The sequence below is a fragment of the Pseudomonas sp. Rh2 genome (assembly GCF_040762985.1).
In the GTDB taxonomy this organism is placed as follows: Bacteria; Pseudomonadota; Gammaproteobacteria; order Pseudomonadales; family Pseudomonadaceae; genus Aquipseudomonas; species Aquipseudomonas taiwanensis.
Window position 1 is genome coordinate 4718900 of record NZ_CP142890.1, and the last position, 57671, is coordinate 4776570.

General features: G+C 62.7%; 47 protein-coding genes and 1 pseudogene (2 of these 48 running past the window's edge). 24 read left to right on the forward strand and 24 right to left on the reverse strand.

What is annotated here, in order from left to right; all coding sequences use genetic code 11:
• Positions 1–373 carry the beginning of a type II secretion system minor pseudopilin GspK gene (gspK, locus tag VXM67_RS21565; protein WP_023382068.1) on the reverse strand. 593 nt of this gene lie to the left of the window's left edge, so the window shows 373 of its 966 coding nt (coding positions 1–373); it begins with the start codon at positions 371–373; its stop codon lies off the left edge, out of view.
• Positions 374–519: 146 nt separating this feature from the next.
• On the opposite strand from gspK, the gene tatA reads away from it, so the two are divergent.
• The 4 genes from tatA (at position 520) to VXM67_RS21585 (ending at position 3910) form a co-directional block, all read left to right on the forward strand.
• Positions 520–738 carry a twin-arginine translocase TatA/TatE family subunit gene (gene tatA, locus VXM67_RS21570; RefSeq protein ID WP_023382069.1) on the forward strand — a complete coding sequence of 73 codons (219 nt, stop codon included), beginning with the start codon at positions 520–522 and terminating at the stop codon, positions 736–738.
• On the forward strand, positions 738–1028 hold the full coding sequence (tatB, locus tag VXM67_RS21575) for a Sec-independent protein translocase protein TatB (RefSeq protein ID WP_023382070.1): 291 nt from the start codon (positions 738–740) through the stop codon (positions 1026–1028). Before tatA ends, tatB begins: the two co-directional genes overlap by 1 nt.
• Positions 1025–1810 (forward strand): twin-arginine translocase subunit TatC, encoded by a 786-nt coding sequence (tatC, locus tag VXM67_RS21580; protein WP_023382071.1) that lies wholly within the window; start codon positions 1025–1027, stop codon positions 1808–1810. The genes tatB and tatC overlap by 4 nt, the downstream gene beginning before the upstream one ends.
• A 69-nt stretch (positions 1811–1879) precedes the next feature.
• Entirely contained in the window at positions 1880–3910 is a 2031-nt protein-coding gene (locus tag VXM67_RS21585) for an HET-C-related protein (RefSeq protein ID WP_023382072.1), read from the forward strand.
• A 4-nt stretch (positions 3911–3914) separates the two neighbouring features.
• Here the strand turns inward: VXM67_RS21585 and VXM67_RS21590 are convergent, their stop codons facing one another.
• Both VXM67_RS21590 and purL read right to left on the reverse strand, forming a co-directional pair.
• Positions 3915–4226, reverse strand: a complete 312-nt coding sequence (locus VXM67_RS21590; RefSeq protein WP_023382073.1) for a hypothetical protein — start codon at positions 4224–4226, stop codon at positions 3915–3917.
• A 2-nt stretch (positions 4227–4228) separates the two neighbouring features.
• Complete coding sequence (gene purL, locus VXM67_RS21595) at positions 4229–8128, reverse strand: phosphoribosylformylglycinamidine synthase (RefSeq protein ID WP_023382074.1); 3900 nt, start codon at positions 8126–8128, stop codon at positions 4229–4231.
• A 437-nt stretch (positions 8129–8565) separates the two neighbouring features.
• Here purL and mltF point away from each other — a divergent pair, with 437 nt between their 5' ends.
• Positions 8566–10023, forward strand: a complete 1458-nt coding sequence (gene mltF / locus VXM67_RS21600; RefSeq protein ID WP_023382075.1) for a membrane-bound lytic murein transglycosylase MltF — start codon at positions 8566–8568, stop codon at positions 10021–10023.
• Between the two features lie 204 nt (positions 10024–10227).
• On the opposite strand, the gene tadA is transcribed toward mltF, so the two are convergent.
• The 6 genes from tadA to VXM67_RS21630 form a co-directional block, all read right to left on the reverse strand.
• On the reverse strand, positions 10228–10707 hold the full coding sequence (gene tadA / locus VXM67_RS21605; RefSeq protein WP_104881326.1) for a tRNA adenosine(34) deaminase TadA: 480 nt from the start codon (positions 10705–10707) through the stop codon (positions 10228–10230).
• Positions 10707–12089: a multicopper oxidase family protein gene (locus tag VXM67_RS21610; RefSeq protein WP_023382077.1), complete on the reverse strand. Its 1383-nt coding sequence runs from the start codon at positions 12087–12089 to the stop codon at positions 10707–10709. Before VXM67_RS21610 ends, tadA begins: the two co-directional genes overlap by 1 nt.
• A 478-nt stretch (positions 12090–12567) precedes the next feature.
• Complete coding sequence (guaA, locus tag VXM67_RS21615) at positions 12568–14145, reverse strand: glutamine-hydrolyzing GMP synthase (RefSeq protein ID WP_023382078.1); 1578 nt, start codon at positions 14143–14145, stop codon at positions 12568–12570.
• A 78-nt stretch (positions 14146–14223) separates the two neighbouring features.
• Positions 14224–15693, reverse strand: a complete 1470-nt coding sequence (guaB, locus tag VXM67_RS21620; protein ID WP_023382079.1) for an IMP dehydrogenase — start codon at positions 15691–15693, stop codon at positions 14224–14226.
• 86 nt (positions 15694–15779) lie between these two features.
• Positions 15780–16337: a hypothetical protein gene (locus VXM67_RS21625; protein ID WP_023382080.1), complete on the reverse strand. Its 558-nt coding sequence runs from the start codon at positions 16335–16337 to the stop codon at positions 15780–15782.
• A gap of 46 nt (positions 16338–16383) precedes the next feature.
• Positions 16384–17139: a sulfite exporter TauE/SafE family protein gene (locus tag VXM67_RS21630; protein ID WP_023382081.1), complete on the reverse strand. Its 756-nt coding sequence runs from the start codon at positions 17137–17139 to the stop codon at positions 16384–16386.
• A gap of 294 nt (positions 17140–17433) precedes the next feature.
• Here VXM67_RS21630 and xseA point away from each other — a divergent pair, with 294 nt between their 5' ends.
• From xseA to leuA, 3 genes are all read left to right on the forward strand, one after another.
• Positions 17434–18813, forward strand: coding sequence for an exodeoxyribonuclease VII large subunit (xseA, locus tag VXM67_RS21635; RefSeq protein WP_367237366.1), 1380 nt, complete (start codon positions 17434–17436; stop codon positions 18811–18813).
• 3 nt (positions 18814–18816) lie between these two features.
• Entirely contained in the window at positions 18817–19644 is an 828-nt protein-coding gene (locus tag VXM67_RS21640) for a peptidoglycan DD-metalloendopeptidase family protein (protein ID WP_315693158.1), read from the forward strand.
• A gap of 412 nt (positions 19645–20056) precedes the next feature.
• Complete coding sequence (leuA, locus tag VXM67_RS21645) at positions 20057–21730, forward strand: 2-isopropylmalate synthase (RefSeq protein ID WP_023382084.1); 1674 nt, start codon at positions 20057–20059, stop codon at positions 21728–21730.
• A 280-nt stretch (positions 21731–22010) separates the two neighbouring features.
• Here leuA and VXM67_RS21650 read toward each other — a convergent pair whose 3' ends face one another.
• Genes VXM67_RS21650 through zwf form a run of 3 tightly spaced genes read right to left on the reverse strand, consistent with a single transcriptional unit; the run spans position 22011 to position 24878 of the window.
• The gene (locus VXM67_RS21650) at positions 22011–22691 is read right to left on the reverse strand and encodes a bifunctional 4-hydroxy-2-oxoglutarate aldolase/2-dehydro-3-deoxy-phosphogluconate aldolase (protein ID WP_023382085.1); all 681 of its coding nucleotides are present in this window, start codon (positions 22689–22691) and stop codon (positions 22011–22013) included.
• Between the two features lie 17 nt (positions 22692–22708).
• Positions 22709–23422, reverse strand: a complete 714-nt coding sequence (gene pgl / locus VXM67_RS21655; RefSeq protein ID WP_023382086.1) for a 6-phosphogluconolactonase — start codon at positions 23420–23422, stop codon at positions 22709–22711.
• Positions 23409–24878, reverse strand: coding sequence for a glucose-6-phosphate dehydrogenase (gene zwf, locus VXM67_RS21660; RefSeq protein ID WP_367237367.1), 1470 nt, complete (start codon positions 24876–24878; stop codon positions 23409–23411). Before zwf ends, pgl begins: the two co-directional genes overlap by 14 nt.
• 210 nt (positions 24879–25088) lie before the next feature.
• Between zwf and hexR the strand changes: the two genes are divergently transcribed.
• Complete coding sequence (hexR, locus tag VXM67_RS21665) at positions 25089–25952, forward strand: DNA-binding transcriptional regulator HexR (protein ID WP_177325267.1); 864 nt, start codon at positions 25089–25091, stop codon at positions 25950–25952.
• Here the strand turns inward: hexR and VXM67_RS21670 are convergent.
• The 11 genes and pseudogenes from VXM67_RS21670 to VXM67_RS21720 form a co-directional block, all read right to left on the reverse strand.
• Positions 25945–26799 (reverse strand): D-hexose-6-phosphate mutarotase, encoded by an 855-nt coding sequence (locus VXM67_RS21670; RefSeq protein WP_023382089.1) that lies wholly within the window; start codon positions 26797–26799, stop codon positions 25945–25947. The two genes, hexR and VXM67_RS21670, sit on opposite strands and share 8 nt — an antisense overlap.
• A gap of 117 nt (positions 26800–26916) precedes the next feature.
• Entirely contained in the window at positions 26917–28209 is a 1293-nt protein-coding gene (locus VXM67_RS21675) for a carbohydrate porin (RefSeq protein WP_244880937.1), read from the reverse strand.
• Positions 28210–28311: 102 nt separating this feature from the next.
• The gene (locus tag VXM67_RS21680; RefSeq protein ID WP_023382091.1) at positions 28312–29466 is read right to left on the reverse strand and encodes an ABC transporter ATP-binding protein; all 1155 of its coding nucleotides are present in this window, start codon (positions 29464–29466) and stop codon (positions 28312–28314) included.
• 3 nt (positions 29467–29469) lie between these two features.
• Positions 29470–30315, reverse strand: a complete 846-nt coding sequence (locus tag VXM67_RS21685) for a carbohydrate ABC transporter permease (protein WP_023382093.1) — start codon at positions 30313–30315, stop codon at positions 29470–29472.
• Entirely contained in the window at positions 30308–31216 is a 909-nt protein-coding gene (locus tag VXM67_RS21690) for a carbohydrate ABC transporter permease (protein WP_023382094.1), read from the reverse strand. Before VXM67_RS21690 ends, VXM67_RS21685 begins: the two co-directional genes overlap by 8 nt.
• 167 nt (positions 31217–31383) lie before the next feature.
• Entirely contained in the window at positions 31384–32670 is a 1287-nt protein-coding gene (locus VXM67_RS21695; protein ID WP_023382095.1) for an ABC transporter substrate-binding protein, read from the reverse strand.
• A 185-nt stretch (positions 32671–32855) separates the two neighbouring features.
• Complete coding sequence (locus VXM67_RS21700; protein ID WP_023382096.1) at positions 32856–34310, reverse strand: ATP-binding protein; 1455 nt, start codon at positions 34308–34310, stop codon at positions 32856–32858.
• Entirely contained in the window at positions 34291–35016 is a 726-nt protein-coding gene (locus VXM67_RS21705) for a response regulator (RefSeq protein WP_027906573.1), read from the reverse strand. Before VXM67_RS21705 ends, VXM67_RS21700 begins: the two co-directional genes overlap by 20 nt.
• A 127-nt stretch (positions 35017–35143) precedes the next feature.
• Positions 35144–36102 (reverse strand): annotated as a pseudogene (locus tag VXM67_RS21710) (glucokinase).
• Positions 36099–37925, reverse strand: coding sequence for a phosphogluconate dehydratase (gene edd / locus VXM67_RS21715; RefSeq protein WP_023382099.1), 1827 nt, complete (start codon positions 37923–37925; stop codon positions 36099–36101). The pseudogene VXM67_RS21710 and the gene edd overlap by 4 nt, the downstream one beginning before the upstream one ends.
• A 72-nt stretch (positions 37926–37997) precedes the next feature.
• Positions 37998–38192, reverse strand: a complete 195-nt coding sequence (locus VXM67_RS21720) for a hypothetical protein (RefSeq protein WP_148299931.1) — start codon at positions 38190–38192, stop codon at positions 37998–38000.
• On the opposite strand from VXM67_RS21720, the gene gap reads away from it, so the two are divergent.
• The 6 genes from gap (at position 38191) to VXM67_RS21750 (ending at position 44933) form a co-directional block, all read left to right on the forward strand.
• Positions 38191–39192 carry a type I glyceraldehyde-3-phosphate dehydrogenase gene (gene gap, locus VXM67_RS21725; RefSeq protein ID WP_023382100.1) on the forward strand — a complete coding sequence of 334 codons (1002 nt, stop codon included), beginning with the start codon at positions 38191–38193 and terminating at the stop codon, positions 39190–39192. The two genes, VXM67_RS21720 and gap, sit on opposite strands and share 2 nt — an antisense overlap.
• A gap of 188 nt (positions 39193–39380) precedes the next feature.
• Complete coding sequence (locus VXM67_RS21730) at positions 39381–39893, forward strand: sigma-70 family RNA polymerase sigma factor (RefSeq protein WP_023382101.1); 513 nt, start codon at positions 39381–39383, stop codon at positions 39891–39893.
• Between the two features lie 91 nt (positions 39894–39984).
• The gene (locus tag VXM67_RS21735) at positions 39985–40947 is read left to right on the forward strand and encodes a FecR domain-containing protein (RefSeq protein ID WP_027906574.1); all 963 of its coding nucleotides are present in this window, start codon (positions 39985–39987) and stop codon (positions 40945–40947) included.
• 178 nt (positions 40948–41125) lie between these two features.
• Complete coding sequence (locus VXM67_RS21740; RefSeq protein WP_023382103.1) at positions 41126–43717, forward strand: TonB-dependent receptor; 2592 nt, start codon at positions 41126–41128, stop codon at positions 43715–43717.
• 143 nt (positions 43718–43860) lie between these two features.
• Entirely contained in the window at positions 43861–44457 is a 597-nt protein-coding gene (locus tag VXM67_RS21745) for a biliverdin-producing heme oxygenase (protein WP_023382104.1), read from the forward strand.
• Positions 44458–44510: 53 nt separating this feature from the next.
• Entirely contained in the window at positions 44511–44933 is a 423-nt protein-coding gene (locus VXM67_RS21750) for a YbaN family protein (protein ID WP_023382105.1), read from the forward strand.
• On the opposite strand, the gene arcD (VXM67_RS21755) is transcribed toward VXM67_RS21750, so the two are convergent.
• Positions 44913–46340, reverse strand: a complete 1428-nt coding sequence (gene arcD / locus VXM67_RS21755; protein WP_027906577.1) for an arginine-ornithine antiporter — start codon at positions 46338–46340, stop codon at positions 44913–44915. The two genes, VXM67_RS21750 and arcD (VXM67_RS21755), sit on opposite strands and share 21 nt — an antisense overlap.
• Positions 46341–46769: 429 nt before the next feature.
• Here arcD (VXM67_RS21755) and arcD (VXM67_RS21760) point away from each other — a divergent pair, with 429 nt between their 5' ends.
• The 9 genes from arcD (VXM67_RS21760) to VXM67_RS21800 form a co-directional block, all read left to right on the forward strand.
• A complete protein-coding gene (arcD, locus tag VXM67_RS21760) occupies positions 46770–48197 on the forward strand; it encodes an arginine-ornithine antiporter (protein ID WP_023382107.1) in 1428 nt (475 codons plus the stop codon).
• Between the two features lie 33 nt (positions 48198–48230).
• A complete protein-coding gene (gene arcA, locus VXM67_RS21765; protein ID WP_023382108.1) occupies positions 48231–49484 on the forward strand; it encodes an arginine deiminase in 1254 nt (417 codons plus the stop codon).
• A 69-nt stretch (positions 49485–49553) separates the two neighbouring features.
• On the forward strand, positions 49554–50564 hold the full coding sequence (locus VXM67_RS21770; protein ID WP_023382109.1) for an ornithine carbamoyltransferase: 1011 nt from the start codon (positions 49554–49556) through the stop codon (positions 50562–50564).
• Positions 50565–50719: 155 nt separating this feature from the next.
• Positions 50720–51649: a carbamate kinase gene (gene arcC, locus VXM67_RS21775; RefSeq protein WP_023382110.1), complete on the forward strand. Its 930-nt coding sequence runs from the start codon at positions 50720–50722 to the stop codon at positions 51647–51649.
• Positions 51650–51706: 57 nt separating this feature from the next.
• The gene (locus VXM67_RS21780; RefSeq protein WP_023382111.1) at positions 51707–52075 is read left to right on the forward strand and encodes a DUF5064 family protein; all 369 of its coding nucleotides are present in this window, start codon (positions 51707–51709) and stop codon (positions 52073–52075) included.
• A gap of 192 nt (positions 52076–52267) precedes the next feature.
• The gene (locus VXM67_RS21785; protein WP_023382112.1) at positions 52268–53776 is read left to right on the forward strand and encodes a sigma-54-dependent transcriptional regulator; all 1509 of its coding nucleotides are present in this window, start codon (positions 52268–52270) and stop codon (positions 53774–53776) included.
• A gap of 289 nt (positions 53777–54065) precedes the next feature.
• A complete protein-coding gene (gene gcvH, locus VXM67_RS21790) occupies positions 54066–54449 on the forward strand; it encodes a glycine cleavage system protein GcvH (RefSeq protein ID WP_023382113.1) in 384 nt (127 codons plus the stop codon).
• Positions 54450–54459: 10 nt separating this feature from the next.
• On the forward strand, positions 54460–57315 hold the full coding sequence (gene gcvP, locus VXM67_RS21795) for an aminomethyl-transferring glycine dehydrogenase (RefSeq protein ID WP_027906578.1): 2856 nt from the start codon (positions 54460–54462) through the stop codon (positions 57313–57315).
• Positions 57316–57447: 132 nt separating this feature from the next.
• Positions 57448–57671, forward strand: the start of a protein-coding gene (locus VXM67_RS21800; RefSeq protein WP_023382115.1) for an L-serine ammonia-lyase. Its footprint extends 1153 nt past the window's final position; the window shows 224 of its 1377 coding nt (coding positions 1–224); its start codon is at positions 57448–57450; its stop codon lies off the right edge, out of view.

Below are 57671 nucleotides of genomic sequence, written 5' to 3' on the forward strand. Positions count from 1 at the left end.
CCAGCAGGAAGCGCAACTGGCGCTCGGCCCGTTCGCCGTCTGCCCCAAGCAGCGCGTTGACGTTGAAACAGGTGTGCTGGTCGCTGACGCGCAGTTGCGCCTTGCCGGCGCCGAAATCATACGTCAGTGGTTGTCCGCGCAATGCCTGCCAGAACAGCGGGCTTTGACGCCAGGCTGGGTCGCGCAATGCCTGTTCGGCATAGGCCAACCCCGCCTGCTCCATGGCTCGCACCTGCACACGCTGATGCAACAGGCGAACCTCGTCGACCTGGCGTCGGCCATCCTCCACCATCCAGGCCATGCCTGCAGCGAGCATCGCCAGCACCACCATCACCATCAGCAGCGCTGCCCCCCGCTGTCGCCTGCCACCCATCCCTCACCGCCTTGCTGGTCACTGAAAGCGCCAGTCAACACCCAGGGTGTTGCAGTCAGATGGCAATCAAGGGGCGGTCATGTTCATGTCATCTGCACCGGGCAGGATTACCTTTCCTTTTCATGACCTTACAGGAGTGGTCGCACATGGGTGGCATTGGAATCTGGCAACTGGTCATCGTTCTGCTGATCGTGTTTCTGTTGTTCGGCACCAAACGCCTCAAAGGCCTGGGCAGCGACGTCGGCGAGGCGATCCAGGGCTTTCGCAAATCCATGGGCGGCGATGGGGATGCCAACGCCAACCCGCAGCCGCCACAGCCCGCGCCGCTGACGACTCAGCAAGCACAGTCGGATCGACAGGCCTGATGTTCGAGGTTGGTTTCAGCGAACTGCTGCTGGTAGGTGTCATCGCCTTGCTGGTACTGGGCCCGGAACGTTTGCCGGTGGCGGCACGTACCCTGGGGCGTGGCCTCGGCCAGGCACGCCGGGCCATGAACGCACTGCGCACGCAGATGGAGCGCGAGATCGACTTGCCGAACCTGGACAGCGCACCGTTGCAACGTCTTGAGCAGGATATACGCCGAGGCATCAGCCTCAACACGGCGCCGGCCAACGATGCAGATACCGCCAGCCTACCGAAGGAGAATGCTTCATGAGCGTTGCCATGGACCCGGCAACGGGGATGCCGCTGACCGAACATCTGCGCGAACTGCGCAAGCGCCTGGTGCGCTGCCTGCTGGTGATCGCCGTGGTATTCGCCGGCCTGTTTCCCTTCGCCCAAACTCTCTACACGCTGATCTCCGAGCCGCTGCGGCGCTTTCTACCCGAAGGCGCGAGCATGATCGCCACCAGCGTGACCTCACCGTTCCTGACGCCGTTCAAGCTGACGGCCCTGTGCGCGCTGTTCGTCGCCATGCCGCTGCTGCTGCACCAGGCCTGGGGCTTTTTGGCCCCTGGCCTGTACCGCCGCGAACGGCGAATTGCCCTGCCGCTGCTGGTGTCGAGCATCGTGCTGTTCTATGCCGGCATGGCGTTCGCGTTCTTCTTGGTGTTTCCGATGATGTTCGGCTTTTTTGCCAGCGTGACACCTGAAGGCGTGGCGATGATGACCGACATCAGTCAGTACCTGGACTTCATCATGGCGTTGTTCCTGGCGTTCGGTTTGGCGTTCGAGATTCCGGTGGCGACGTTCATCGTGATCTGGACGGGGCTGGCCGATGTGGCCAGGTTACGGCGCAGCCGACCCTACGTGATCGTCGGCTGTTTTGTGGTGGGGATGATTCTGACGCCGCCTGACGTGTTTTCGCAGACGATGTTGGCGGTACCGATGTGGGTGCTGTTCGAGCTGGGGCTGGTGGCGAGCACGCTGGTCGGCGCGCACCCGCCCCCTGGAATGCAGGCCGATGCGACCGGTGAGGAAAACCTCTCCCTCAGGTAAGGCTGCTCGGTTCATCCGGGTAATCCAGGCCACCAGACTGGGCGTTCCATTCTGTACGGAAAGACGCCCATGCCCATTGAAACCAACGTCAACAGCCCAACCCTGGAAAGCACCTATGAGCTGGGCCGACTCGATGCCTTGGCCCGGCACACCGACAAAGCGCTCTTCGTCACGCTGCTGATGTCAGTGTTTGGTACCGACCTGCCAGTCGCTACCTATTTGAAACTGCGGGCAGCCTTGCATGAGGGCAACATCGCCAACCCGAGCTATCGGATCGATGCCCAGGAAAGCACCCTTGCCCGCTATGACGGCGCCAGCCGTACGATTGTCGTAGCGATTTCCGCGATCGCGCAGGCACGCGACGAAGCCTTCATGAGTGTCAATCTGTTCAACGCCATGACCAGGGCGTTCGGCGAATACCTGCGCAGCGTGATACGCCGAGACATCGACGAACGTGCACAGGAACGCTCACCTGAGTCCCAGGCCGAGACAGCGCACGACGTCGGCACCGATTACGCCGCCATGATGTTCTTCTACGGTGCCAGCGCAACCGACCACACCGTGTACGCCAACTACGCGGGTGAAGACTTGCGCCTGACGATGCCTACCCAGGAGCCGCTCCCTCAAACCGCAGCGTTCGTCGCAGGTAACGGCCACGACAAGGCTGGCTCTTTCGGTCACGAGGCCTTGGAAAGGGGCTTGGCATCCGTGGGGTTCACTGACGAAGAACGTCGGAGCATCTACTTCGGCAACTGGTTGCGCGATCACTCACAGTTGCTGGACCCCAAAATCGTGCGTAAACCGGACGAACCGAAGAACTTTCCGTCAACATTGTCGCGAGCCGCGCTGACCAAGCTGGTCGACTTGTTGGCACTCAAGGAATTTCACGACCTGCAGGACACCCCAGCCGGCCGCCGCGCCTACACCGTGGATGAGGAAAAGCTTGGGGTATACCGGCCTTCCGAGCATATCGACAATCCGCTGAACCCGGCCAGCGACAGCATCGACCCTCAGGCCATTGATCCGGACTTCGAGCCGTTGGTAAAGGCTGACGACCCACTGCTGCGGGTCCATCCGGCGCGCTCCATTTCGAACTACGTCGACCATGCCGCCCGCTACATGTACAACAAGCTGATCGACGCCATGAACGCGGGTAACACGATCGAGGGCCGACGCTATTTCGGCGAAGCGCTGCATGTGCTCGAAGACTATTTCTCTCACTCCAACTTCGTCGAACTGTGCCTGCGCAAAAAGGGCCATGAGGTTCTGCCCTGGACCACGGAAACAGACTGCAAGCATGGCTTGCCGATCGTCACGGGCATGTTTGGTGGTCTGGACGTGATCGCCAGCATCGCCGAGCCGCTGGGCCAGATCTTTTTCGAGACGAAAGCGCTCGATTTCAAACGCACCAAACCGGGGGACCGCAGTGACGCAGAGCAGGCCCTGCTGATCCTGCTGGCCGAACATCCTACCGATGTGCCGCTCTCCTGGCTGAAAACCTACCTGGAATTGCGCGACAAGGCAGCGGCGGCGCCCTTGTTCGGCTTATTCGAAGCCGGACGGTGGATCACCCAACTGCCGCTGACGCTGCTGCAAAATGCAATCAACTCCACGATGCAGGGCATGCTGAACTGGGTTGCGGACAGCGTCGACGAATACCAGACGTTGTCCGGGCATAACCCCAATGAGAAGCCTGGCTTGCACCCGACACATTCACAACTGGCCAAGGATCACGACACCCACCCGTTTCATGAACTGGCAGCCTATCTGGCCACTTACGCGGTAGAGCAGGTGGGCCGCTCGATGTATGAATTCTGGCAGGGCAACACCGAGCGAGACCCGGCTAGCGTGGCCATGAATTTCATTCTGCACCCTGATGCCGACAATTGGCATGAGGACATCGTGGCGGCATGGGAGGCGAAAGACCCGGATGGATCGCGGAACAAGATTCAAGCGGGCAGCCGCCTGGAAGACCTGGTGCAACTGCAGGCGCAACTCGAGAGAGAGGAAAAGGACAGGGTGAGAGTGCTGGGAGAGCAGTACCGCAACGCACCCAACACCGTCTCGGAAATTATCAGCAGCGCTTTCCCGTTCGGTTAAGCGCTCAAAACTGTTCGAGCCGCCAGACCTCGTAGGCTGGCGTCTCGTAAGGGTGACTCTGCTTGAGCGCGGCGACGACCTGAGCGATCAGGTCGTCGTCCACGACCAGCTCCACCTTCCACTCCTCCACCACTTCGACCTGGCCGGTTTGCCCCAGGAACGGCTGGCTACCGTCCAATGGGCGGAACTGGCCCTGGCCAAGTGTTTGCCAGGCGCAGTGGTCGTAGTCGCCAATGCGTCCGCCACCCTCGGCGAACACGGCGGCCTTGACCACTTCGAGGTGGCTGGCGGGGACGAAGAAGGCGAGCTTGTACACCCTTAGTTCACCCAAACGCGCGCATTGCGGAACATGCGCATCAGGGGTGCGTCTTCCTGCCACTCATCCGGGCGCCAGGAGTTCTGCACAGCACGGAACACGCGCTCCGGGTGCGGCATCATGATGGTCACACGGCCATCGCGGCTGGTGAGGCCGGTGATACCACGCGGCGAGCCGTTCGGGTTGGCCGGATAGGCTTCGGTGACCTTGCCATGGTTGTCGACGTAGCGCAGTGCCACGCAACCGGACACATCGGCTTCGAGCAGTGCCTCTTCGCTGGCGAACTCGGCATGGCCTTCACCGTGGGCGATGGCGATTGGCATGCGCGAACCGGCCATGCCCTGCAGGAAGATCGAGTTGGACTTCTGCACCTCGACCATGGCCACGCGCGCCTCGAACTGCTCCGAGCGGTTGCGCACGAAGTGCGGCCAGTATTCGGTGCCCGGAATCAGCTCGTGCAGATTGGACATCATCTGGCAACCGTTGCACACGCCCAGGGCGAAGCTGTCGGTACGCTCGAAGAAGGCCTGGAAGGCGTCGCGGGCACGGGCGTTGAACAGCGCCGATTTGGCCCAGCCCTCACCGGCACCCAACACGTCACCGTAGGAGAAGCCACCACAGGCCACCAGGCCTTTGAAATCGGCGAAATCGACACGGCCGGCGAGGATGTCGCTCATGTGCACGTCGATGGCGGCAAAGCCTGCGCGATCGAACGCGGCAGCCATCTCGACCTGGCCGTTGACGCCCTGCTCACGCAGGATCGCCACTTGTGGACGTACGCCTTTCTTGATGTACGGCGCGGCGATGTCGTCATTGACGTCATAGCCCAGCTTGGCCGACAGGCCTGGGTTGTCTTCTTCGAGCAGCAGGTCGAATTCCTGATCGGCACCGTCGGCATTGTCGCGCAGGCGCTGGATCTGGTAACTGGTCTCGGCCCACTGGCGCTGCAGCATGCGGCGCTCGTCGTCGAACAGCACTTCGCCATTGAGGCTGATGGAGACGTCACCGTTGTTGACCGGCTTGCCGATCACCGACACACAGCCTTCGCCCAGGCCGGCGGCGCTGAATTGGGCCAGCACGTCCGGAGTGGCATCCTGGCGAACCTGGATCACCGCGCCCAACTCTTCGTTGAAGAGGATGGCCGGTACGTCCTTGCGGTTGTCGGTCAGCGTGTCGAGCTGCAGGTCGAGACCGCAGTGGCCGGCAAAGGCCATTTCCAGCACGGTGGTCAGCAGGCCGCCGTCGGAACGGTCGTGGTAAGCCAGCAGGTGACCATCGGCGTTCAGGCCCTGGATCACGGCGAAGAAGGCCTTGAGGTCTTCGGCGTCGTCGACGTCCGGTGCCTGGGCACCGATCTGGCCGTAGGTCTGGGCCAGGATCGAGGCGCCCATGCGGTTCTTGCCGCGGCCCAGGTCGACCAGGATCAGGTCGGTCTCGCCCTTGTCCATGCGCAGTTGCGGGGTCAGGGTCTTGCGCACGTCGGTAACCGGGGCGAAGCCGCTGACGATCAGCGACATCGGCGCGGTGACGCTCTTCTCGACGCCGTCATCGCTCCACTTGGTCTTCATCGACATGGAGTCCTTGCCGACCGGAATGGTCAGGCCCAGCTCCGGGCAGAGCTCCATGCCGACAGCCTTGACGGTGTCGTACAGGCGAGCGTCTTCACCCGGGTGACCAGCGGCGGACATCCAGTTGGCCGACAGCTTGATGTCGGAAAGCTTGGCGATTGGCGCCGCTGCCAGGTTGGTCAGGGTCTCGCCGATCGCCATGCGGCCGGAGGCTGGGGCGTCCAGCAGAGCCAGCGGGGTACGCTCGCCCATGGCCATGGCCTCACCGGTGTAGACATCGAAGCTGGTGGCGGTGACGGCGCAGTCGGCCACTGGCACCTGCCACGGGCCGACCATCTGGTCGCGTGCCACCAGGCCGGTGATGGTGCGGTCGCCAATGGTGATCAGGAAGCTCTTGCTGGCAACCGCCGGGTGATGCAGGACACGTTCGACGGCCTGGTCCAGGTCCAGCTCGCTCGGGTCGAAATCATCGCCCAGCTCGGCTTCGCGGGTGACCGAACGGTGCATGCGCGGCGGCTTGCCCAACAGCACGTCCAGCGGCATGTCCACCGGCGTGTTGCCGAAATGGCTGTCGGTGACGGTCAGGTGCTGCTCTTCGGTGGCTTCACCCACTACCGCGAACGGGCAGCGCTCGCGTTCGCAGATGGCTTGGAAGCGCTCGAAGTCTTCGGCGCTGACAGCCAGCACGTAGCGTTCCTGCGACTCGTTGCTCCAGATTTCGTGCGGGGCCATGCCCGGCTCGTCGTTGGGCACGTTGCGCAGCTCGAAGCGACCACCGCGGCCACCGTCGTTGACCAGTTCGGGGAAGGCGTTGGAGATACCACCTGCACCCACGTCGTGGATGAAGGCGATGGGGTTCTTGTCGCCCAGCTGCCAGCAGCGGTCGATGACCTCCTGGCAACGGCGCTCCATTTCCGGGTTTTCGCGCTGTACCGAGGCGAAGTCCAGGTCGGCGGAGCTGGCACCGGTAGCGACCGACGAGGCGGCGCCGCCGCCCAGGCCGATCAGCATGGCCGGGCCACCGAGCACGATCAGCTTGGCACCGACGGTGATCTCGCCCTTCTGCACGTGGTCTTCACGGATGTTGCCCATGCCGCCTGCGAGCATGATCGGCTTGTGGTAGCCGCGGACTTCTTCACCACGCGGGGTGTTGATGGCCTGCTCGAAGGTACGGAAATAGCCAGTCAGGGCCGGGCGACCGAATTCGTTGTTGAACGCAGCGCCGCCCAGCGGGCCTTCGACCATGATGTCGAGGGCGTCGACGATGCGGCCTGGCTTGCCGTATGGCTTTTCCCATGGCTGTTCGAAGCCCGGGATGCGCAGGTTGGAAACGGTGAAGCCGGTCAGGCCAGCCTTGGGTTTGGCGCCGCGACCGGTAGCACCTTCGTCGCGGATTTCGCCACCGGAGCCGGTGGAGGCGCCGGAGAACGGGGCGATGGCGGTCGGGTGGTTGTGGGTCTCGACCTTCATCAGGATGTGCACCGGCTCCTGTACCGCACCGTACTGGCGGGTCTCAGGGTTCGGGAAGAAGCGACCGGCGACGTTACCGACGATTACCGAGGCGTTGTCCTTGTACGCGGACAGCACGCCTTCGCTGTGCATCTGGTAGGTGTTCTTGATCATGCCGAACAGGCTCTTTTCCTGAGCCTGGCCGTCGATGTCCCAACTGGCGTTGAAGATCTTGTGGCGGCAGTGCTCGGAGTTGGCCTGGGCGAACATCATCAGTTCGATGTCGTTCGGGTTGCGCTTGAGGCCCTGGAAGGCGTTGACCAGGTAGTCGATTTCGTCTTCGGCCAGGGCCAGGCCCAGGTCGACGTTGGCCTGGGCCAGGGCCGCGCGGCCGCCAGCCAGGATGTCGACCGAGGTCATTGGCTTGGGCTGGGCGTGACTGAACAGGTCGGCTGCCTGTTCCAGCTGACCCAGGACGCGCTGGGTCATGCGGTCGTGCAGCTCGGCGGCGATGACTTCGGCGTCGGCGTCGCTCAGGTTGCCCGCGACGTAGTAGGCGATGCCACGCTCCAGGCGCTGGATCGACTGCAGGCCGCAGTTATGGGCGATGTCACTGGCCTTGCTGGCCCAGGGCGAAATGGTGCCCAGACGCGGGACGACCAGGAACAGGCGGCCGCTTGGCTCCTGTACCGGGACGCTCGGGCCGTACTTGAGCAGACGGCCCAGCACCTGCTGCTGGTCGGCGGTCAGCTCGCCGTCGACGTCGGCGAAATGGGCGAATTCGGCATACAAACCAGTAACAGCGGGGACTTTCTGGCTCAGTTGCTCGAGTAATTTACCGTGGCGAAAGGCAGAAAGGGCAGGAGCGCCGCGCAGGATCAACATCGTCGGGACAGCCTCAGGAAGGGGTGTGCTTAGAGGCCGTGCATTCTAGCCTAATTCGATAACTTTCGGCACCCGCTCTACGCCACGGCTGCCGGGCGGTGGAACCGGACTTTCGGGTCAGAAATTTAGGGTGATTGGATTGAGAGGCGCAGGGACTGGGGATCGAGCGCCGCCTGCACGGCGCATCGCGAGCAAGGCTCGCTCCTACAGTTATGCCTGTGGGATTCGCGCGCGTTCGTCACTGGCATTACTGGCTCGAAACAAGCGTAGGAGCGAGCCTTGCTCGCGATGCGCCGTGCAGGCGGCGCTCGATCTCCCATCCCCACTCCCCCTAAAGCCGGCCACCTTAGGCACAGGCACAGCACATAACCCGCTACCAGACAAGCTAACCGTTGTCGAGATATGGCGGGGCCGGTCCTTTGCGTATACTGCAACCTATGTTCGCCCACACTGCTTTGCGCCAGCGCTGCGCCAGATGGCTCATCGCAACCGGACTCTTTCTGATGCTCGGTGCCTGTGTTGAAAAACCCAGCACCCTGGAGCGCGTGAAGGAGGATGGTGTGCTGCGCGTGATTACCCGCAACAGCCCGGCCACCTACTTCCAGGATCGTAACGGCGAAACCGGCTTCGAATACGAGCTGGTCAAGCATTTCGCCGATGATCTCGGCGTGAAGCTGGAGATCGAGACCGCCGACAACCTCGACGAACTGTTCGACCAATTGAACAAACCCTCCGGTCCGGTGCTCGCAGCGGCGGGCCTTGTCAGCAGTGAACGGCGCCAGACCCAGGCCCGGTTCTCCCACCCCTATCTGGAAGTGACCCCACAGGTCATCTACCGCAACGGCCGCCCACGCCCCACCGACCCCAAGGGGCTGGTCGGCAAGAAAATCATGGTGCTCAAGGGCAGCAGCCACGCCGACCAGCTGGCCGCGCTAAAAAAACAGTACCCGTCCCTGCAATATGAAGAATCGGACGCCGTCGAGGTGGTCGACCTGCTGCGCATGGTGGATGAAGGCCAGATCGACCTGACCCTGGTCGATTCCAATGAGCTGGCCATGAACCAGGTCTATTTCCCCAACGTGCGGGTGGCCTTCGACCTGGGCGATACCCGCGACCAGCGCTGGGCGGTGGCTCCGGGTGACGACAACAGCCTGCTCAACGAGGTCAACGAGTTCCTCGACAAGGCGCAGAAGAATGGCACCTTGCAGCGCCTGAAAGATCGCTACTACGGCCATGTCGACGTACTGGGCTATGTCGGTGCATACACCTTCGCCCAGCATCTGCAACAACGCCTGCCCAAGTACGAGAAACATTTCAAAAGCTACGCCAAGGTCGAGAAGGTCGATTGGCGCCTCCTGGCCGCCATTGGCTACCAGGAATCGATGTGGCAGCCGGAAGTCACCTCCAAGACCGGCGTACGCGGCCTGATGATGCTGACCCAGCGCACCGCCCAGGCCATGGGCGTATCCAACCGGCTGGATCCGAAGCAAAGCATCCAGGGCGGTGCCAAGTACTTCATGAAAATCAAGGCAGAGCTCGATGACAGTATTCAGGAGCCGGACCGCACTTGGTTCGCCCTGGCCGCATACAACGTCGGCACTGGCCATCTGGAAGATGCCCGCACCCTGGCCAAGCGCGAGAAGCTGAACCCGAACAAGTGGTTGGACGTGAAGAAAATGCTGCCGCGCCTGTCGCAGAAGCAGTGGTACCGGCAGACCAAGTACGGCTATGCCCGCGGTGGCGAACCGGTGCATTTCGTGGCCAACATTCGTCGTTACTACGACATCCTCACCTGGGTGACCCAGCCGCAGCTCGAGGGCCAGGTGGCCGAGGGCAGCCTGCATGTGCCCGGGGTCAACAAGGACAAACCAGCGGATCAATCGCCGCCGATGTGAACCTTCACGGCCTGACCGCCGGCAAACCGGCTCCTACAGGCTGTGCACAGCCCCTGGGCAGCGCTAGGCTGAGTGAAAAGTCTTGGGATGAAGCTCAGGCAAGGCGAAAACAGCCGAGGAAGCGGCGTTTACGGGTTGTGAATGAGCCTACCGAGGCTGTTTTCAACGCAGCATCACCGCGTATCAAGGCTTTTCGTACAGGGCCTAGGCCTTGGCCCGGCGAGCCTTGAAAAACTCACTCAGGAGCTGCCCACACTCTTCGGCCAGCACCCCGCCTTCGAACATCACCCGGTGGTTGAGAAACCCCTGGCTGAAGAACTGTCCCTGGCTCTGCACGATACCCGCCTTGGGCTCCAGCGCGCCATACACCACCCGCGCCACCCGCGAATGCACGATCAGCCCCGCGCACATGCTGCAAGGTTCGAGCGTCACGTACAGGGTGCTGCCAGGCAGGCGATAATTGCAGGCTGACTTGGCTGCCGCCCGAATAGCCACCATTTCGGCGTGGGCACTGGGGTCGCTGTCGATGATCGGCCGGTTGAAGCCCTGGCCGATCACCTGCCCATGCTGCACCAGCACCGCGCCCACCGGCACCTCGCCCATCGACGCGCCCTCGGCAGCCAGGGCCAGTGCCAGGCGCATGAATTCCTGATCGCGGCTGCGATCGATGATCTGCGCACGCATCAGACCACCGCAATCGCGGCCATCAGGCCGGTTTCCATGTGGTCGATGACATGGCAATGGAACATCCATGTGCCTGGGTTATCGGCCACCAGCGCGACTTGTGCCCGCTCGTTCTTGCCCAGCAGGTAGGTGTCGGTGAACCAAGGCTCGACGATGTCGCGGCGGTTGGAAGCGATTACCTTGAAACTCATGCCGTGCAGGTGAATCGGGTGCTGGTACTGGGTCATGTTCTTCAACTCGAAGATGTAGCTCTTGCCCTTCTGCAGCGTAGCGATGGGGCGGTCGGCGCAGGTCTTGTCGGTAATGTCCCAGGCCTGGCCGTTGATCTGCCACAGGCTAGGCGGCTTGCCGTTCTCGGTGTTGACCGACACTTTACCAACCCATTCGAAATTGAAGTTCAGCTTCTGGGCATTCTCCAGGTCCGGTTCGGCGATCGGGTTGGCCGGCAAAGCCGGCGGCCAATCGCTGGGCGCATCAGTGCTGGCCACGGAGCGCAGGGTGCCCAGGCGCACGAAGCCATCGCGCAGGGAAATCTCCTCTCCCACCTCTGGAATGCGGATGGCCAGGCAAATACGCATGCCAGGGCCAAGCCAGTATTCGTCTTCCAGCGGGCGCGGCGTGACGGGATTACCGTCCAAGGCATAGATCTTCGCCTCGCAGTTGCCCTTGAGGTTGAGCCGGTAGGTCCAGGTGTTGTCCAGGTTCAGCAGGCGCACGCGCACCACTTGGCCGGCAGGCAGTTCGGTGACCGAGTCCGGCTGGCCATTGATGGTGATCAGCCGCCCAGCCGTGCCGTTGCGCGCCGCCTCGCGTGGAATGCTGAAGGGCAGCCAGGCGCCCTGCTCGTCCACGTGCCAGTTCTTCAGGCTCAGCGTGCGCTCGTGGCGGAATCCGGTGGGCTCGCGCTCCTCGACGATCAATGGTCCGACCAGGCCACGCCCCAGCTCCTCGGAACTGCTGACATGGGGGTGATACCAGTAGCTGCCGGCGTCCGGCACACGGAATTTATAGTCGAAATACTCGCCTGGTTTTACCGGCAACTGTGAGACGTATGGCACACCGTCCATTTCCAGCGGCAGACGGATACCATGCCAGTGGATGGTGGTTTCCACCGGCAAGTGGTTGATGAAGCGCACCCGCAGCCAGGTGCCCTGTCGCACCCGCAATTCGGTGCCTGGGGCCGATGGACCGAAAGCCCAGGCCTCGGTCTTGAAGCCAGGCACCAGCTCCACATCCAAGGGGGCGGCGATCAACTCGTAGTCGTGCCCGGCGTTCTCGTCTTCGACCTTGCCCAGCCAGTACCGCGCCGCCCCTCCGGCGCCCAGGCCTACCACAACCAGGCCTGTCAGGCCTTTGAGCATTTGTCGACGGGTGAAGGACATCGGTGCGGGTACCTCGTGTTCGGCGCAATCAGTCTGCCAGCAGCCGCTGGCGATGAAGGGCGAATACGATACACCTGCAAATGGGAAATATTAAGTGAAGGATTGTATCGCTGGTTCCGAGCCTCTTCGGGCGGTGGAATCGAGTTGGAGGCGGGTTTGCACCCGCTGTCCTCTCACACTACCGTACAGCATTGCGTGCAAGTATCGGGCTTTGGTGGTCAATGCAACCTTACCCCGCCGTGCCGCCTCTATCGGCTTGCTGTTCGCCAGGCCAGCACCTTGCCTCGGGCTTCCTTCAGATCCGCAGTCGCGACACCCTTGCCCCTGGCTAACACGTGCCGTCGCCGGGTGTGCAGAGGACTTTCACCTCCAAGTCACCCGCTTGGCCACCACTACCAAGCGGGTTGCACTGATGCGCAACGCGCCGAGCCTGGCGCATTAACGACAAGGGCGCCTTGCGGCGCCCCTGTGGCTCAACTCATTCCCACTCGATGGTGGCTGGCGGCTTGCTCGACACGTCGTAGGTAACGCGCGAGATACCGTCGATTTCGTTGATGATACGGCCGCTGACGGTCTCCAGCAGCTCGTATGGCAGGTGCGCCCAACGAGCGGTCATGAAGTCCACGGTCTCGACGGCACGCAGGGCCACGACCCAGGCGTAGCGACGACCGTCGCCAACGACACCCACCGACTTGACCGGCTGGAACACCACGAACGCCTGGCTAGTCTTGTGGTACCAGTCTGCCTTGCGCAGTTCTTCGATGAAGATGTGGTCGGCGCGACGCAGCAGGTCGGCGTATTCCTTCTTCACTTCACCCAGGATACGCACGCCCAGGCCTGGGCCCGGGAACGGGTGGCGGTAGACCATGTCGTACGGCAGGCCCAGCTCCAGGCCGATCTTGCGCACTTCGTCCTTGAACAGTTCACGCAGTGGCTCGACCAGCTTGAGGTTCATTTCCTCCGGCAGGCCACCGACGTTGTGGTGCGACTTGATCACGTGAGCCTTGCCGCTCTTGGCGCCAGCCGACTCGATCACGTCCGGGTAGATGGTGCCTTGGGCGAGGAACTGAATGTTCTCCAGCTTGCTGGCTTCGGCATCGAACACGTCGATGAAGGTGCGGCCGATGATCTTGCGCTTCTTCTCTGGGTCGGCTTCGCCGGCCAGATTGTCGAGGAACTGTTTTTCAGCGTCGGCGCGGATGACCTTGACGCCCATGTTTTCCTTGAACATGGCCATGACCTGGTCGCCTTCGTGCAAGCGCAACAGACCGTTGTCGACGAACACGCAGGTCAGCTGGTCGCCGATGGCGCGGTGCAGCAGCGCGGCGACCACGGAGGAATCGACGCCGCCGGACAGACCCAGCAGGACGTTGGCCGAACCGACTTGCTCGCGAACCTGGGCAATGGCGTCTTCGACGATGTTGGACGGGGTCCACAGGGCTTCACAGCCGCAGATGTCCTGAACGAAACGGGACAGGATGCGACCGCCTTGCTTGGTGTGGGTCACTTCCGGGTGGAACTGCACGCCGTAGTAGCCCAGGGCATCGTCGTACATGCCGGCGATCGGGCAGCTCGGGGTGCTGGCCAGCACGTGGAAGTTGCCCGGCATCTGGGTAACCTTGTCGCCGTGGCTCATCCACACGTCCAGGCCCAGTACACCGTCGTCATCGACGTGGTCTTCGATGCCATCGAGCAGGCGGCTCTTGCCTACTACATCAACGCGGGCATAGCCGAACTCACGCAGGTCGGAACCTTCGACCTTGCCGCCCATCTGCTCGGCCATGGTTTGCATGCCATAGCAGATACCCAGCACCGGGACCTTCAGGTCGAATACCGCTTGTGGAGCGCGGGGGCTGTTGGCTTCGTGGACCGACTCGGGGCCGCCGGCGAGGATGATGCCGCGCGGGTTGAATTCGCGGATCGCTTCATCGGCCATGTCGAACGGATGCAGCTCGCAGTACACGCCGATTTCGCGCACGCGGCGGGCGATCAGCTGGGTGTACTGGGAACCGAAATCGAGGATCAGGATGCGGTGAGCGTGAATGTCGAGGGCCATGACTCAATCTCGTCAGTGGAAATCGGAAACGACGCGGGGCTGTCATGACAGCCCCGCTTTCTGTTGTAGCTGGAAGCCTCAACCTACGCGGTAGTTAGGGGCTTCTTTGGTGATCTGCACGTCATGCACGTGGGACTCGGCCATGCCGGCACCGGTGATGCGCACGAACTCCGGCTTGGTACGCATCTCTTCGATGGTCGCGCTGCCGGTGTAGCCCATGGACGAACGCAGGCCGCCCATCAGCTGGTGAATGATCGCAGCCAGGGCGCCTTTGTAAGGGACGCGGCCTTCGATGCCTTCCGGAACCAGCTTCTCGGCACCGGCCGAAGAGTCCTGGAAGTAACGGTCCGAGGAGCCTTGCGCCTGTGCCATCGCACCCAGCGAGCCCATGCCGCGGTAAGCCTTGTAGGAACGGCCCTGGAACAGCTCGACTTCACCCGGTGCTTCTTCGGTACCGGCGAACATCGAACCCATCATCACGCACGAGGCGCCAGCAACGATGGCCTTGGACAGGTCACCGGAGAAGCGAATGCCACCGTCGGCGATCAGCGGGACACCCGTGCCTTCCAGTGCAGCGGCAACGTTGGCGATGGCGCTGATCTGCGGCACGCCGACACCGGCGACGATACGGGTGGTGCAGATGGAACCTGGGCCGATACCGACCTTGACCGCGTCGGCGCCGGCTTCAGCCAGGGCCTTGGCAGCAGCGCCGGTGGCGATGTTGCCGCCGATCACCTGCACGTGCGGGTAGTTTTCCTTGACCCAGCGAACGCGGTCGATGACACCCTTGGAGTGACCGTGGGCAGTGTCGACGACGACGACGTCAACGCCAGCGGCAACCAGGGCGGCAACGCGCTCCCCGGTGTCCTTGCCGGTACCGACGGCGGCGCCAACGCGCAGACGACCCTGGTCGTCCTTGCTGGCCAGCGGGTAGGCCTTGGCCTTTTCGATGTCCTTGACGGTCATCATGCCCTTGAGGTTGAACTTGTCGTCGACGATCAGGACTTTTTCCAGACGGTGCTTGTGCAGCAACTCGCGGACTTCGTTCTTGTCGGCGCCTTCGCGAACGGTGACCAGACGCTCTTTTGGCGTCATCACGTCGCGGACCTTGGCGTCCAGACGGCTTTCGAAGCGCACGTCACGGGAGGTCACGATACCGACCAGGTCACCGTTCGCCAGCACCGGAACGCCGGAGATGTTGTTCAGGCGGGTCAGGTCGAACAGGTCGCGCACGGTGGCGTCGGCGTCGATGGTGATCGGGTCCTTGACCACGCCAGCCTCGAACTTCTTGACCTTGCGGACTTCGCCGGCCTGCTGTTCGATGGTCATGTTCTTGTGGATGATGCCGATGCCGCCTTCCTGGGCCATGGCGATGGCCAGGCGCGCTTCGGTCACGGTATCCATGGCAGCGGAAACCAGCGGAATGTTCAGCTCGATGCCACGGGTCAAACGGGTCTTGAGACTGACTTCATTGGGCAGTACCTCGGAATAACCAGGTACAAGGAGGATATCGTCGAAGGTCAGGGCTTCTTGGCTGATACGCAGCATCGCGGGGGCTCCCGGGCGGGAAAAATGGAAGCGCGCCATTATACTCATCCACGGCGCGCCGCTCAATGCAAAAAAGGGGCCTTCGGTCAGGCGCGTGGCACTTTTACCTGTACCACCGCCACCGGCTGGTCGAGCCAGTCGGCGAAGCTGTCAAGGAAGGCTTGGGTGAATCCGGCCTCGCCCCAGTTGTTGAAGATGAATCCCAGGTTGGAAAAGGCACATGGCTGGAGGAAGAGAAAGCCATTGATGTCATCTTCGAAACCACACAGCGGGCAGGTGAAGTTATCGCTGACGCCGGGCATCCACTCCTCCAGGCTTTCGAACAGCGGCTCGCCCACTTCGCGGCGGCACTCCGGACAGCCGGCCTCTTCGAGAAAACCTTCGGTCGGGGTATAGATGCAGCGCTTGAGCACCACCTCCAGCCCGTTGACCTGCTCGCCGAAAGGCAGTTTCTCGGGATGCAGCGCGACCTTGCGCGCGCCTTCGGACAGGGCATGGCCCATGCGGTTGCCGGTTCGACCACAGGTGGTCAGGTGCTCCTCGACGATCTTCTCGCGCACCAGCCAGCGCAGGATGGCCCTGGCACGGGCTTCGTGCACGGGCACGGTGGAAAGTTTCGGAACGATGATGCTTTGGGTGTTCATCAAGCAAGCGAGCCTACGGACTGCGGTAATGAGGCAATTCTAACGCTCACGCACTCAGGTAGCGACCGATCAGGGCCAGGCCGCTGGCCAGGACCAGCCAGGTGACCAGGCGCACGAAGGCTTCGCGGGACAGCTTCGTGGTCAGCCGGCGCCCGGACCACAGGCCTATGAACATCACCGGCAGCAGGGAGACTGCCAGCAGTAGCAGGCTCGCATCGGCATAGACACCGGCGATCAGGAACAGCGACAAGCGCACCACCGTGCTGCAACTGATCAGCGCGCTCTGGGTTGCCCTGACCTGCTCTTTCGCGTCCAGCCGTGCGCTCAGGTAAATGGCATACAGGAAACCACCACTGCCGAACAACGCCCCGAACAGGCCGCCGACCGTTCCCATCGGCACCGCCCACCAGCCGGCCAGCCTGGCCGGTCGCACCTTCACAGCCAGGCCATAGATCGCGTAGGCGGTGACGAACAGCCCCATCAGTAACAGCAGCAGGTCGGACTTGAGCCCCAGCAGGAACACCACGCCCAACGTGCAGCCCACCGCCATGCATGGCAGCAGGCGCAGCAGCTCACCGCGCACCACATCACGGCGTGACGGCAGCAGGTTGCCGAATGCGGCGACGAAGTCGAGCAACACCAACAGCGGGATGATGCGGGACAGCGGCATGAAGTGGATCAGCACCGGGCCGGCCACCAATGCCGTGCCGAAGCCAGCGATACCGAAGACGATGTAGGCAACGCCAATGGCGAGGAGAATGGGTAGCCAGTCGAGAGGGCTAAGTGACAGCTGGGTCAGCATCTTGCTTGATTCCTGTGGAGTCCTTGGTGTGTCCGTCACCGGATTGCGCCGAGGCGGACAGGGGCATGCCTTTAGGGTTATAGCGCGTGGGTAATCGAGCGCCGCCCGCGCGGCGCATCGCGAGCAAGGCTCGCTCCTACCGTTGTTTCGGGCCAATAATGCCTGTCGAAGGCGCGCGCGACCGCCCGGTATCTCGCAGGAAAAACAAGCGTAGGCGGCGCTCGATCGCGACAGCATCATAATTCTCCCGCCATGCACTTGGCGCCCCCCACCCTCCTCCTTATCATGCCCACCATGATCAAAGACCCCTTCGAACGACTCGGCCTGGACCGCGAGGTCCTCACCGTCAGCCAGCTCAACGGCCGCGCCCGGGTGCTGCTGGAAGATGTATTCCGCAGTGTCTGGGTGGAAGGCGAAATTTCCAACCTCGCCCGCCCGGCCTCCGGCCACATGTACTTCACCCTCAAGGACAGCGGGGCGCAGGTGCGCTGCGCGCTGTTCCGGCAGAATGCCGCGCGCGTGCGCCAGGCCCTGCGCGATGGCCTGGCGGTACGCGTACGCGGCAAGGTCTCGCTGTTCGAAGGGCGTGGCGACTATCAGCTGATTCTCGACACCGTCGAGCCCGCTGGCGACGGCGCCTTGCGCCTGGCATTCGAGGCCTTGAAGGAAAAGCTCGGCGCCGAAGGCCTGTTCAGCGCCGAACGCAAGAAGCCGCTGCCGGCCCATCCGCAACGCATCGGCATCATCACCTCGCCCACCGGCGCGGTGATCCGCGACATCATCAGTGTGTTCTGCCGCCGCGCACCACAGGTCGAGCTGAACCTGATCCCCACTGCGGTGCAAGGACGTGAAGCCATCGGCCAGATCGTCCGGGCCCTGCGACTGGCCGATAGCCGTGGCTTCGATGCATTGATCCTGGCCCGTGGCGGCGGCTCGCTGGAGGACCTCTGGTGCTTCAACGAAGAAGCCGTGGCCCGCGCGGTGGCCGCCTGTGTCACGCCAATCGTCAGTGCGGTAGGCCATGAAACCGATGTATCGATCAGTGATTTCGTCGCCGACGTGCGGGCTCCGACACCTTCGGCGGCCGCTGAACTGCTGGCCCCGGACAACAGTGGCCTGCAACAGCGCCTGGACGGTTTGCAGCGGCGCTTGCTGCTGCGCATGCAAAACCGCCTGACCCATGACCGTCTGCGCCTGGAGTCCCTGACCCGTCGCCTGCGCCACCCTGGCGAACGCCTGCGCCAGCAAGCCCAGCGCCTGGACGACCTGGACATGCGCCTGCGCCGAGCGTTCATGCTAGACCTGAACCAGCGCCGCGAACGCCTGGCACGCCTGGACACCCGCCTGGCCGCGCAGCATCCGGGCCGCGCCCTGAAACTGCTGGGCCAGCGCCTGGACAGCCTCGCCGAGCGCCTGCCAAGGGCCATGCGCGAAGTGCTCAAGGACCGCCGTCAGCGCTTCCAGGCGCAACTGCAGACGTTGCAGCTGGTCAGCCCACTGGCGACCCTGGCCCGCGGTTACAGCATCCTGCTCGACGAACGCGGCAAGGCCATCCGCAGTGCCGATCAGACCCACAACGGCCAGCGCCTGACCGCCCGCCTCAACGAGGGCGAACTGCAGGTGCGGGTCGAAGACAACCACCTGACCCCGGTCACCCTCCCCCTACTGGACTGACTCATGCCTCGCCTGATCGCGCCCCTGCTCGCCCTTTCCCTGCTGCTGCTTGCCGGCGGCGCCCAGGCCAGCTACATCACCCGCACCTTGAACAAGCCGGTGCCCGGTGGCGTCGCAGTCATCGACCTGGGCCCCTCGGCAACCGCACCCGGCGCACGTTTCGATGGCAAACCGGTGCTGGTGGTCAAGGAACAGGACAACTGGCTGGCCATCGTCGGCATTCCGCTGACCCAGAAGCCGGGCACCGCCGTCCTCAACCAGGGCGGTCGCAACCTGCGCTTCACCGTCGGCAGCAAGAAGTACCCCGAGCAGCACATCACCCTGAAGAACAAGCGCCAGGTCAACCCCAACCCCGCCGACCTGAAACGCATCGACCGCGAACTGGCCGAACAGATCAACGCCTACCGCAGCTTCAGCCCGGCCCTGCCGAGCAACCTGATCCTCGACAAGCCGGTCAACGGCCCGCTGTCGAGCAAGTTCGGCGTGCGTCGTTTCTTCAATGGCGAAGAACGCAACCCGCACGCAGGCCTGGACTTCGCGGTACCTGCCGGCACGCCGATCAAGACGCCCGCCAACGGCAAGGTGATTCTGGTGGGCGACTACTTCTTCAACGGCCGCACCGTTTTCGTCGACCACGGCCAAGGCTTCATTAGCATGTTCTGCCACCTGTCGAAGATCGACGTACAACCAGGCCAGACGCTGCGCAGAGGTGATGTGATCGGGCGAGTGGGTTCGACCGGGCGGGCTACCGGGCCACATATGCACTGGAATGTCAGCCTGAACGATGCCCGGGTGGATCCGGCGATTTTCATCGGTGCGTTCCAGCCCTGATATCGACGGCGCTTTTTTCGCGGGTAAACCCGCTCCCACGGGGGTATCACACCTGTAGGAGCGGGTTTACCCGCGAACGGGGCCGCCTAATTGAACCCCTCTCCACCTTGTTGCGCCATTGAAAAATACCGCGCAAGAAATCCAAATACACAGACAAATATCAGCGATAAAATCTCGTCACTGCGCTTTTTTTAAGCATTCCTCTCAATTTTTTCTGAACACTTGCCATCCCCCACCCCACTGGTTAGGGTTGAAGGCATGAAAACCTTCAGCACCCTCATTCTGCTCCGACAACATCGCAGCCTCTGCCTGGTCAGCGCCCGACTACCAGGTTGAATCGCGTCGCCTCGCCTCTTCATCTCGTTATCGCTCGGCAGGCCCGATCTCGGCCGCACACAAAAGGATTGCTTCCATGACCATGCTCAAAGACCCTTCGAAGAAATACCGCGCCTTCCCGACTATCGACCTGCCCGACCGTACCTGGCCGTCGAAAACCATCACCCAGGCGCCGATCTGGTGCAGCTCCGACCTGCGTGATGGCAACCAGTCGCTGATCGAGCCGATGGACTCGGAGAAGAAACTGCGCTTCTGGAAGACCCTGGTGCAGGTTGGCGTGAAAGAAATCGAGGCATCGTTCCCGTCCGCTTCGCAAACCGATTTCGACTTCGTGCGCATGCTGATCGAAGAAGGCCACATTCCCGACGACACCACCATCCAGGTGTTGACCCAGGCCCGCGAAGACCTGATCGCCCGCACCTTCGAGTCGCTGCGCGGCGCGAAAAAGGCCATCGTCCACCTGTACAACGCCACCAGCCCGTCGTTCCGCCGCATTGTCTTCAACCAGGACAAGCAAGGCGTGAAGGACATCGCGGTGAACGCAGCCAAGCTGTTCGTCAAATATGCCGCCCAGCAGCCGGAAACCCAGTGGACCTTCCAATACTCGCCTGAAACGTTCAGCGCGACCGAGCTGGAGTTCGCCAAGGAAGTCTGCGACGCAGTCATCGACGTGTGGAACCCGACCCCTGAGCACAAGATCATCCTCAACCTGCCGGCCACCGTGGAAGTTGCCACGCCGAACATCTACGCCGACCAGATCGAGTGGTTCTGCCGCAACATCAACCGCCGTGACAGCGTGATCATCAGCTTGCACTGCCATAACGACCGCGGCACCGGCATCGCCGCCACCGAGCTGGGCCTGATGGCCGGTGCCGACCGCGCCGAAGGCTGCCTGTTCGGCAACGGCGAGCGTACCGGCAACGTCGACTTGGTGACCCTGGCGTTGAACCTCTACACCCAGGGCATCGACCCAGGGCTGGACTTCTCCGACATCGACGGCGTGCGCAAGGTGGTCGAAGAGTGCAACCAGCTGCCGGTACACCCACGCCACCCGTACGTTGGCGACCTGGTCCACACCGCATTCTCCGGCTCGCACCAGGACGCCATCCGTAAGGGCTTCGCCAAGCAGAAGGAAGGCGAGCTGTGGGAAGTGCCGTACCTGCCGATCGACCCGGCCGACATCGGCCGCAGCTACGAGGCGGTGATCCGCGTCAACAGCCAGTCGGGCAAAGGTGGCATCACCTACCTGCTCGAGCAGGAATACGGCATCAGCCTGCCACGCCGCATGCAGATCGAATTCAGCCAGGTGGTTCAAGGAGAAACCGACCGTCTGGGCCTGGAGATGACCGCCCAGCAGATCTACAGCCTGCTGCACAAGGAATACCTCCAGGCCAACAGCCCTTATGCGCTGGTCAGCCATCGTCTGCAGGAAGAGAACGGCCACAGCGCCGTGGAAGTGGAAGTCGCCGGTGAAGGCGAGACCACCCTGCACTGGCGCGGCAAGGGCAATGGCGCCCTGGAAGCCCTGGTAGCCGGCCTGCCGGTTGCAGTGGAAATCATGGACTACAACGAGCACGCCATCGGCGCGGGCACCAACGCCAAGGCGGCGGCCTACATCGAGCTGCGCGTGGCCGGTGGCCGTCCGGTGCACGGCGTGGGTATCGATGAGAACATCACCACCGCCAGCTTCAAGGCCCTGTTCAGCGCGCTGAACCGCTCGCTGAGCCAGCAGGAAGCCAAGGCCGCCTGAGCCTTACCCTGATGGACAAGAAAGCCCGCATCATTGGATGCGGGTTTTTTTTGCGTTCGCCACAGCATTTTTAGCGTCGATGCAATCGAGCGCCGCCCGCGCGGCGCATCGCGAGCTGCGCTCGCTCCTACGTTTGTCTCGGGCCAGTAACGCCTGTGAAAGGCGCTCGCGATGTGCCGCGCGGGCGGCGCTGGATCTCACAGGCGCCACCCAACCCACGCCAGGCAAAAAAAAGGGGCGCCGACCAAGCGCCCCATAAGCCGTAAAGCACACAACAAATTCAGTTGGCATCCAACAGCGCAATCGCCTCGGCACTGCATGCCTCGATCCGCGCCCAGTCGCCATTCTTGATCCAGCTGCTGTCGAGCATCCACGTACCGCCCACGCACATCACGTTGGGCAGGGCCATGTAGTTACGCACGTTGGCCGGGTTCACGCCGCCAGTCGGGCAGAAACGAATATCGCCGAACGGGCCAGCAAAGGCCTTGATTGCCGCCACGCCACCGCTGATTTCCGCCGGGAACAGCTTGAAGCGGCGGTAACCCAGGGCATAGCCCATCATGATTTCAGACGGTGTGCTGATACCTGGCAGCAGCGGGATCTCACTGTCCACGCCCGCTTCGAGAATGTCCTGGGTGATGCCAGGGGTAACGACGAACTGCGCACCTGCAGCTTCGACGGCAGCGAACATGCTGCGATCGAGCACGGTACCGGCGCCGACGCACAACTCCGGGCGCTGCTCACGCAGCACTTGGATGGCCTTAAGACCGTGCTGCGAGCGCAGGGTCACTTCCAGGGTACGGATGCCGCCAGCGGCCAGAGCGTCGGCCAGAGGCAGGATGTCTTCCTCACGGGCGATGGTGATCACCGGCAGGATGCGCGCCGCTTTGCAGATGGCATCGATCCGTGCAGCTTTCTCGGCCATCGAGAGCTTGGGCTGTGGGCGTTCGAGGGTGGTCATGACAGTGGATCCTTGGCTCATGGGCACCAGTAGATGTCCAGGGGGTCGTGAAGAAAAGCGCGAATCGGCATTTCGGAAAGGTCGTTGCCCGCCAGGGCGGCGCGCAGGGTAGCGAGTTTGCCCTCGCCTTGCACGGACAGCGCGATGAATGCGGCGCTGGCGAGCAGTGAACGGGTCATGGTCAGGCGTTGGCGCGGCACGCTCGGCGCCAGCATCGGCAGGATGCGGCGCGGGCTTGAAAGGTTCAGGCCTTCGCGCAACAACGGGCTACCTGGGAACAGCGAAGCGGTATGGCCATCATCGCCCATGCCCAGCACCAGCACGTCGATGGGTGGCAGTTCGGCCATCAGCTGGTCAGCCAGCTCGGACGCAGCTTCGAGGTTGACCGCACTCTGGTACAGGCCGACAAAACGCGCCTTGGCCGCAGGCCCCTTGAGCAGGTGCCGGGCCAACAGGCCCGCATTGCTGTCGGCATGTTCCACCGGCACCCAACGCTCATCGGCCAGGCTCACCGTCACCTTCGACCAATCCAGCGATTGCACCGCCAGTTGCTCGAGGAAGGGTACCGGGCTGCGCCCCCCCGACAGCACCACGCAGGCGTGGCCCTTGACGGCGATGGCAGCGCGCAAGCGGTCGGCGACATCCTCGGCCAGCGTGGTCGCCAGGGCCTTGGCGTCGGCTAATTGATGGGCCTTGATCGCCGCCGGCAGATTCAGTTCAGATATCGCCATACCATGCCCTCCCATCGCGGGTAATCAATGCAATCGAGCTCATCGGCCCCCAGGACCCCGCCGCGTATGGTTTGGGCGCGTCCCCGGCGTTGCGCCAGCCTGCGATCAGCTGGTCACACCACTTCCAGGCGTACTCGATCTCGTCCTTGCGCACGAACAGGTTCTGGTTGCCGCGCATCACTTCGAGCAACAAGCGCTCATAGGCATCCGGGATTCGTGTACTGCGCCAGGTGTCGGAAAAATTCAGCTGCAGAGGGCCACTGCGCAGTTGCATGCCCTTGTCCAGGCCCTGCTCCTTGGTCATTACCCGCAGGGAAATGCCTTCATCTGGTTGCAGGCGAATGATCAGCTTGTTACCGATCTGCAAACGCTGTTCCGGAGCGAAGATGTAATGCGGCGTCTCCTTGAAGTGGATGACGATCTGCGAGAGCTTCTGCGGCATGCGCTTGCCGGTACGCAGGTAGAACGGCACGCCCGACCAGCGCCAGTTGCGGATGTCGGCACGCAGAGCGACGAAGGTCTCGGTATCGCTCTGGGCGTTGGCGTTATCCTCTTCAAGGTACCCTGGCACCGGTTTACCGTCGCTGTAGCCGGCAATGTACTGGCCACGCACCACGGCAGTGCTCAGACGCTCGCCGGTGATCGGTGCCAGTGCCTTGAGCACCTTGACCTTCTCATCGCGGATGCTGTCGGCAGACAGGTCGCTGGGCGGGTCCATGGCGATCAGGCACAGCAGCTGCAGCAGGTGGTTCTGGATCATGTCACGCAGCTGGCCGGCCTTGTCGAAGTAACCCCAACGGCCTTCGATGCCAACCTTCTCGGCCACGGTGATTTCCACGTGGGAGATGGAATTCTGGTTCCACTGGGTTTCGAACAGGCTGTTGGCAAAACGCAGGGCAATCAGGTTCTGCACCGTCTCTTTGCCCAGGTAATGGTCGATGCGGTAGACCCGGCTTTCGGGGAAGAACCTGGCCACGGCGTCATTGACCCGGCGCGACGACTCCAAGTCATGGCCGATGGGCTTTTCCAGCACCACGCGGGTACGTGCGGCGAGCCCAACCTTGTCGAGGTTCTCGCAGATCGCCCCGTAAACCGCCGCCGCGGTGGCGAAATAGGCGATCAACGGCAGCTCGTCCGGCAGTTGCTCGGCCAGGGCCTGGTAGCCCTCAGGCTGCAGGAAGTCCAGGTGCTGATAGCTCAGGCGCCCAAGGAAACGCCCAAGTGCGGCCGGCTCGATGTCGGCCTCCGTCACGTGCCGACGCAGATGGGCTTCGATGGTACCCAGATGCTCCTGCGCACTCCCAGGCTCACGGGCCAGCGCCAGCAAGCGGGTATCCGGGTGCAGCAGGTTGGCACGGTCTAGTTGGTAAAGCGCAGGAAACAGCTTGCGCAATGCCAGGTCGCCCAGGGCGCCAAACAAGGCAAATGTGCAAGGTTCGACACTGATCGGAGCCATGATGTTGGTTCTTTCCTAAAGTTGGTCTAGGAATACCGCTTTCACATACGGTTTTCAAGGGATAATGTAGTAAAAAACACAACATTATCGGTAAGCGTAACAGACAAGTGGTGCGCCAACCGCACCGACAGTACGATAGACGACCGTGCAAAAAGCCTGCTGCCCAGGCAGCCGGCTGTCTTCCCGACCCAAGGACATACCATGGACCGCGTGCGAAACCTCCTGGAGCAGATCCAGGGACGCCTCGACGAGCTGAACAAGGCCGAACGCAAAGTCGCCGAAGTCATCCTGCTCAACCCGCAACAAGCCACCCGCTTCAGCATTGCCGCGCTGGCCCAAGCGGCCAAGGTCAGCGAGCCGACCGTCAACCGCTTCTGCCGCTCGTTCGGCGTCAGCGGCTACCCCGAGCTCAAGCTGCAACTGGCGCAGAGCCTGGCCAGTGGCGCAGCCTATGTCAGCCGCGCCGTGGAGGCCGACGACGATCCGGCGGCCTACACGCAGAAGATCTTCGGCAGCGCCATCGCCTCCCTGGACAGCGCCTGCCAGCAGCTCGACCCGCAGCAGGTCAGCCGCGCCGTGGACATGATGATCCAGGCCCGGCAGATCCACTTCTTCGGCCTCGGCGCCTCAGCCCCGGTGGCGCTTGATGCGCAACACAAGTTCTTCCGCTTCAACCTCGCCGTGTCGGCCCATGCCGACGTGCTGATGCAACGCATGCTGGCCTCGGTTGCCCACACCGGCGACCTGTTCGTGATCATTTCCTACACCGGGCGCACCCGCGAACTGGTCGAGGTGGCACGCCTGGCGCGGGAAAACGGCGCTTCGGTGCTGGGCCTGACCGCCGCAGGCTCCCCGCTGGCCAACGCCTGCAGCCTGAGCCTGCACATCCCGCTGCCCGAGGACACCGACATCTACATGCCGATGACCTCGCGGATCATCCAGCTGACAGTGCTCGACGTCCTGGCCACCGGCATGACCCTGCGCCGTGGCGTGGACTTCCAGCCGCACCTGCGCAAGATCAAGGAAAGCCTGAACGCCAGCCGCTACCCCATCGAGGACGACGAACTCAGCTGAGCCGGTGCGCCTGCAGACGCAGGTGGGCGCGTTGCCCCGGCGCCAGGCTCAGGCCCTCGCCGCTGCCGCTGGCAGCCTCGACACAGACGAACCCCTGGCATTCTCGCCCGCTCACACCCATTAGCGGCCGGTTGCCGGGGTGCCAGACCACCGTGTCGTCGCTGTCGCCAGTGTCGATGCACAATTCACGCTGCCAGGCCGGGTCCTGCAACTGAACACGAGGGGTACCCGGAAACACCTTCTGGCAACCGCCCTTGAGCTTGAGCGCGCCGCCTTCGCGGCAAACCTGACGGTTCAGGCGGTCGTAGCCCTCGATGTCTTCAAGCCCAGACAGCGCTATCTCGGACACGTCGCTAATACGCCAGTAAGCCAGCAGCGCATGACTCAGCTGGCAGGGTTCGCTGTCCTGATGCTCGGTGCTCAGGCTCAGTTCCATGCGACTGCCCAGCTTGGCATGCAAGTCGACCTGCCAGTCGCACAGGTCAAGACGCCACTTGAGCGTAACCCCCTCTTCGTCCTCTCGGCTGTCTACCAGCTTCCAGTCGAGCAGGCGCGCCCAACCATGGGCAGGCCACAGGTCCTCACTGGGGTGACGGCCGTACCAAGGCCAACACACCGGCACACCACCGCGGATGGCCCCCACTTGCGGCCACTGTTCGGCACACCACAGCCATGGCCGCTCGCCAGCCGGCTGGAAATGCAACAGCTGCGCCCCCTGGCGACTGAACACCGCCTGGCAGCGGGGGTGATCGATGATCAGCACATCGCGCTGCTGGTAACGCTCCCACTCGAAGGTCGGCCTGGGCCGTTGCGAGGAAAAGAAGCGATGTAGCGGATGTTCAGGCATGGTTCCAAGCTCTTGTTGTTTGAGATAGCGCTGTCTTTCCGTATCCCCAACACCCACTGCAAGCCAGTGGATGCCGGGTAACGGGATTGGATTGGCGTAAATTTACAACAAGTACCCTCAGAATGACGACTGAATCTTCAAGCCAGCGACCAGCGCGTTGTCCACCTCGTCGACACCGCCCGGGCTCTTGATGTACTGAAGGTTGGGGCGCACCGTCAGCCAATTGGTCACATGGAAACCGTAGTAGAGCTCGGCGTTGTATTCGGTGCGCTGCAGCGGCACGAAGCCGGGGTTGTCGTAATCGCTGATACCGCTCTGGGCATTGAGCAGCTCGGCGCGTTTTTTCACATCATCGTTGACATGGATACGGGCGACGCCGAAGCCGATGTCATCCTTGGGCCGGGCATCGAAGGCGCCTTTGTAAACCATCCCGACCTGCTGGTAGTTGTCGACCACGTTGGTGGCCTTGTCGTGAACCGTGAAGTTGGCGAACAGGCTCAGACCACGGTTGACATCGCCACCATGGGCGGTGACCTGCTGCTGCGCCACCACCCACCAACCGTGCTTGCTGGAATGCGACTTGAAGGCCTCGCCGGTCAGCGCCTGCGGGTTGCCGTTGACGTCGTCGTACACGTCGTCCGCCTTGGCCGTGCTGTAGTAGTAACCCAGGCGGTACTCGCCCGGCAGCCGATTGACCTGGGGCGACCAGACCATCTCTACCGGCAGGATCGCGCCCTTGGTACCACTGCCGCTGAGTTTGAAGCCATTGCCGGTTTCCAGGTTGGAAGGGTTCTGCTCGAAGGCCCCCACCTGCACGAAGAATTCCGGAGTGATGTTGTACTTGACCCGCAGCGCCCACTGGCTGACTGGCCAGTTGTACCAGATGCCGCCCACCCAGTTGCCCACCTGCGAGCCACAGAACGCCAGGTTCTGGAAGTCGCACGGGAAGCTGTTGAAGTCCTCCCCCTCGCCAAAGCGGCCGAATTTCACATCCAGGGCACCGTCGAAGTACTTCTGCTTGATCCACATCTGGGTCAGCCGCCAGGTCTGGCCGCGCCCCCAGACTTCCTGCACCGAACTGAACTGTCCGGCACGCGGGTCGCTGATCCGGTCGTTGGACAGGTTACGACCGCTACGCTCGGTGATCGCCAGCTTGAACTCGGTGTCGTTCCAGCCAAAGATCTTTTCCAGGTCCAGGTGCGCACCGAGGGCGAACTGGTCGCTGTAACGGGCCGTCTTGTCGTCGTTGTAGCCTCCGTTGAGGTTGCCAGCCACCTCACCGACGTAATCGAGGGTGAAGTCGTAACCCTTTTCCAGCAGTTCGGTACGCGTGCCACCCCAGTCGCCGGTCATCCACTTCGACTCGCTGGAAAATGCCTCGGCAGCTTGCGCCCCGCCGCTGCCGAGCATGGCCAATGGCGCCAGCAAGGCCAGCGAGCCTAATGTCTTGATGCGATTGCGCTGTTCCATCCTTTTGCGTCCTCTTTGTTCTTATTTGATGGTGTAGACGTTTCAACGTCCCTTGAAGCGGGCCACGTTGTCCTTTACTGCAGCGCTGCTGGCGGCAGGGTCCAGGCGCTCGCCGGTGGCGGCGTCGAACAGCAGCACCCTGGCCGGGTCGAACTGCAGGTTGAGGTTGTCACCGACCCGGCACGCCACATCCGGCGCCAGTCGGCAGCAGACCTTGGTCTGGTTGAGGGTGACGAACACCAGCAGGTCCGGCCCGGTGGGCTCGGTAACTTCGACCTCGGCGCGAATCCCTGGCAAGCCATTGCCCTCGCCGGCTCCCAGCGAGATCTGCTCCGGGCGGATACCAAGGATGATCTCGCGCCCATCGAGCGTATCGCTGGCCGCCCCCAGCGGCAGCTCGCACCGTGCCTGGCCACTGTCGAGCAAGGCCAGCAGGCGGCCCTCCTGCTTCGTCAGACGCACAGGGATGAAATTCATTGGCGGCGAACCAATGAAACTGGCCACGAACTGGTTGGCGGGGTCGTTATAGATCTGCTGTGGCGTGCCGAACTGTTGAATGATGCCGTCCTTCATCACCGCTACCTTGTCGCCCAGGGTCATGGCCTCGATCTGGTCGTGGGTCACGTACACCGTGGTGGTGCGCAGGCGTTGGTGCATGAGTTTCATCTCGGTGCGCATCTCTACCCGCAGCTTGGCATCGAGGTTCGATAACGGCTCGTCGAACAGGTAGATCTTCGGCCGCCGCGCCAGGGCCCGGCCCATGGCTACCCGCTGCTGCTGACCGCCGGACAGCTGGGCCGGCTTACGGGCGAGCAAGTGCTCGATCTGCAGCAACTTGGACACCCGCGCCACCTCCTCATCGATGGCGGCCTGCGGCATCTTGCGAATCTTCAGGCCGAACTCGATGTTCTCGCGCACGCTCATGGTCGGATACAGGGCATAGGACTGGAACACCATGGCGATATCGCGATCCTTCGGACTCATGCCGCTGACATCCTGGTCGTCGATCAGGATCGCGCCCCCGGTGATCTGCTCAAGACCCGCGATGCAGTTCATCAAGGTCGATTTGCCACAGCCCGAAGGGCCCACCAGGATCAGGAACTCACCGTCCTTGATCGACAGCTGAATGTCCTTGAGGGTGTCCGGCAAACCGCTGCCGTAGGTCTTGTTGACGTTGCGAAGTTCAAGCGTTGCCATGACTTACCCCTTGACGGCGCCGGCGGTCAGCCCGCGGACGAAATACTTGCCTGCCACCACATAGACCAGCAGGGTTGGCAGGCCGGCGATCATCGCCGCTGCCATGTCGACGTTGTATTCCTTGGCCCCGGTGCTGGTGTTGACCAGGTTGTTCAGGGCCACGGTGATCGGTTGCGAATCGCCACTGGAGAACACCACCCCGAACAGGAAGTCGTTCCAGATCTGAGTGAACTGCCAGATCAGGCAGACCATGATGATCGGCGTCGACATCGGCAGGATGATGCGGCGGAAGATGGTGAAGAACCCCGCGCCATCAAGACGCGCCGCCTTGACCAGCGCATCCGGGACGCTTACGTAGAAGTTGCGGAAGAACAACGTGGTGAAGGCCAGGCCATACACCACGTGCACCAGCACCAAGCCACTGGTGGTACTGGCCAGGCCGAGCTTGCCGAGGGTGAACGAAGCTGGCAGCAAGACGGTCTGGAACGGCAGGAAGCAGCCGAACAGCAACAACCCGAAGAACAGCTGCGAACCACGGAAGCGCCACATCGACAGCACGTAACCGTTCAGCGCACCGATGGCCGTGGAGATCACCACGGCCGGGACGGTGATCAGGATCGAGTTCCAGAAGTAACCGCTTACCGTGCTCCAGGCCTTGACCCAGCCGATGCCGGTGAACACCGCCGGCCAGCTCAACAGGTTGCCGCTGCCGATGTCTTCCGGGGTCTTGAAACTGGTCAGCACCATCACCACCAGTGGTACCAGGTACAGCAGCACGGCCATCAGCAGCACTGCATGGATGGCGAGACGACCAAGGCTCATCGCCGGTTTGTCCAAAGGGCTATGCATGGCGCTTGCTCCTGAGCTCGGAGTACAGGTACGGCACCAGGATCGCGAGAATCGCCCCGAGCATCAGGATGGCGCTGGCCGACCCCATGCCCATCTGACCGCGACTGAAGGTGAAGGAATACATGAACATGGCCGGCAAGTCGGAGGAGTAACCCGGCCCGCCCGCAGTCATCGCCGCCACCAGGTCAAAGCTCTTGATGGCGATGTGCGAGAGGATCATCAACGCGCTGAAGAACACCGGGCGCAGGCTCGGCAGCACCACGGTCCAGTAGATGCGCGGCAGACTGGCCCCGTCGATCTGGGCGGCACGGATGATCGACTGGTCGACACCCCGAAGCCCGGCGAGAAACATCGCCATGATGAACCCCGAAGCCTGCCAGACAGCGGCGATGACCAGGCAGTACACCACCCGATCGGGGTCGATCAGCCAATCCAGGCGAAAACCCTCCCATCCCCAGTCACGCAGCAGCTTGTCCAACCCCATGCCAGGGTTGAGCAACCACTTCCAGGCGGTGCCGGTGACGATCATCGACAGCGCCATCGGGTACAGGTAGATGGTGCGGATGAAGCCCTCGCGACGGATGCGCTGATCGAGCAGCACCGCCAGCAGGACGCCAATGGCCAGGGTGATGGCGATGAACAGCCCGCCGAACACCAGTAGGTTCTTGCTGGCTACCCACCAGCGGTCGTTGTCGAACAGACGGGCGTATTGCGCCAGGCCTGCCCATTTGTACGTCGGCAGGAAGGTGGACGTGGTGAACGAGAGGACGAAGGTCCACAGGATATAGCCATAGAAGCCCACCAGGACGATGAACATGCTCGGCGCCAGCACCAGTTTCGGTAGCCAGCGCTGTAGAGCGTCCAGGGGCGAGGCCCGCAGTCGGGCGGTTGTCGTAGTCATGATTGAAACCCCGATTCAGGAATGGGACGTCCTGGTGTAGGAGTGACCTGTGGAAGCGGGCCTATCTGCGAACAAAGGCCAAGCCCTTGACCTGCAATCGCGGTGTACGCTTCGCGGGTGAGCCCGCTCCCACAGGGACCGTGCCGGATCTACGGCTGTGACATCGGCTACTGGGCAGCCTGGATCGCCGCTGCCAGCTTCTTCGCCGCATCGGCCGGGTCGGCCTTGGGGTCGTTGATGTAGTTGGTCACCACATCGAAGAACGCGCCCTGCACGGCCAGGGTCGTGGCCATGTTGTGCGCCATGCTCGGTTGCAGACCGCCGTTGCCAGCATCGGCAAGGAAGTCCTTGGCAGAGGCCTGGGCGCAGGCATCGAAGCCGTACTGCCCCATCTGCGCGAGCATGTCGTTGCGTACCGGAATCGACCCCTTGTTGGTGCTGAAGAGTTTCTGGAAGTCCTTGCCGAGCACGATCCGGGCAATATCCTGCTGGCCTGCTGCGGTGCCCTCATCCTTCTGCTTGAACACCACCAACGAGTCGATGTTGTACAGGAAGGCCTTTTCGGTACCGGGGAATGGCACGCACTGGTAGTCCTTGCCGGCGGTTTTCTTCGCCAGGGTCCACTCGCTCTTGGCCCAGTCGCCCATGATCTGCATGCCTGCCTTGCCGTTGATGACCTTGGCCGCTTCGAGGTTCCAGTCCTGGCCCTTGCCGTCAGGGTCCATGTAGGTGGCGAGTTTCTTCAGCTCGGTCAGGGTCTTGACCATTCCAGGCCCGGTCAGGGCGTCCTTGTCGAGTTCGACCAGTGCCTTCTTGTAGCCGTCGACGCCCATGACCGAGAGCGCCACGCTCTCGAACACGGTGCTGTCCTGCCAGGGTTGGCCGCCATGGGCGAGCGCAATGAAGCCAGCAGCCTTGAGCTTGTCGGCAGCGGCGTAGAATTCCTCGAGCGTTGCCGGTGCCTTGTCGATGCCGGCTTTCTTGAACACCTCAGGGTTGATCCACAGCCAGTTGGTGCGGTGAATATTCACCGGCACCGCCACGTAGTCACCGTCGTACTTCACGGTGGCAGCGACTTTCTTGTCGAGCAGGGTGTCCCATTTTTCCTGCTCGGCGACAGGCTTGAGCACATCGGCGTCGAGCAGACCGGTGGCGGCCCAATCCTGGATGTCGGGGCCCTTGATCTGGGCCACGGCGGGCGGGTTGCCGGCCACTGCGCGACTCTTGAGCACGGTCATGGCCGTGGCACCACCACCGCCTGCGACGGCGCCATCCTTCCAGGTGAAGCCATCTTTCTCGACCTGGGCCTTGAGCACATCGGCTGCGGCTTTTTCTCCACCCGACGTCCACCAGTGCACCACCTCGACATTGCCTTTGGAATCGGCAGCAAGGGCGCTTAATGGGAGGAGCGAAGCGAGGGAGATCGCGGCAGCGAGGCGGAGCGTGGAATACATGAGAGCACCTTTTCTTGTTGTTATGCCGGGCAAGACTGTCGCTTGCATGGCATGAGTCTAATCAGCGCACGGACCACGCCAGGTAACGAAGCGATGTGCGAATGTCATCGTTTGGTTACATTCACTGTCCACTGCGCGCACAACCGCCTAGGAGCACCCGTGGAGGGCCGCCACCGACCGCCCAGTCAATCGGCCCCACGCGGCAGGTACAACGTCACCCTCAACCCACCCTCGCGCAGGTTGAGCAGACTCACCTCTCCCCCATGGCTATGGGCGATGTTGCGCGCAATCCCCAGGCCCAATCCGTACCCTTGCTGCTGCCCGGCCAAGCGGAAGTGGGGCTCGAACACCTGCTCCAGGCGCTGCTCCGGCACCCCGGGGCCCTGGTCATCCACTTGCAGGACAAACCCCTCGGCACTGTCGAGGATGCGCAAATGCGCCCGCTCGCCGTACTTGATGGCATTGTCGATCAGGTTGCCGATGCACCGGCGCAAGGCCAGCGGCTTGCCCGGATACGCCGCCAGGGCGCGCCCCTCGAGCGTGATCCTGCCATCGCCCAGGTATGGCTCGGCAAGGATTTCCAACACCTGGTTGAGGTCGATCGGCTCGATGTTCTCGTGAATGTCGGTGTCCTTCACGCATTGCAACGCACCCTTGACCAGCAACTCCAGCTCATCCAGGTCCTGGCTGAACTTGGCTTGCAGGCGCTCGTCCTCCAACAGTTCGACCCGCAGACGCAAGCGAGTGATGGGCGTTCGCAGGTCATGGGAAATGGCGCTGAACAGCTGGGAGCGCTCCGTGAGGTAGCGGCTGATGCGCTCGCGCATGTTGTTGAAGGCGCGGCCCACTTCGGCCACCTCGCTGCCACCACCTTCGACCACGGGCGCCACATCGGCCCCCAGCGACATCTCCCGCGCCGCCCGGGCCAGACGCTTGAGCGGCCAGCTCTGCCAGTGCACCAACAGACCGATGAACAGCAACAGCAATGCAGTGGTCAGCACGATGAAACCGATCTGCTGGCGTGGCAGGCGCTCGGCCTCCAGGCTGGTATAGGGCTCGGGCAGCAGCGACGCGATGTACAGCCACTCGCCCTCGCCCAGACGGATCTGCGTCACCAGCACAGGCGGGTTGAGCGGTTCCAGGGTCAGCGAATAGTGCGCCCAGGAGCGCGGCAGCTCGTCGAGCTTCAGGCCGCTATTGAAGATACGCAGGTCATCGGGGCTGACGAACTCGACGGAGATCTCCATCTGCGGCCCGAGCCGTTCGTGCAGCACTTGCTGAAACACCTCGATCACTGCCTGCTTACGCGGCGTGATGGGCAGCACCGGCATCTCCAGTGGCTTGTCGTTGAGCGAGACGAAGAAGCGCGTGCCACCCATGCTGCGCAACTGGTCCAGGACCATCGGCCGGAAAGCCACCGGCAACGAGCGGAAATAGCTGACACTGGCACTCATGGAATGGGCAAGGCTGGCGGCGCTGGCACGCAGCCCCTGCAACTGGCTGGCCCGCAACTGAGCCACCCAGATCACGCTCGACAGGCCCTGGGCGACCAGCACCACCAACAGGGTCAGCAGCAGCATGCGCCCCAGCAACGAGCGAGGCAGCAGGCGCCAGCGCCGCTCAGGACGTGCAGTGGACATTGGCGGCCAGCAGGTAACCACTGCCGCGCACAGTACGGATCAACCGCGGCGGCTTGTCGGTATCACGCAAGCGTTGACGCAGGCGGCTCACGCCCATGTCGACGATGCGATCCAGGGGCATCGGCTCGCGGCCACGGGTGGCGTTGCCAATGGTGTCGCGGTCGAGAATCTGCTGGGGGTGATCGAGAAACAGCTTGAGCAAGGCGAAGTCGGCGCCGGACAGGGTCACTTCCTCGCCATCGCGGTGGAACAGGCGGTGACTGACCGTGTCCAGACGCCAGTCGTCGAAGGCCAGCACCACCCCGTTGGGCGTGGCCTGGCCAAACTCGGCACGACGCAATAGCGCCTTGATGCGCGCCTGAAGTTCACGGGGGCTGAACGGCTTGCCCAGGTAATCGTCGGCCCCCAGTTCCAGGCCGATCACCCGGTCGGCTTCGTCGGAGCTGGCGGTGAGCATGATGATCGGCACCCGCGATTGACGAGGGTGCTGGCGAATCCAGCGGCACAGGCTGAAACCGTCTTCGTCGGGCAGCATGACATCCAGGATCACCAAGTCGCAGGGGGTGTTTTCCAGTGCCCGGCGAAATCCCTGACCGTCGGCTTCGGCATGCACCTGGAAACCGGCACGACTCAAGTAGGTTTGCAACAGTTCACGGATCTCCTGGTCATCGTCGACCATGAGGATCGATTTTCCGGCAGTGCTCAAGGTATCCCGCCCTCTCGTTGTCGCAGGTCTTGGTCGCCTGCTGCATGGGCCGCTTCGCGCCCCAATCGCCGGCAAGCCGGCTCCTCTCTGCCAATCGGGGGCGCAACAGCGCCCCTTTTCTGGAAACTCAGTGATCCAGCGCCTGCCCTAACGCCACCCCGGCGCCCAGCAAGCCGGAAAACTCAGCCGTCACCAACCACACCGGGACGCCAGCGAAGTAACCGCTCATGCAGCCCTTGTCAGCGAAGCTCGTGGCAAAACCGCTGCTCAGGAACAACTCGGCAAAACGCGGAATCACACCGCCGACAATATAGACTCCGCCCCGCGCGCCCAAGGTAAGAACATTGTTACCGGCCACCCGTCCGAGGAACCGGCAGAACTGCTCGATCACCTCCAGCGCCCGTGGCTCACCGGCCAGCGCGGCGTCGGTGACCTCGGCAGGGGTCTTGTGTCGCGGGGCTTGGCCATCCAGCGCGCAAATGGCTTGATACAAGCGCACCAGCCCCCCCCACTGAGCACGGTCTCGGCGCTCACATGGCCAATCTGGCTGTGGATCTGCTGATGGATAGCCGCTTCACGGGCATTGCCCACCGGCAGGTCAACATGCCCGCCCTCGCCCGGCAAAGCCAGCCAACGCTGATCCTCCAGGCGCAACAAGCTACCGACTCCCAGACCCGTTCCCGGGCCGATGACCAGCGCGGGTCGCGAGAGGTCTGGCGTCCCTGGACAAACCTCGCGGAACTCGCCTTCACGCAGGCGGGTCATCCCCAGGGCCATGGCGGAAAAGTCATTGAGCAGCAGCAACCGTTCGACCTGCAACGTCTGGCAGAAGGCGCTACGGCTCAGGCGCCAGTGATTGTTGGTGAAGCGAAACTCGTCGCCACTCACAGGCCCTGCCACTGCCAGGCACACGGCCTCAAGGCCGCCGCGGGCGATACCCTGCTCGGCCAGGTAAGCCTCGATGGCCTGTTCGGGGCTGGTGTAGTCCGCTGTCGCCAGTACCTTCACGGCCTTGAGCTGGTTGTCGCGCCACAGGGCAAAACGTGCATTGGTGCCACCGATGTCGCCGACCAGCAATGCCTTCATTTGAGGTTCTCCAGAGCCGAGGTAAAGGCGCTTGCCCCCTTCTCGGCCGGGCTGAACGCCATACGCATGAAGCCGAACAGCTCGCGCCCGCAGCCTAGGTCGTTGCCCTGGGGCGCTGGCGGCAGATCGCGGCTGGCCAGTTCCTCATTGGAAACCATCACCCGCAGCGTGCCTTCGACACCATCGACGCGCACGATATCACCATCGCGCACCCGTGCCAGCGGGCCACCGTCAAAGGCTTCGGGACAAACGTGGATCGCTGCCGGGATCTTGCCCGAAGCACCGGACATGCGCCCGTCGGTCACCAGTGCCACCTTGTAGCCGCGGTCTTGCAGCACCCCGAGGAACGGCGTCAGCTTGTGCAGCTCTGGCATGCCATTGCAACGTGGCCCCTGGAAGCGCACCACGGCAACGAAATCGCGCTCCAGCTCGCCGGCCTTGAAGGCATCGGCCAGGGATTGCTGGTCGTGGAACACCCGGGCCGGAGCCTCGACGACCTGATGTTCAGCCGCCACGGCAGACACCTTCATCACACCACGGCCGAGGTTGCCCTCCATCACCCGCAGGCCACCTTCGGCCGAAAACGGCCGCGCCACCGGACGCAGGATGCTTTCGTCCAGGCTTTGAGTCGGGCCTTCGCGCCATACCAACTTGCCATCCTCCAGGAACGGCTCCTGCGTATAACGGCGCAGGCCGTGGCCAGCCACGGTGTTGACGTCCTCGTGCAGCAGCCCGGCATCGAGCAGCTCGCGGATCAGGAACGACATGCCGCCCGCCGCCTGGAAGTGGTTGATGTCAGCCTTGCCGTTCGGATAGACGTGAGACAAGGTCGGCACCACCTCGGACAGGTCGGCCATGTCCTGCCACGTCAGCTGAATGCCCGCCGCCTGGGCAATGGCAGGAATGTGCAGGGTGTGATTGGTGGAGCCACCGGTGGCATGCAAGGCGACGATGGAATTGACCAGCGCTTTCTCATCGACGATTTCGCCCAAGGGCATGAAGTTGCCGCTGGCCTTGGTCATCCGGGTGACCTGCTGGGCGGCCTCGGCAGTCAGCGCCTCGCGCAGTGGGGTGTAAGGGTTTACGAACGAGGCTCCCGGCAGGTGCAGGCCCATCACTTCCATGACCAGCTGGTTGGTGTTGGCGGTGCCGTAGAAGGTGCAGGTCCCGGGGCTGTGGTAGGACTTCATTTCCGATTCCAGCAGCTGCTCGCGGGTGGCCTTGCCCTCGGCGTAACGCTGGCGCACATCGGCCTTCTCCTTGTTAGAGATACCCGAGGGCATGGGGCCACCTGGCACGAAGATGGTCGGCAGATGCCCGAAGCGCAGTGCCCCCATCATCAATCCGGGCACGATCTTGTCGCAGATACCCAGCATCAATGCGGCGTCGAACATGTTGTGCGACAGGGCGACCGCTGTGGACATGGCGATCACTTCGCGGCTGGCAATGGCCAACTCCATGCCCGGCTCACCCTGGGTCACGCCATCGCACATGGCAGGTACGCCACCTGCGAACTGGCCGACCGAGCCGACCTCACGAAGGGCTCGCTTGATCTGGTCGGGGAAGTGCAGATAGGGCTGATGCGCCGAGAGCATGTCGTTGTAGGCCGAGACGATGGCGACGTTGGCCGCGTTCATCATTCGCAGGCTTTGCTTGTCCTGAGCGCCGCAACCGGCCACACCGTGGGCGAAGTTAGCGCACTGCAGGCTGGCACGCATGGGTCCGTCGGTCGCCGCCCCTCGAATCAGCTGCAAGTAGCGTTCACGGGTGGCACGGCTGCGCTCGACCAGCCGTTGGGTAACCTCAAGGATGCGCGGATGCATGTACTGGACTCCAGACTAACGGTAAGGGCGGTTTACCGGGGCATTTCCCCTTCAAACGATTGCCACCTAGGCTCATGGAAACAGGGCCTGACGCATCGACAAAGGGGCTTTCCCAACCACTCGTTGTATATTTAAACAAAATACTGCCATCAAAAAGGCTTGTTTTCTATCTGCCAGTGAATAATCTTGTAATTCCAACAACAAAACCGTTTCAGTGAAGCTCCTTTTTGCCACAAGCTTCACTCGGACTGCCAGAGGTAATGCCATGACCCTTCGTATCGCGATCAATGGATTCGGCCGCATCGGGCGCAATGTCCTGCGCGCACTGTATACCCAAGGCTACCGCCAGGACTTGCAGGTCGTCGCCATCAACGACCTGGGTGACAGCGCGATGAACGCCCATCTGCTCAAATACGACAGCGTGCATGGCACCTTCGACGCCATCGTCGAGGCAGACCATGAGAGCATCACGGTCAACGGCGACCGCATCGCCGTCAGTGCCATCCGCAACCCGGCCGAACTGCCCTGGAAAGCCGAAGCGATCGACGTGGTATTCGAATGCACCGGCCTGTTCACCGAACGGGCCAAGGCGGCTGCCCACCTGGCCGCGGGAGCCGGCAAGGTGATTGTCTCGGCACCGGCCAAGGGCGCCGATGCCACCGTGGTCTATGGCGTCAACCACGACATCCTGCGCGCCTCGCACCAGATCATCTCCAATGCCTCGTGCACCACCAACTGCCTGGCGCCGATCGCCCAGGTGCTGCACCGTGAGTTCGGCATCGAGCAAGGGCTGATGACCACCATCCACGCCTACACCAATGACCAGGTGCTGACCGATGTGTACCACAGCGACCCGTACCGGGCACGCTCGGCCACCCAGTCGATGATTCCGAGCAAGACCGGCGCGGCCGAGGCGGTCGGCCTGGTACTCCCGGAACTGGCCGGCAAGCTCACCGGCATGGCCGTGCGAGTGCCGGTGATCAACGTGTCGCTGGTCGACCTCACCGTCAACCTCAAGCGCGAGGTCAGCAGCGACGAGGTCAACCAACTGTTCCTGGAGGCGAGCCGGCATTCCAAGGTGCTGGGCTACAACGCCCTGCCGCTGGTGTCGTGCGACTTCAACCATAACCCGCTGTCGTCGATCTTCGACGCCAACCACACCCGCGCCAACGGACGCATGCTCAAGGTACTGGCCTGGTACGACAACGAGTGGGGGTTCTCCAACCGCATGCTGGATAACTGCCTGGCTTTGTGCAGCGCGCGCTGATCCCTCGGCCGTGTCGCCGGCAAGCCTGCTCCCAGTGGGAGCAGGCAGGCTTGTCTCGCGAGAGGCCTCTACAGCAACTCATTTAACTGCACTGCCGACAATCTTTACCTTTTACTAACACTTTCGGGCTTGACCCTGCGAGCGGATGATAAGCATTATCATTAACTTTTCATCGGCCAGGTCCCACCGTGAGTCAGTCCCGGTTCAACTCCGTCTTCCTCGTTCAGCGCCTTAGCTTGCTGCGCACCCTGCAGCGCATGGTGGGCAACCCCAGCACCGCCGAGGACTTGCTGCAGGAAACCTACCTGCGGGTTTCCCGTGCTCTGAGCGAGCGTCCCATCGAACACCTGGAACCGTTCGTTTTCCAGACCGCGCGCAACCTGGCACTGGACCACCTGCGCACGCGCCGGATGCAGTCGCGTACCCTGGTCGATGACGTGCCCGAAGAGGTCTTGCACAACGTCGCCGCACCGACCAGCAGCAGCGAAGACGCCGCCCACGCCGAACAGATACTCAAACGCCTGAGCGTGAGCCTTGGCCAGCTTACCCCTCGCCAGCAACGCATCTTCATTCTCAGCCGCCTGCAGGGCGCCAGCTACCTGGAAATCGCCGAGCAACTGAACGTCTCGGCCAGCACGGTACAGAAGGAACTGAAGCTGATCATGGCCATCTGCATGGGTGTGGCCGACCGCCTCAAGTAAGCCGACCGCCCGCCTGATTGGCACGGCCAGGCCCTTGCCATGCCTGACCCAAGCCTTGATCATTCGTGGAAAATCATTTCAAGGATTACCCGTGACCGACAGCCCCGTCACTCACTCGTCACCTGCCGGGCCCGACGCCCGTGCCCGTGCCATGGACGAGGCGCTGGACTGGCTCATCCGCCTGCAATGCGCTGACCAAGACGATACCCGTGCCTTCGAGGCATGGCTGAGCGCCGCGCCGGAAAACGCCGAGGCCTATGTCGAAGCAGAGGCGCTGTGGAATGGTGCCGCTTTGCGCAAGGCGGCGCTGCAACTGAACCAGGAGCAGCGCCGCTCCTTGCATGGGCGCCTGCGACGTCACTGGAAACCCTTGGCCACCGCTGCCGTCCTGATGGTGGGTCTGTTCGCCTTCGGCAACCTGCCGATACGCCTGCAAGCCGATCATCTGACCGTGGTTGGCGAACGTCAGCGGCTGGCATTGGACGGTGGCGCCAAGGTGCTGCTCAACACCCATTCAGCCTTGGCCAGCGACCAGCGCGACGGCCGGTCGATCGCGCGGCTGCTACAAGGCGAGGCTTACTTCCAGGTACCCGGCGGCGCCCAACTGCCGCTGGAAGTGCAAGCAGGCCCACTACGCGCCCAGGTGCGGGACACCGATTTCGCCGTACGCTACCTCGATGGCGAAGCCCAGGTGCGCGTCCAGCGTGGCGATGTGGACTTGCTGGCTGCCAGCGACGAGCGTATCCGCCTCAATGCTGGCGACAGCATCAGTGTCGGCCCCAAAGGGTTCGGCCAGCGCCAACGTCCAGACATGGACAAGGACCTGGCCTGGGTCGACGGCCGCCTGGTGTTCGAAAACTGCCCACTGAGCCAGGTGCTGGCGGAGGTCCGGCGCTACTACCCCGGTTGGATCATCAACCGCAACAGCCAGCTGGACGATGTAGCCGTCACTGGCAACTACCGCCTCGATCAGCCATTGGAAACCTTGCGTGCCCTGGCTCATATCACGTCGGCCCAGTTGCATGAGTACCCGGCCCTGGTCATTCTCAACTAGAAATCCTGCCCTGGCCTCATCGCCGCAATCCGTCGCCAAGCCGAATCACCGACGGCCAGATTATTTTTACGCGATCGCAGCACCCCGCCCGTCACGTTATAGCCAATGCAACTGATTCTTGTTTAAAAACGAGAACAGACATCACCTATAACAGTTCGCGCGTCAGGGAGCGCTTTCGATGTCCACAGCCCCAGCTCGTCCGTCCACCCTTCCCCGCCGTACCGGGCAATTGTCCCTACTGACCCTGGCCCTGCTTGCCAGCGGCGCCTGCTGCTTGCCGGCGCTGGCCGCCGAGCCGGCCCAAGCCAGTAGCCCGCGCATGGGCGACTACCGCTTCGACATTGCCCAGCAACCGCTGGTGGCGGCGATCAATGCGTTCAGCCAGGTCACCGGGTGGCAGGTCGGGTTCAGCGCGCCGCTGGCCGAGGGGATCGCCTCCCCAGGCGTGCAAGGCTCTCTGCCGCCAGATGCTGCGCTCAAGCAGTTGTTGCATGGCACCGGCCTGGGCTTTCGCAAGATCGGCAACGGCAACGTGGTGCTCGAGCGCCAGTCGGCCGGTAAGGCCATCGCCCTGCAGCAGTTGACCGTCAGCGCCACCCGCAGCGCCCAGGAAGTCAGCCAGGTGCCCAGCACCGTGACCGTGCAGAACCGTGAACAGTTGGACCGCCAAAACGTCAACAACATCCAGGACCTGGTGCGCTACGAGCCAGGTGTTTCGGTGGCTGGCACCGGCCAGCGCAGTGGCCTGAACGGCTACAACATCCGCGGCATCGACGGTGAACGCATTCTCACCCAGGTCGATGGCGTGTCCATTCCCGACAGTTTCTTCTATGGCCCCTACGCTCAGACCCAGCGCAATTATGTAGACCCAGAGATCGTCAAGCGGATGGAGATTCTGCGTGGCCCAGCCTCAGTGCTGTACGGCAGCAACGCCATCGGTGGCGCGGTAAGCTACTTCACCCTCGACCCGGACGACATCATCAAGTCCGGCAAGGACGCCGGTGTGCGCCTGAAGACCGGCTACAGCTCGGCCGACGACAGCTGGCTGACCTCCGCCACGGTGGCCGGTCGCCAGGGCGATTTCGACGCTCTGCTGCACCTGAGCCAGCGCAATGGCCACGAGACCGAGTCCTACGGCAGCCACGGCGGCACCGGCCTGGACCGCACCGAAGCCAACCCGCAGGATGCGCGTACCACCAACGTGCTGGCCAAACTGGGCTGGGACTATGCCGACGATGCACGCCTGGGTTTCACCTACGAGCGTTACAAGGATGACCGCGACCAGAATATCCTCAGCGCCGTGGGCGGACCGTTCATTCCGGGCTTCGGCGGCATGAACGCCTATCGCATGCGTCAGGGTAACGACACCATCACCCGGGAACGCTTCGGCATCGATCACCAGTTCGGTCTCGACAGCCTGGTCGCCGACCATGTGAAGTGGAGCCTGAACTACCAGATCGCCAAGACCGACCAGCGCACCGACGAACTGTACGCGGCATCGGGCCGTGAAGTTATGCGCGAACGCCAGACCACTTACAAGGACCGCCAGTGGGTGTTCGATGCGCAGCTGGACAAGGCCTTCAGCCTCGGCCAGACCGACCACGTGCTGACATACGGCACCACCGTGAAACACGAAAAGGTCACCGGCTCGCGCAGCGGCACCGGCACCTGCCTCAACATCGGAGGCTCCTGCACCTTCGTCGGCCAGGACAGTTCGCGTGACGGCCAGGTGTTGGTCAGCGATTTCCCGGACCCAACCGTCAACACCTACAGCCTGTTCGCCCAGGATGAGATCCGCTGGAACAACTGGACGTTCATGCCCGGCGCTCGCTATGACTACACCCGCATGGAGCCCAAGTTCACCGAAGCGTACCTGCGCGGCCTGCAAGGCTCCGGCACCTCGGCACCTACCGATAGCGACGACTCGGACAAGAAGTGGCACCGCGTGTCGCCCAAGTTCGGCATCACCTATGCCTTCAATGACAACTACACCTGGTACGGCCAATACGCCGAAGGCTTCCGCACACCGACCGCCAAGTCCATGTATGGCCGCTTCGAAAACCAGACCCTGGGCTACAGCGTCAAGGGCAACCCTGGGCTTGAGCCGGAAAAAAGCAAGAGCTACGAGACCGGCCTGCGCGGCAACTTCGATGCCGGTCACTTCGATGTGGCGGTGTTCTACAACAAGTACCGCGACTTCATCGATGAGGACGCCGTGCAAAGCGCCAACCTGGAGCAGACCTTCCAGGCCAACAACATCAGGCATGCCACCATCAAGGGCGCCGAATTCAAGGGCCGCTTGAACCTGGACCACTTCGGCGCGCCGCAGGGCCTGTACACCCAGACGTCGATCGCCTATGCCTATGGTCGCAACGACGACACCGGCCAACCGCTGAATACCGTCAACCCGCTGACCGGTGTGTTCGGACTGGGTTACGAGCAGCCGAATTTCGGCGGCCTGCTGAGCTGGACGCTGGTCAAGCGCAAGACTCGCGTGGACGACACCGCCTTCTATGCTCCGGACGGTTCGAGCACGAAATTCCGCACACCAGGCTACGGTGTCCTGGACCTGACCGGCTTCTACAAAGTGACCGACGACGTCACCCTCAACGCCGGCTTGTATAACCTCACCGACAAGAAGTACTGGCAGTGGGATTCGGTACGCAGCTACGACGGCCAGGGCGAAGCGGCGGTGACCCAGCCGGCCAACCTCGATCGCCTCACCATGCCGGGGCGTAACTTCGCCATCAATGTGGTCTGGGACATCTGATCACCCGTTTTGGTTACCCTATCGCACGGCACCTGCAAGAACCCGCTTGCCGGCGATAGGGCCATCACTGACAAAAACGTTTACGCTCCAATGCACGCTGCTTCGTTATGTCATTAGAAGCCCAAACTTCCCAAGGATTGCCCATGACCACCGAACGCCCAGCCCTGCGCTCCAAGCGACTGAACCAAGTAACCCAGGCCCCCCACTCCGATCTGGACGCCCTGGTCCAATCCCACGCACCGTTCGATACCCGCGAAAGCTTCGCCCGCTTCGTCGCTGCCCAGTACCTGTTCCAGTCCGAACTGCAGGCGCTGTACAACGATCCGAAACTGATCGCCATCGTCCCGGACCTCGCCGCGCGTTGCCGCGCCGAGCAGGCCAGGCTGGACCTCGCTGACCTCGATACGCCGGTGCCAGCGCCAGCGCCCGGCGCACTGCGAAACCCCAGCCTGGGTGAAGCCATGGGCTGGATCTTCGTCTCCGAAGGCTCCAAACTGGGCGCCGCGTTTCTGATCAAGCGCGCCGTGGCGCTGGGGTTGTCCGACCATTTCGGCGCACGTCACCTGGGTGAGCCGGTCGGCGGTCGCGCCGAAGGCTGGAAGCAATTCACGCGTATACTCGATGGCCTGGAGCTGTCGGCCGAGGAAGATGCTGCTGTCGAACGCGGTGCTGTCGCGGCATTCGAACGCTTCACCGAACTGCTTAAGCACGCCTACGCCGCCGATGCTGCGCTGGCCTGATACGCTCTACCCGGCCACCCTTGCGGTGGCCAACCGTTTTTCGCAGTGAGACCATGACACGACCTGCCCGCTCGAAACTGTCCCGCTTGCTTTACGCCACCCTGGCTTATGTCAGCCTGGGCATCGGCCTGGTCGCGATCGTCATTCCCGGTCTGCCAACCACCGAATTCATTCTCCTGGCCGCCTGGGCCGCCACCCGCAGTTCCCCGCGCCTCTCGGCCTGGCTGGAGAATCATGGGGTGTTCGGGCCGATTCTGCGCAACTGGCGCAATGGCAAGGTGATCCAGCGTCGCGCCAAGATCAGCGCCACCTTCAGCATGCTGGTGTGTGCGGCCTTGATGCTGATTTTTCTCGAACACCGCTGGCCGGTGTTCCTGGCCATTACCGGCATGACGCTCGGCAACCTGTGGATCTGGTCACGCCCCGAGCGAGCAGCAGCGCTCGACACTGAAGCATCACAGGCTCAGCAACCCTGAATACAGGGCATACGCCGCCAACCCCGCCCCCACCAGCACGGCAGTGAAAATCAGCTTTTCCCAGGTGGTGAACAAGACCTCCCCCTGCTCTCGCTTGGCGCGGGCGAACAGGATCACCCCCGGGGCATACAGCAGCGCCGACAGCAGCAAATACTTGAGCCCACCGGCATACAGCAGCCAGATCGCATAGAGCAGCGCCACCATCGCCACCAGCAGGTCCTTGCGCCGCAGTGCGCCCTGGCCGGAATAGGTTTCACCACGCAGCGCCAGCAACACCGCATAAGCCGCCGACCACAGGTACGGCACCAGGATCATGGACGATGCCAGGTAGATCAGGCTGGTATACGTACCGGCCGAGAACAGGGTAATCAGCAGGAAGCCCTGGATCATGCAGTTGGTCAGCCAAAGCGCGTTTGCGGGCACGTGGTTGGCGTTTTCCTTCGCCAGGAATCGCGGCATGGTCTTGTCCCGCGCCGTGGCGTAGAGAATCTCGGCGCACAACAAGGCCCAGGACAACAAGGCCCCAAGCAGCGAGATCGCCAGGCCGATACTGATCAGCAGTGCCCCCCACGGCCCGACGATATGCTCGAGAACCGATGCCAGCGACGGGTTCTGTAGGCCGGCGAGTTCTGGTTGGGTCATTACCCCCAGAGACAGCACGTTCACCAACACCAACAGCGCCAGTACGCCGAGAAAGCCGATCACCGTGGCCTTGCCGACATCCGAGCGGCGCTGCGCACGACCGGAGTACACGCTGGCGCCTTCGATACCGATGAACACGAACACCGTCACCAGCATCATGTTGCGCACCTGGTTCAGCACGTTGCCGAACTGCGGGTTGCTCAAGCCCCAGATATCGCGGGTAAAGATGTCGGCGCGAAAAGCGAAGGCGGCGATCACGATGAAGATCAGTAACGGCACGACCTTGGCCACCGTGGTCACCTGGTTGATGAATGCCGCTTCCTTGATACCACGCAGTACCAGGAAGTGCACCGCCCACAGCAACAGCGAGGCGCAACCGATGGCCACCGGCGTGTTGCCCTCGCCGAACACGGGGAAATAGAAGCCCAGGGTGCTGAACAGCAGGACGAAGTAGCCGACGTTGCCCAGCCAGGCACTGATCCAGTAACCCCAGGCCGAGGAGAAACCCATGTACTCGCCAAAGCCCGCCTTGGCGTAGGCGTACACCCCAGAGTCAAGCTCCGGCTTGCGGTTGGCCAGCGTCTGGAACACGAAGGCCAACGCCAGCATGCCCACGGCAGTGATGGCCCAACCGATGAGCACGGCACCGACATCGGCGCGGGCGGCCATGTTCTGCGGCAGCGAGAAGATGCCGCCACCAATCATCGAACCGACCACCAACGCGATCAATGCGCCAAGGCGCAGCTTTTGTCCCGGTTCGCTCATGGGCCTCCTTCTTGTGCGCTGTCATTCATTTGAAACAGCTACACACTCATATAACAAAGCCGGTTTATATGAGCGCAAGCCATTAAAGCTATAGCACTCAGAACTGCGTTGTCTATGCCAAGCCTGCGGAAAAAACCGCCATTGAGAGGTCGCCAGAAAAGAAAGTGATAGCACTCGAAATTATCGTGAAAAATTTGCGAAAGCGGCAAAAGCGGCTAGTTTCAGACTTCGCAGGCTGAACAGAGCGTTTGCTCTAGAAAGACATGGAGGTGCCAGCGCACGAGGCCTGCAGCAGAGCTGTCGGCACGCTCCAGGAGCTACGTGAAGGAATTTTCCCACTTCACGTCGTCATCAGCTGACCCACGTCAGCTAATGATCCAGGCGTCAGATTTACTCTGACGTCAACTTTCTCCTGGTAGGAGTTGTTAAATGTCTGATTCGTCCGGAAAACTAAAACTTGGTGCGTTAGTTGCACTTGTCGTCGGCTCGATGATTGGCGGCGGCATCTTCTCGCTGCCGCAAAACATGGCGGCCAGCGCCGGTGTCGGTGCCGTGTTGATCGGCTGGGCCATCACCGCCGTGGGGATGCTGACCCTGGCCTTCGTGTTCCAGACCCTGGCCAACCGCAAGCCTGACCTGGATGGCGGGGTATACGCCTACGCCAAGGCGGGCTTTGGCGACTACATGGGCTTCTCCTCGGCCTGGGGTTACTGGATCAGTGCCTGGCTGGGCAACGTCGGCTACTTCGTCCTGCTGTTCAGTACCTTGGGGTACTTCTTCCCGATCTTTGGCGAAGGCAATACGCCTGCCGCCATCGTCGGCGCGTCGGTCCTGCTCTGGGCAGTACACTTCCTGGTACTGCGCGGCATCAAGGAAGCGGCGTTCATCAACCTGGTGACCACGGTGGCCAAGGTCGTGCCGCTGGTGCTGTTCGCCCTGATCTGCCTGTTCGCCTTCAGGCTCGATATCTTCACCGCCGACATCTGGGCCCTGGGCACGCCAGAGCTTGGCAGCGTGATGAATCAGGTGCGCAACATGATGCTGGTCACCGTCTGGGTGTTCATCGGCATCGAAGGCGCAAGCATCTTCTCGTCTCGTGCGGAAAAACGCTCGGACGTCGGCAAGGCCACTGTCATCGGTTTCATCACGGTGCTGCTGTTCCTGGTGTTGGTCAATGTGCTGTCGCTGGGCGTGATGACCCAACCAGAGCTGGCCAAGCTGCAAAACCCATCGATGGCTGCGGTGCTCGAGCATGTGGTCGGCCACTGGGGTGCCGTGCTGATCAGCGTCGGGCTGGTCATCTCCTTGCTCGGTGCCCTGCTGTCGTGGGTACTGCTGTGCGCCGAAATCATGTTCGCCGCCGCCAAAGACCACACCATGCCGGAGTTCCTGCGCCGCGAGAACGCCAAGCAGGTGCCGGCCAATGCCCTGTGGCTGACCAACGCCATGGTGCAGATCTTCCTGGTAATCACGCTGTTCTCGAGCAGTACCTACCTGTCGCTGATCTACCTCGCCACCTCGATGATCCTGGTGCCTTACCTGTGGTCGGCGGCCTATGCCTTCCTGCTGGCCCTGCGTAGCGAAACCTATGAACAGGCCCTGGCCGAACGCAAGAAAGACCTGATCATCGGCGCCATCGCGCTGCTGTATGCCATCTGGCTGCTGTATGCCGGCGGTGTGAAATACCTGCTGCTCTCGGCGCTGCTGTATGCCCCGGGCGTGATCCTGTTCGCCAAGGCCAAGCGTGAAGTTGGCCGACCTGTCTTCACCAACGTGGAAAAGCTGATCTTCGCCGCCGTGGTCATCGGTGCTCTGGTGGCAGCCTATGGTCTGTACGACGGCTTCCTGACGCTTTGATCCACGTCTTCGTTCAATTGGAGGAATGAAACCATGTCCGCTGAAAAACAGAAGTACGGTGTCCACTCCGAAGCCGGCAAACTGCGCAAAGTGATGGTGTGCTCGCCCGGCCTGGCGCACCAGCGTCTGACGCCAAGCAACTGTGACGAGCTGCTGTTCGATGACGTGATCTGGGTCGAACAGGCCAAGCGTGACCATTTCGACTTCGTCACCAAGATGCGCGAGCGCGGTGTGGATGTACTGGAAATGCACAACCTGCTGACCGACATCGTGCAGCAGCCAGAGGCCCTCAAGTGGATCCTCGACCGCAAGATCACTCCAGACACTGTCGGTGTGGGGCTGACCAACGAAGTACGCCACTGGCTCGAAGGGCTTGAACCTCGGCGCCTGGCGGAGTACCTGATCGGCGGCGTGGCCGGCCAGGACCTGCCGGATACCGAAGGTGCCGAAGTGGTCAAGATGTACAACGAATACCTGGGCCACTCCAGCTTCATCCTGCCGCCACTGCCCAACACCCAGTTCACCCGCGACACCACTTGCTGGATCTACGGCGGCGTGACGCTGAACCCGATGTACTGGCCGGCGCGACGCCAGGAAACCCTGCTGACCACCGCCATCTACAAATTCCACAAGGCGTTCACCGGTGCCGACTTCCAGGTGTGGTACGGCGATCCGGACAAGGACCATGGCCAGTCTACCCTCGAAGGCGGTGACGTGATGCCGATTGGTAAGGGCATCGTGCTGATCGGCATGGGCGAGCGCACTTCGCGCCAGGCCATCGGCCAGCTGGCACAGAGCCTGTTCGCCAAGGGCGCAGTCAAGGAAGTGATCGTCGCCGGCCTGCCGAAATCCCGCGCCGCCATGCACCTGGACACCGTCTTCAGCTTCTGCGACCGCGACCTGGTCACAGTCTTCCCGGAAGTGGTGAAAGAGATCGTGCCGTTCATCATCCGCCCGGACGAAAGCAAGCCATACGGCATGGACGTGCGTCGCGAGAACAAGTCGTTCATCGAGGTGGTCGGCGAGCACCTGGGCGTCAAGCTGCGTGTGGTCGAGACCGGCGGCAACAGCTTCGCCGCCGAGCGCGAGCAGTGGGATGACGGCAACAACGTGGTGGCGATCGAGCCCGGCGTGGTCATCGGCTACGACCGCAACACCTACACCAACACCCTGCTGCGCAAGGCCGGGATCGAGGTCATCACCATCAGCGCCGGCGAACTGGGCCGTGGCCGCGGCGGTGGCCACTGCATGACCTGCCCGATCGTACGCGACCCCATCGACTACTAACGTCCATCACGCCCGGCCATCCCCACAAGGTGGTGGCCGGAACATCACCGAACTCAAGGAGAAACTGTCATGGCGTTCAATATCCACAACCGCAACCTGCTCAGCCTGGAACACCACACCACCCGCGAGCTGAAGTACCTGCTGGACCTGTCCCGCGACCTCAAGCGCGCCAAGTACACCGGCACCGAGCAGCAGCACTTGAAGGGCAACAATATCGCCCTGATCTTCGAAAAGACCTCGACCCGTACCCGCTGCGCCTTCGAAGTCGCCGCCTACGACCAGGGCGCCAACGTCACCTACATCGACCCCAATTCGTCGCAGATCGGCCACAAGGAAAGCATGAAGGACACCGCCCGCGTGCTTGGGCGCATGTATGACGCCATCGAGTACCGGGGCTTCAAGCAGGAGATCGTCGAAGAACTGGCCAAGTTCGCGGGCGTTCCGGTCTTCAACGGCCTGACCGACGAATACCACCCGACCCAGATGATCGCCGACGTGCTGACCATGCGCGAGCACAGCGACAAACCGCTGCACGACATCAGCTACGCCTACCTGGGCGATGCCCGCAACAACATGGGCAACTCGCTGCTGCTGATCGGTGCCAAGCTCGGCATGGACGTACGCATCGCTGCGCCCAAGGCCCTGTGGCCCCACGACGACTTGGTCGAACGCTGCCACAAGTACGCCGAAGAAAGCGGTGCTCGCATCACCCTCACCGAAGACCCGAAAGCCGCGGTCAAGGGCGTGGACTTCGTGCACACCGACGTCTGGGTGTCGATGGGTGAACCTGTCGAAGCCTGGGGCGAGCGTATCAAGCAGTTGCTGCCCTACCAGGTGAACAAGGAACTGATGAAGTCCACCGGCAACCCACGGACCAAGTTCATGCACTGCTTGCCGGCGTTCCACAACTCCGAGACCAAGGTTGGCAAGCAGATCGCCGAACAGTACCCACACCTGGCCAACGGTATCGAAGTGACCGAGGACGTGTTCGAGTCGCCAGCATGCATCGCCTTCGAACAGGCAGAAAACCGCATGCACACCATCAAGGCGATTCTGGTGTCGACCCTGGCTGATCTCTAACCGCAATCCCTGTGGGCGCTGGTTCACCCGCGAAAGCGTCAGTCCCGGATTCGCCACGGATGCTGCTCACGCATTCACGGGTAAACCGGTGCCCACAGGGGGCGGTGTCCAGCCCCTGAGCTTCACTCACCTCTTTACATGAAAGGACATTCCCCATGCGTATCGTTGTTGCATTGGGCGGCAACGCCCTGCTACGCCGCGGCGAGCCCATGACCGCTGACAACCAGCGCGCCAATATCCGTACCGCCACCGAACAGATCGCCAAGATTCACCCCGGCAACGAATTGGTCATTGCCCATGGCAACGGCCCGCAAGTCGGCCTGCTGTCACTCCAGGGGCTGGCCTACAAACCCGATGAAGCCTACCCACTGGATGTGCTGGGCGCCGAAACCGAAGGCATGATCGGCTACATGATCGAACAGGAACTGGGCAACCTGCTGGCCTTCGAAGTGCCTTTCGCCACCCTGCTCACCCAGGTGGAAGTCGACGCCAACGACCCGGCCTTCAAGGACCCGACCAAGTTCATCGGCCCGGTCTACAGCAAGGAAGAAGCCGAACGCCTGGCCAAGGAAAAGGGCTGGGTGGTAAAGGCCGACGGCGACAAGTACCGCCGTGTGGTGGCCAGCCCGAAACCCAAGCGCATTTTCGAGATTCGTCCGATCAAGTGGCTGCTGGAAAAGAACAGCATCGTGATCTGCGCCGGCGGTGGCGGCATCCCCACCATGTACGATGAAAATCGCAAGCTCAAAGGCATCGAAGCTGTCATCGACAAGGACCTGTGCTCGTCGCTGCTGGCCGAACAGTTGGATGCCGACCTTCTGATAATCGCCACGGATGTGGATGCGGCGTACATTGACTGGGGCAAGCCGACGCAGAAAGCCATTGCCCAGGCGCATCCCGACGAACTCGAACGCCTGGGCTTCGCTGCCGGCTCGATGGGACCGAAAGTCCAGGCCGCCTGTGATTTCGCCCGTCATACCGGCAAAGTGGCAGTGATCAGCTCGCTGGAGAACATCGAAGACATCGTCAAAGGCACCGCCGGCACGCGGGTGAGCACCGCTACGCCGGGAATCAGCTACCGTTGATGGCAGTCGGCGGGTGCTACGGTGCCCGCCGTTATCAACCTTCCAGAGGATTTCGCCATGGCTCAGTTCAAGCCAGGTCATGTACATATCGAGCGCGACGCGCTGAACAAGAATGACCACAGCTACGACCTCAACATCGAGTACGAAGCATCGCAAGACCCACGGGAAGGCCGGGGCATCCAGTTCCGCATGCATGGCAGCATCGAGGGCAAGGATGTCGATGAAAAGTTCTTCCTGGCCAAAGACCAGGTGCTGCCCAGCTTTCTCATGGTACTGAGCCGTAAAGCGCAGGCACACCTTCCCCCACCGAAGAAATTCGAGACGCTCTCTTCGCCCCACAAGATCTACGACGCGATGTTCGAAGACATTCGCATCAAGCTGGACGTGAAATCGGGCGACCCGATCAAGCCAGAACACCTGGAATGACCGCAAGCCGCGCAGGAGCCCGCTTACCGGCGACGCCGCCGGTACAGCCAATGCACGACAGCCAATCCCACAGGTGCTCCGCCGCTTCAGATAATGCGGAATACCTGTGGCAGCTGGCCCGTCGCGGCGATTGGGCTTAATCCCCCTCCCAAGGCATACTACCGCCCTCCACGGCCACAAGCTCTGCCCCCCATGCGCATCCACGTCAGCTTCATAGACCGCGTCGGCATCACCCAGGAAGTCCTGGCCCTGCTCGGTGCCCGCAACCTCAACCTGGACGCCGTGGAGATGGTCCCGCCGAACGTCTACATCGACGCGCCGACCCTCAGCCCTGCTGTACTGGAAGAGCTGCACGACGCGCTGTTCGAAGTCCGTGGCGTGCAGTCGGTGGAGGTCGTCGACATCCTCCCCGGCCAACGCCGCCACCTGCAACTCGATGCCCTGCTGGCGGCAATGAGCGACCCGGTGCTGGCTGTCGACAGCGCTGGCAAGGTGTTGCTGGCCAACCCCGCCCTGATCGCCCTGTGCGGGCGCGAATCGGCTGGCCGCTCAGTGGGGGAGCTGTTCGGGGATCCGGGGCTGCTTCAGGCCCTGCTGGACAATAACTTCCACTTGCCGATGCGCGAAATGCAGCTCAACGGCCAGAGCCTGCTGCTGGACGCCACGCCGATCACCAATGCCGGCGGCCTGTTGACCCTGTACCCACCCACCCGCATGGGTGAGCGGCTTTCGGCCCTGCACCACGACCATGCCGAAGGCTTCGACGCTCTGCTCGGCGAGTCCCCGGTGATCCGCACCCTCAAGGCCCGAGCCTTGCGCGTGGCAACCCTGGACGCACCGTTGCTGATCCACGGTGAGACCGGTACCGGCAAGGAACTGGTGGCCCGCGCCTGTCACGCGATCAGCAGTCGCCATGCGGCGCCCTTCCTGGCCCTGAACTGCGCTGCGCTACCCGAGAGCCTGGCCGAAAGCGAACTGTTCGGTTACGCCCCGGGCGCCTTCACCGGGGCCCAGCGCGGCGGCAAACCGGGGCTGATGGAACTGGCCAACCAAGGCACGGTGTTCCTCGATGAAATTGGCGAGATGTCACCCTACCTACAGGCCAAGCTGCTACGGTTTCTCAGCGATGGCAGCTTCCGCCGGGTCGGCGGTGACCGCGAGGTGAAGGTCGATGTACGCATCATCAGCGCTACTCACCGCGACCTGGAACGCATGGTGGCCGAAGGCAGCTTCCGCGAAGACTTGTTCTACCGGCTGAACGTGCTGAACCTGCAGGTGCCTCCCCTGCGCGAACGTGGCCAGGACATCCTGATGCTCGCCCACTTCTTCATGCAGCAGGCCTGCACCCAGATCCAGCGCCCGCCATGCCGCCTGGCGCCCGCCACCCATTCGGCGCTGCTGGCCAACCCTTGGCCAGGCAACGTGCGCCAACTACAGAACGTGATCTTTCGCGCCGCCGCCATTTGCGAGGGTAACCTGGTAGACATTGGCGATCTGGACATCGCCGGTACCTCGGTGGCGCGGGGGCAGGATGGCGACGTGGCCAGCCTTGAGCAGGCGGTGGGAGATTTCGAGCGCGAACTGTTGCAGCGCTTGTACGCAAGCTACCCCTCCACCCGGCAACTGGCAGGACGACTACAAACCTCGCATACCGCAATTGCGCAGCGCTTGCGCAAGTACGGCATACCCAGCAAAGCCTGAACCTGGCCTGGGCGTTGCGACTCTTCCGTATCGAAATCAATACACCGTATCGAAACCAATACACCCTCCTGCAAATGCCACTACGCAAGGGTTTGATCCGCCAACCCTTTTGCTACCCGCGCCTTCTGTAGCGTTTTCATTCCACCGAAATGTCAGAAACATTTCTGTAATCACGCAAGTCTTTGATTTAAATGAGTTTTTAAATACTGGCCGCATATTTGCTAAGGGAATTCCAACCCCAAGAGCGCGGAGCCACCGCGCCCAACGCCCTGCTTCCCGAGGAATTCCCATGAGCGAGTTGCGTTTCACCGAAGATCACGAATGGCTGCGCGTCGAAGCCGATGGCAGCGTCACCGTGGGCATCACTGCCTACGCTCAGAACGCCCTTGGCGATGTGGTCTACGTGCAACTGCCGGAGCTGCAGTCGTACGACAAAGGCGCCGAAGCGTCCACCGTCGAATCGGTCAAGGCTGCCAGCGGCGTGTACATGCCCCTGAGCGGTGAAGTGGTCGCCGTCAACGAAGGCCTCAACGACAGCCCCGAGCGGGTCAACGAAGATCCGCTGGGCGAGGGCTGGTTCTTCCGCTTCGTCCCCGCCGACATGAGCGAAGTGGCTGCCCTGCTCGACCAGGACGCCTACGACCGTCTGATCAAAGCCAACGACGACGCCTGAGGAACCGACCATGACCATCAACCTCGGCACCGCCAACGAATTCATCGCCCGTCACATCGGCCCCCGCGCCGCCGACGAGCAAGCCATGCTCGCCAGCCTGGGCTTCGACTCGCTGGAAGCGATGACCGCCGCCGTCATCCCCGACAGCATCAAGGGCACCAGCGTGCTGGGCAGCGAAGACGGCCAGAGTGAAGCCGACGCCCTCGCCGCACTGAAAGCCATCGCCGGCAAGAACCAGCTGTTCAAGAGCTATATCGGCCAGGGTTACTACAACACCCACACGCCGGCACCGATCCTGCGCAACCTGCTGGAGAACCCGGCCTGGTACACCGCCTACACCCCTTACCAGCCAGAAATCTCCCAGGGCCGCCTGGAAGCGCTGCTGAACTTCCAGACCCTGATCAGCGACCTCACCGGCCTGCCGATCGCCAACGCCTCCCTGCTCGACGAAGCCACCGCCGCTGCCGAGGCCATGACCTTCTGCAAACGCCTGTCGAAGAACAAGGCCAGCCATGCCTTCTTCGCCTCCCGCCATTGCCACCCGCAAACCCTGGACGTGCTGCGCACCCGTGCCGAGCCACTGGGCATCGAGATCGTGGTTGGCGACGAACGTGAACTGACCGATGTCAGTGCCTTCTTCGGCGCCCTACTGCAGTACCCGGCCAGCAACGGTGAAGTGTTCGACTACCGGGAACTGGTCCAGCGCTTGCACGCCGCCAACGCGCTGGTTGCCGTTGCTGCCGACCTGCTGGCCCTGACCCTGCTGACCCCGCCTGGCGAGTTCGACGCCGACGTCGCCATCGGCAGCGCCCAGCGCTTCGGTGTGCCGCTGGGCTTCGGTGGCCCGCACGCGGCCTACTTCGCCACCCGTGACGCGTTCAAGCGTGACATGCCGGGCCGCCTGGTGGGCGTATCGATCGACCGCTTCGGCAAGACTGCCCTGCGCCTGGCCATGCAAACCCGCGAGCAGCACATCCGCCGCGAGAAGGCCACCAGCAACATCTGCACCGCTCAGGTACTGCTGGCCAACATCGCCAGCATGTACGCCGTTTACCACGGTCCGGAAGGCCTCAAGCGCATCGCCGAGCGCACCCATGCGCTGACCGCGATCCTGGCTGCCGGCCTGAAGAGCCTGGGCATCGAGGTGCTGGGCGAGACCGCCTTCGACACCCTGACCCTGGCCACCGGTGCTGCCACTGCCAACCTGCATGAAAAAGCCCGCGCCCAGCGCATCAACCTGCGCCAGATCGACGCCGGCCACCTGGGCCTGTCCCTTGACGAAACCAGCACCCAGGCTGACGTCGAAGCCCTCTGGCAACTGCTGGCTGGCGACAAGGTCCAGCCTGACTTCGCCGCCCTCGCCGCCAGCACCGGCTCGCGCCTGCCGGCTGCGCTGCAGCGTCAATCGGCGATTCTTCAGCACCCGGTGTTCAATCGCTACCACAGCGAAACCGAATTGATGCGCTACCTGCGTCGCCTGGCCGACAAAGACCTGGCGCTGGACCGCAGCATGATCCCGCTGGGCTCGTGCACCATGAAGCTCAATGCCGCCAGTGAAATGATCCCGGTCACCTGGGCCGAGTTCGGCAACCTGCACCCGTTCGCCCCCGCCGAGCAAAGCCAGGGCTACCTGCAGATGACCACCGAGCTGGAAGCCATGCTGTGCGCCGCCACTGGCTACGACGCCGTGTCGCTGCAACCTAACGCCGGTTCCCAGGGCGAGTACGCAGGCCTGCTGGCCATCCGCGCCTATCACCGCAGCCGTGGCGAAGGCCACCGCGACATCTGCCTGATCCCTTCGTCGGCCCACGGTACCAACCCTGCGACCGCCCACATGGCCGGCATGCGCGTGGTGGTCACCGCCTGCGATGCCCGCGGTAACGTCGATGTCGAAGACCTTCGCGCCAAGGCCATCGAGCACCGCGAGCGCCTCGCCGCGATCATGATCACCTACCCGTCGACCCACGGCGTGTTCGAGGAAGCGATTGGCGAAATCTGCGCGATCATCCACGACAACGGCGGCCAGGTGTACATCGACGGTGCCAACATGAACGCCATGGTCGGCCTGTGCGCCCCAGGTAAGTTCGGCGGCGACGTTTCGCACCTGAACCTGCACAAGACCTTCTGCATTCCCCACGGCGGTGGCGGCCCGGGCGTCGGCCCGATCGGCGTCAAGTCGCACCTGGCACCGTTCCTGCCAGGCCATGCCGCGCTCGAGAACACCGAAGGGGCGGTATGCGCCGCGCCGTTCGGCAGCGCCAGCATCCTGCCGATCACCTGGATGTACATCCGCATGATGGGCGGTGCCGGTCTCAAGCGTGCTTCGCAGATGGCCATTCTCAATGCCAACTACATCGCCCGCCGCCTGGAAGAGCACTATCCTGTTCTGTACACCGGCGGCAATGGCCTGGTCGCCCACGAGTGCATCCTCGACTTGCGCCCGCTCAAGGACACCAGTGGCATCAGTGTCGACGACGTGGCCAAGCGCCTGATCGACTTCGGCTTCCACGCGCCGACCATGTCCTTCCCGGTGGCTGGCACGCTGATGATCGAACCGACCGAAAGTGAATCCAAGGAAGAGCTGGATCGCTTCTGTGATGCGATGATCCAGATCCGCGAGGAAATCCGCGCGGTGGAAAACGGCAGCCTGGACAAGGACGACAACCCGCTGAAGAACGCCCCGCACACGGCAGCTGAGCTGGTGGGCGAGTGGGCTCACGGCTATAGCCGCGAGCAAGCGGTCTACCCGCTGCCGAGCCTGGTGGAGGCCAAGTACTGGCCGCCCGTAGGCCGGGTCGACAACGTGTTCGGCGACCGTAACCTGGTCTGCGCGTGCCCGTCGATCGAGAGCTACCAGGACGCCTGAGGCGGCCTGTGGCACTCAGGGGTCGCGTCGCGGCCCCATCGCGACACAAGGCCGCTCCGACAAAGAGCGGGGAGCGGCCTTGTGTCGCGGTCGGGCGGCACACCAGTCGCACAATCTTCAGGAGGAACCACCATGTCATTGAGCGTCTTCGACCTGTTCAAGATCGGCATAGGCCCCTCCAGCTCCCACACGGTCGGCCCGATGCGCGCCGCCGCGCGCTTTGCCGAAGGGCTGCGCCGCGACGACCTGTTGAGCCACACTGTCAGCGTCAAGGCCGAGTTGTATGGCTCGCTAGGCGCCACCGGCAAGGGCCACGGCAGTGACAAAGCGGTATTGCTCGGCCTTGAAGGCGAGCA

What these genes read in the sequence shown, in the direction of transcription:
- VXM67_RS21740 (WP_023382103.1), top strand. Translation starts at nt 41,126, where the DNA reads ATGTCCACAGCCCCAGCTCGTCCGTCCACCCTTCCCCGCCGTACCGGG.
- arcD (WP_023382107.1), top strand. Translation starts at nt 46,770, where the DNA reads ATGTCTGATTCGTCCGGAAAACTAAAACTTGGTGCGTTAGTTGCACTT.
- VXM67_RS21610 (WP_023382077.1), bottom strand. Translation starts at nt 12,089, where the DNA reads ATGTCCTTCACCCGTCGACAAATGCTCAAAGGCCTGACAGGCCTGGTT.
- VXM67_RS21745 (WP_023382104.1), top strand. Translation starts at nt 43,861, where the DNA reads ATGACCACCGAACGCCCAGCCCTGCGCTCCAAGCGACTGAACCAAGTA.
- VXM67_RS21695 (WP_023382095.1), bottom strand. Translation starts at nt 32,670, where the DNA reads ATGTATTCCACGCTCCGCCTCGCTGCCGCGATCTCCCTCGCTTCGCTC.
- gap (WP_023382100.1), top strand. Translation starts at nt 38,191, where the DNA reads ATGACCCTTCGTATCGCGATCAATGGATTCGGCCGCATCGGGCGCAAT.
- tatC (WP_023382071.1), top strand. Translation starts at nt 1,025, where the DNA reads ATGAGCGTTGCCATGGACCCGGCAACGGGGATGCCGCTGACCGAACAT.
- VXM67_RS21670 (WP_023382089.1), bottom strand. Translation starts at nt 26,799, where the DNA reads ATGCCTGAACATCCGCTACATCGCTTCTTTTCCTCGCAACGGCCCAGG.
- pgl (WP_023382086.1), bottom strand. Translation starts at nt 23,422, where the DNA reads ATGGCGATATCTGAACTGAATCTGCCGGCGGCGATCAAGGCCCATCAA.
- VXM67_RS21785 (WP_023382112.1), top strand. Translation starts at nt 52,268, where the DNA reads ATGCGCATCCACGTCAGCTTCATAGACCGCGTCGGCATCACCCAGGAA.
- tadA (WP_104881326.1), bottom strand. Translation starts at nt 10,707, where the DNA reads ATGCGTGCGCAGATCATCGATCGCAGCCGCGATCAGGAATTCATGCGC.
- VXM67_RS21690 (WP_023382094.1), bottom strand. Translation starts at nt 31,216, where the DNA reads ATGACTACGACAACCGCCCGACTGCGGGCCTCGCCCCTGGACGCTCTA.
- gcvH (WP_023382113.1), top strand. Translation starts at nt 54,066, where the DNA reads ATGAGCGAGTTGCGTTTCACCGAAGATCACGAATGGCTGCGCGTCGAA.
- arcC (WP_023382110.1), top strand. Translation starts at nt 50,720, where the DNA reads ATGCGTATCGTTGTTGCATTGGGCGGCAACGCCCTGCTACGCCGCGGC.
- VXM67_RS21625 (WP_023382080.1), bottom strand. Translation starts at nt 16,337, where the DNA reads ATGAACACCCAAAGCATCATCGTTCCGAAACTTTCCACCGTGCCCGTG.
- gcvP (WP_027906578.1), top strand. Translation starts at nt 54,460, where the DNA reads ATGACCATCAACCTCGGCACCGCCAACGAATTCATCGCCCGTCACATC.
- VXM67_RS21640 (WP_315693158.1), top strand. Translation starts at nt 18,817, where the DNA reads ATGCCTCGCCTGATCGCGCCCCTGCTCGCCCTTTCCCTGCTGCTGCTT.
- xseA (WP_367237366.1), top strand. Translation starts at nt 17,434, where the DNA reads ATGATCAAAGACCCCTTCGAACGACTCGGCCTGGACCGCGAGGTCCTC.
- purL (WP_023382074.1), bottom strand. Translation starts at nt 8,128, where the DNA reads ATGTTGATCCTGCGCGGCGCTCCTGCCCTTTCTGCCTTTCGCCACGGT.
- VXM67_RS21780 (WP_023382111.1), top strand. Translation starts at nt 51,707, where the DNA reads ATGGCTCAGTTCAAGCCAGGTCATGTACATATCGAGCGCGACGCGCTG.
- VXM67_RS21650 (WP_023382085.1), bottom strand. Translation starts at nt 22,691, where the DNA reads ATGACCACCCTCGAACGCCCACAGCCCAAGCTCTCGATGGCCGAGAAA.
- zwf (WP_367237367.1), bottom strand. Translation starts at nt 24,878, where the DNA reads ATGGCTCCGATCAGTGTCGAACCTTGCACATTTGCCTTGTTTGGCGCC.
- arcD (WP_027906577.1), bottom strand. Translation starts at nt 46,340, where the DNA reads ATGAGCGAACCGGGACAAAAGCTGCGCCTTGGCGCATTGATCGCGTTG.
- guaA (WP_023382078.1), bottom strand. Translation starts at nt 14,145, where the DNA reads ATGGCCCTCGACATTCACGCTCACCGCATCCTGATCCTCGATTTCGGT.
- leuA (WP_023382084.1), top strand. Translation starts at nt 20,057, where the DNA reads ATGACCATGCTCAAAGACCCTTCGAAGAAATACCGCGCCTTCCCGACT.
- VXM67_RS21680 (WP_023382091.1), bottom strand. Translation starts at nt 29,466, where the DNA reads ATGGCAACGCTTGAACTTCGCAACGTCAACAAGACCTACGGCAGCGGT.
- guaB (WP_023382079.1), bottom strand. Translation starts at nt 15,693, where the DNA reads ATGCTGCGTATCAGCCAAGAAGCCCTGACCTTCGACGATATCCTCCTT.
- mltF (WP_023382075.1), top strand. Translation starts at nt 8,566, where the DNA reads ATGTTCGCCCACACTGCTTTGCGCCAGCGCTGCGCCAGATGGCTCATC.
- VXM67_RS21700 (WP_023382096.1), bottom strand. Translation starts at nt 34,310, where the DNA reads ATGTCCACTGCACGTCCTGAGCGGCGCTGGCGCCTGCTGCCTCGCTCG.
- VXM67_RS21585 (WP_023382072.1), top strand. Translation starts at nt 1,880, where the DNA reads ATGCCCATTGAAACCAACGTCAACAGCCCAACCCTGGAAAGCACCTAT.
- tatA (WP_023382069.1), top strand. Translation starts at nt 520, where the DNA reads ATGGGTGGCATTGGAATCTGGCAACTGGTCATCGTTCTGCTGATCGTG.
- VXM67_RS21685 (WP_023382093.1), bottom strand. Translation starts at nt 30,315, where the DNA reads ATGCATAGCCCTTTGGACAAACCGGCGATGAGCCTTGGTCGTCTCGCC.
- VXM67_RS21675 (WP_244880937.1), bottom strand. Translation starts at nt 28,209, where the DNA reads ATGCTCGGCAGCGGCGGGGCGCAAGCTGCCGAGGCATTTTCCAGCGAG.
- VXM67_RS21720 (WP_148299931.1), bottom strand. Translation starts at nt 38,192, where the DNA reads ATGGCATTACCTCTGGCAGTCCGAGTGAAGCTTGTGGCAAAAAGGAGC.
- arcA (WP_023382108.1), top strand. Translation starts at nt 48,231, where the DNA reads ATGTCCGCTGAAAAACAGAAGTACGGTGTCCACTCCGAAGCCGGCAAA.
- VXM67_RS21750 (WP_023382105.1), top strand. Translation starts at nt 44,511, where the DNA reads ATGACACGACCTGCCCGCTCGAAACTGTCCCGCTTGCTTTACGCCACC.
- edd (WP_023382099.1), bottom strand. Translation starts at nt 37,925, where the DNA reads ATGCATCCGCGCATCCTTGAGGTTACCCAACGGCTGGTCGAGCGCAGC.
- tatB (WP_023382070.1), top strand. Translation starts at nt 738, where the DNA reads ATGTTCGAGGTTGGTTTCAGCGAACTGCTGCTGGTAGGTGTCATCGCC.
- VXM67_RS21630 (WP_023382081.1), bottom strand. Translation starts at nt 17,139, where the DNA reads ATGCTGACCCAGCTGTCACTTAGCCCTCTCGACTGGCTACCCATTCTC.
- VXM67_RS21770 (WP_023382109.1), top strand. Translation starts at nt 49,554, where the DNA reads ATGGCGTTCAATATCCACAACCGCAACCTGCTCAGCCTGGAACACCAC.